The 56,805-nt window shown below is 71.1% G+C and carries 52 protein-coding genes and 2 tRNA genes (2 of these 54 cut by a window edge); 28 read left to right on the top strand and 26 right to left on the bottom strand.

Features of this window, described 5'->3' with window-relative positions; all coding sequences use genetic code 11:
- The 6 genes from Q9R26_RS01395 to Q9R26_RS01370 all read left to right on the top strand — a co-directional run.
- Window positions 1-63 carry the end of a GNAT family N-acetyltransferase gene (locus Q9R26_RS01395; protein ID WP_259579941.1) on the top strand. The gene continues 495 nt to the left of window position 1, outside the view, so the window shows 63 of its 558 coding nt (coding positions 496-558); its start codon lies off the left edge, out of view; it ends in the stop codon at window positions 61-63.
- Window positions 64-357: 294 nt separating this feature from the next.
- Window positions 358-996, top strand: a complete 639-nt coding sequence (locus tag Q9R26_RS01390) for a TetR/AcrR family transcriptional regulator (protein WP_163342754.1) — start codon at window positions 358-360, stop codon at window positions 994-996.
- An 87-nt stretch (window positions 997-1,083) separates the two neighbouring features.
- The gene (locus Q9R26_RS01385) at window positions 1,084-3,735 is read left to right on the top strand and encodes an MMPL family transporter (RefSeq protein WP_311226350.1); all 2,652 of its coding nucleotides are present in this window, start codon (window positions 1,084-1,086) and stop codon (window positions 3,733-3,735) included.
- 134 nt (window positions 3,736-3,869) lie between these two features.
- Window positions 3,870-4,313 carry a MarR family winged helix-turn-helix transcriptional regulator gene (locus Q9R26_RS01380; protein WP_209134044.1) on the top strand — a complete coding sequence of 148 codons (444 nt, stop codon included), beginning with the start codon at window positions 3,870-3,872 and terminating at the stop codon, window positions 4,311-4,313.
- 51 nt (window positions 4,314-4,364) lie between these two features.
- A complete protein-coding gene (locus Q9R26_RS01375) occupies window positions 4,365-4,577 on the top strand; it encodes a hypothetical protein (RefSeq protein ID WP_027466129.1) in 213 nt (70 codons plus the stop codon).
- 64 nt (window positions 4,578-4,641) lie between these two features.
- A complete protein-coding gene (locus Q9R26_RS01370; RefSeq protein ID WP_209134046.1) occupies window positions 4,642-5,736 on the top strand; it encodes an alkene reductase in 1,095 nt (364 codons plus the stop codon).
- A 93-nt stretch (window positions 5,737-5,829) separates the two neighbouring features.
- On the opposite strand, the gene Q9R26_RS01365 is transcribed toward Q9R26_RS01370, so the two are convergent.
- Window positions 5,830-6,912, bottom strand: a complete 1,083-nt coding sequence (locus Q9R26_RS01365; RefSeq protein ID WP_311226349.1) for a hypothetical protein — start codon at window positions 6,910-6,912, stop codon at window positions 5,830-5,832.
- An 81-nt stretch (window positions 6,913-6,993) separates the two neighbouring features.
- Between Q9R26_RS01365 and Q9R26_RS01360 the strand changes: the two genes are divergently transcribed.
- From Q9R26_RS01360 to Q9R26_RS01335, 6 genes are all read left to right on the top strand, one after another.
- Window positions 6,994-9,108 carry an acyltransferase family protein gene (locus tag Q9R26_RS01360; protein WP_311226348.1) on the top strand — a complete coding sequence of 705 codons (2,115 nt, stop codon included), beginning with the start codon at window positions 6,994-6,996 and terminating at the stop codon, window positions 9,106-9,108.
- A gap of 171 nt (window positions 9,109-9,279) precedes the next feature.
- Window positions 9,280-10,950 carry a glycoside hydrolase domain-containing protein gene (locus Q9R26_RS01355; RefSeq protein ID WP_182064786.1) on the top strand — a complete coding sequence of 557 codons (1,671 nt, stop codon included), beginning with the start codon at window positions 9,280-9,282 and terminating at the stop codon, window positions 10,948-10,950.
- Window positions 10,951-10,979: 29 nt separating this feature from the next.
- Window positions 10,980-11,201: a hypothetical protein gene (locus tag Q9R26_RS01350; RefSeq protein ID WP_071406470.1), complete on the top strand. Its 222-nt coding sequence runs from the start codon at window positions 10,980-10,982 to the stop codon at window positions 11,199-11,201.
- Window positions 11,198-11,878: a gamma subclass chorismate mutase AroQ gene (aroQ, locus tag Q9R26_RS01345; protein ID WP_259362691.1), complete on the top strand. Its 681-nt coding sequence runs from the start codon at window positions 11,198-11,200 to the stop codon at window positions 11,876-11,878. The genes Q9R26_RS01350 and aroQ overlap by 4 nt, the downstream gene beginning before the upstream one ends.
- A gap of 92 nt (window positions 11,879-11,970) precedes the next feature.
- Window positions 11,971-12,600, top strand: coding sequence for a TetR/AcrR family transcriptional regulator (locus Q9R26_RS01340; RefSeq protein ID WP_311226347.1), 630 nt, complete (start codon window positions 11,971-11,973; stop codon window positions 12,598-12,600).
- Between the two features lie 52 nt (window positions 12,601-12,652).
- Window positions 12,653-13,819, top strand: coding sequence for a N(5)-(carboxyethyl)ornithine synthase (locus Q9R26_RS01335; protein WP_311226346.1), 1,167 nt, complete (start codon window positions 12,653-12,655; stop codon window positions 13,817-13,819).
- 70 nt (window positions 13,820-13,889) lie between these two features.
- On the opposite strand, the gene Q9R26_RS01330 is transcribed toward Q9R26_RS01335, so the two are convergent.
- The 3 genes from Q9R26_RS01330 to Q9R26_RS01320 all read right to left on the bottom strand — a co-directional run bounded on the left by Q9R26_RS01330 (window position 13,890) and on the right by Q9R26_RS01320 (window position 16,309).
- Window positions 13,890-13,962, bottom strand: a tRNA-Arg gene (locus tag Q9R26_RS01330).
- Between the two features lie 110 nt (window positions 13,963-14,072).
- Window positions 14,073-14,858 (bottom strand): dienelactone hydrolase family protein, encoded by a 786-nt coding sequence (locus Q9R26_RS01325; protein WP_311226345.1) that lies wholly within the window; start codon window positions 14,856-14,858, stop codon window positions 14,073-14,075.
- A 29-nt stretch (window positions 14,859-14,887) separates the two neighbouring features.
- Window positions 14,888-16,309, bottom strand: coding sequence for a glucose-6-phosphate dehydrogenase (locus tag Q9R26_RS01320; protein WP_111101352.1), 1,422 nt, complete (start codon window positions 16,307-16,309; stop codon window positions 14,888-14,890).
- A gap of 76 nt (window positions 16,310-16,385) precedes the next feature.
- Between Q9R26_RS01320 and Q9R26_RS01315 the strand changes: the two genes are divergently transcribed.
- The 4 genes from Q9R26_RS01315 to Q9R26_RS01300 all read left to right on the top strand — a co-directional run bounded on the left by Q9R26_RS01315 (window position 16,386) and on the right by Q9R26_RS01300 (window position 22,893).
- On the top strand, window positions 16,386-17,543 hold the full coding sequence (locus Q9R26_RS01315) for a Gfo/Idh/MocA family protein (RefSeq protein WP_247737630.1): 1,158 nt from the start codon (window positions 16,386-16,388) through the stop codon (window positions 17,541-17,543).
- Window positions 17,540-18,466, top strand: a complete 927-nt coding sequence (locus tag Q9R26_RS01310) for a sugar phosphate isomerase/epimerase (RefSeq protein WP_111055161.1) — start codon at window positions 17,540-17,542, stop codon at window positions 18,464-18,466. The genes Q9R26_RS01315 and Q9R26_RS01310 overlap by 4 nt, the downstream gene beginning before the upstream one ends.
- 134 nt (window positions 18,467-18,600) lie before the next feature.
- Window positions 18,601-20,415, top strand: coding sequence for a thiamine pyrophosphate-requiring protein (locus Q9R26_RS01305; protein WP_111109936.1), 1,815 nt, complete (start codon window positions 18,601-18,603; stop codon window positions 20,413-20,415).
- 102 nt (window positions 20,416-20,517) lie between these two features.
- Window positions 20,518-22,893, top strand: a complete 2,376-nt coding sequence (locus Q9R26_RS01300) for a bifunctional UDP-sugar hydrolase/5'-nucleotidase (protein WP_311226344.1) — start codon at window positions 20,518-20,520, stop codon at window positions 22,891-22,893.
- 320 nt (window positions 22,894-23,213) lie between these two features.
- Here Q9R26_RS01300 and efeB read toward each other — a convergent pair whose 3' ends face one another.
- The 3 genes from efeB to efeU are packed head-to-tail and all read right to left on the bottom strand — an operon-like array spanning window position 23,214 to window position 27,344.
- Complete coding sequence (efeB, locus tag Q9R26_RS01295) at window positions 23,214-24,518, bottom strand: iron uptake transporter deferrochelatase/peroxidase subunit (protein WP_311226343.1); 1,305 nt, start codon at window positions 24,516-24,518, stop codon at window positions 23,214-23,216.
- The gene (gene efeO, locus Q9R26_RS01290; protein ID WP_311226342.1) at window positions 24,515-25,747 is read right to left on the bottom strand and encodes an iron uptake system protein EfeO; all 1,233 of its coding nucleotides are present in this window, start codon (window positions 25,745-25,747) and stop codon (window positions 24,515-24,517) included. Before efeO ends, efeB begins: the two co-directional genes overlap by 4 nt.
- Window positions 25,734-27,344: an iron uptake transporter permease EfeU gene (efeU, locus tag Q9R26_RS01285; RefSeq protein ID WP_311226341.1), complete on the bottom strand. Its 1,611-nt coding sequence runs from the start codon at window positions 27,342-27,344 to the stop codon at window positions 25,734-25,736. Before efeU ends, efeO begins: the two co-directional genes overlap by 14 nt.
- Window positions 27,345-27,413: 69 nt before the next feature.
- On the opposite strand from efeU, the gene Q9R26_RS01280 reads away from it, so the two are divergent.
- Both Q9R26_RS01280 and Q9R26_RS01275 read left to right on the top strand, forming a co-directional pair.
- Window positions 27,414-28,175: a trimeric intracellular cation channel family protein gene (locus Q9R26_RS01280; RefSeq protein ID WP_111038270.1), complete on the top strand. Its 762-nt coding sequence runs from the start codon at window positions 27,414-27,416 to the stop codon at window positions 28,173-28,175.
- 247 nt (window positions 28,176-28,422) lie between these two features.
- On the top strand, window positions 28,423-29,025 hold the full coding sequence (locus tag Q9R26_RS01275; RefSeq protein WP_182064795.1) for a TetR/AcrR family transcriptional regulator: 603 nt from the start codon (window positions 28,423-28,425) through the stop codon (window positions 29,023-29,025).
- Window positions 29,026-29,204: 179 nt separating this feature from the next.
- On the opposite strand, the gene Q9R26_RS01270 is transcribed toward Q9R26_RS01275, so the two are convergent.
- The 5 genes from Q9R26_RS01270 to Q9R26_RS01250 all read right to left on the bottom strand — a co-directional run bounded on the left by Q9R26_RS01270 (window position 29,205) and on the right by Q9R26_RS01250 (window position 36,318).
- Entirely contained in the window at window positions 29,205-31,565 is a 2,361-nt protein-coding gene (locus tag Q9R26_RS01270) for a transglutaminaseTgpA domain-containing protein (protein ID WP_311226340.1), read from the bottom strand.
- Window positions 31,562-32,893, bottom strand: a complete 1,332-nt coding sequence (locus Q9R26_RS01265) for a DUF58 domain-containing protein (protein ID WP_311226339.1) — start codon at window positions 32,891-32,893, stop codon at window positions 31,562-31,564. Before Q9R26_RS01265 ends, Q9R26_RS01270 begins: the two co-directional genes overlap by 4 nt.
- Window positions 32,893-33,897 (bottom strand): AAA family ATPase, encoded by a 1,005-nt coding sequence (locus tag Q9R26_RS01260; RefSeq protein ID WP_311226570.1) that lies wholly within the window; start codon window positions 33,895-33,897, stop codon window positions 32,893-32,895. The genes Q9R26_RS01265 and Q9R26_RS01260 overlap by 1 nt, the downstream gene beginning before the upstream one ends.
- A gap of 202 nt (window positions 33,898-34,099) precedes the next feature.
- Window positions 34,100-35,104, bottom strand: a complete 1,005-nt coding sequence (locus tag Q9R26_RS01255) for a sugar phosphate isomerase/epimerase (protein ID WP_311226338.1) — start codon at window positions 35,102-35,104, stop codon at window positions 34,100-34,102.
- The gene (locus Q9R26_RS01250; protein WP_311226337.1) at window positions 35,101-36,318 is read right to left on the bottom strand and encodes a Gfo/Idh/MocA family oxidoreductase; all 1,218 of its coding nucleotides are present in this window, start codon (window positions 36,316-36,318) and stop codon (window positions 35,101-35,103) included. Before Q9R26_RS01250 ends, Q9R26_RS01255 begins: the two co-directional genes overlap by 4 nt.
- A gap of 116 nt (window positions 36,319-36,434) precedes the next feature.
- Between Q9R26_RS01250 and Q9R26_RS01245 the strand changes: the two genes are divergently transcribed.
- Complete coding sequence (locus Q9R26_RS01245) at window positions 36,435-37,439, top strand: LacI family DNA-binding transcriptional regulator (RefSeq protein ID WP_311226336.1); 1,005 nt, start codon at window positions 36,435-36,437, stop codon at window positions 37,437-37,439.
- Window positions 37,440-37,518: 79 nt separating this feature from the next.
- Here the strand turns inward: Q9R26_RS01245 and Q9R26_RS01240 are convergent, their stop codons facing one another.
- Window positions 37,519-37,968, bottom strand: a complete 450-nt coding sequence (locus Q9R26_RS01240; RefSeq protein WP_209134084.1) for a MarR family winged helix-turn-helix transcriptional regulator — start codon at window positions 37,966-37,968, stop codon at window positions 37,519-37,521.
- A gap of 127 nt (window positions 37,969-38,095) precedes the next feature.
- Between Q9R26_RS01240 and Q9R26_RS01235 the strand changes: the two genes are divergently transcribed.
- The gene (locus tag Q9R26_RS01235) at window positions 38,096-39,286 is read left to right on the top strand and encodes an MFS transporter (protein ID WP_311226335.1); all 1,191 of its coding nucleotides are present in this window, start codon (window positions 38,096-38,098) and stop codon (window positions 39,284-39,286) included.
- A 255-nt stretch (window positions 39,287-39,541) separates the two neighbouring features.
- Here Q9R26_RS01235 and Q9R26_RS01230 read toward each other — a convergent pair whose 3' ends face one another.
- From Q9R26_RS01230 to Q9R26_RS01220, 3 genes are all read right to left on the bottom strand, one after another.
- Window positions 39,542-39,844 carry a hypothetical protein gene (locus tag Q9R26_RS01230; RefSeq protein ID WP_209134088.1) on the bottom strand — a complete coding sequence of 101 codons (303 nt, stop codon included), beginning with the start codon at window positions 39,842-39,844 and terminating at the stop codon, window positions 39,542-39,544.
- 23 nt (window positions 39,845-39,867) lie between these two features.
- Window positions 39,868-40,209, bottom strand: coding sequence for a hypothetical protein (locus Q9R26_RS01225; protein WP_311226334.1), 342 nt, complete (start codon window positions 40,207-40,209; stop codon window positions 39,868-39,870).
- A gap of 386 nt (window positions 40,210-40,595) precedes the next feature.
- Complete coding sequence (locus Q9R26_RS01220; protein ID WP_209134092.1) at window positions 40,596-40,751, bottom strand: hypothetical protein; 156 nt, start codon at window positions 40,749-40,751, stop codon at window positions 40,596-40,598.
- Between the two features lie 192 nt (window positions 40,752-40,943).
- Between Q9R26_RS01220 and Q9R26_RS01215 the strand changes: the two genes are divergently transcribed.
- Window positions 40,944-41,684, top strand: coding sequence for an AbiV family abortive infection protein (locus Q9R26_RS01215; RefSeq protein ID WP_311226333.1), 741 nt, complete (start codon window positions 40,944-40,946; stop codon window positions 41,682-41,684).
- Window positions 41,685-41,865: 181 nt separating this feature from the next.
- Here the strand turns inward: Q9R26_RS01215 and Q9R26_RS01210 are convergent, their stop codons facing one another.
- Entirely contained in the window at window positions 41,866-42,396 is a 531-nt protein-coding gene (locus Q9R26_RS01210) for a hypothetical protein (RefSeq protein ID WP_209134095.1), read from the bottom strand.
- A 191-nt stretch (window positions 42,397-42,587) separates the two neighbouring features.
- Here Q9R26_RS01210 and Q9R26_RS01205 point away from each other — a divergent pair, with 191 nt between their 5' ends.
- The gene (locus Q9R26_RS01205; RefSeq protein WP_209134097.1) at window positions 42,588-42,755 is read left to right on the top strand and encodes a hypothetical protein; all 168 of its coding nucleotides are present in this window, start codon (window positions 42,588-42,590) and stop codon (window positions 42,753-42,755) included.
- Window positions 42,756-42,830: 75 nt separating this feature from the next.
- Here Q9R26_RS01205 and Q9R26_RS01200 read toward each other — a convergent pair whose 3' ends face one another.
- Window positions 42,831-43,526 (bottom strand): hypothetical protein, encoded by a 696-nt coding sequence (locus Q9R26_RS01200; RefSeq protein ID WP_311226332.1) that lies wholly within the window; start codon window positions 43,524-43,526, stop codon window positions 42,831-42,833.
- Window positions 43,527-43,562: 36 nt separating this feature from the next.
- Between Q9R26_RS01200 and Q9R26_RS01195 the strand changes: the two genes are divergently transcribed.
- Window positions 43,563-43,838, top strand: a complete 276-nt coding sequence (locus Q9R26_RS01195; RefSeq protein ID WP_311226331.1) for a hypothetical protein — start codon at window positions 43,563-43,565, stop codon at window positions 43,836-43,838.
- A gap of 58 nt (window positions 43,839-43,896) precedes the next feature.
- On the opposite strand, the gene Q9R26_RS01190 is transcribed toward Q9R26_RS01195, so the two are convergent.
- Window positions 43,897-44,079, bottom strand: a complete 183-nt coding sequence (locus Q9R26_RS01190) for a hypothetical protein (RefSeq protein WP_209134103.1) — start codon at window positions 44,077-44,079, stop codon at window positions 43,897-43,899.
- A gap of 71 nt (window positions 44,080-44,150) precedes the next feature.
- On the opposite strand from Q9R26_RS01190, the gene Q9R26_RS01185 reads away from it, so the two are divergent.
- Window positions 44,151-44,549: a tyrosine-type recombinase/integrase gene (locus Q9R26_RS01185; protein ID WP_311226330.1), complete on the top strand. Its 399-nt coding sequence runs from the start codon at window positions 44,151-44,153 to the stop codon at window positions 44,547-44,549.
- Between the two features lie 76 nt (window positions 44,550-44,625).
- Here Q9R26_RS01185 and Q9R26_RS01180 read toward each other — a convergent pair.
- From Q9R26_RS01180 to Q9R26_RS01165, 4 genes are all read right to left on the bottom strand, one after another.
- A tRNA-Ser gene (locus tag Q9R26_RS01180) sits at window positions 44,626-44,715 on the bottom strand.
- Window positions 44,716-45,150: 435 nt separating this feature from the next.
- Complete coding sequence (locus tag Q9R26_RS01175; protein ID WP_311226329.1) at window positions 45,151-46,488, bottom strand: LCP family protein; 1,338 nt, start codon at window positions 46,486-46,488, stop codon at window positions 45,151-45,153.
- A 172-nt stretch (window positions 46,489-46,660) separates the two neighbouring features.
- A complete protein-coding gene (locus Q9R26_RS01170; RefSeq protein WP_209134107.1) occupies window positions 46,661-47,341 on the bottom strand; it encodes a GntR family transcriptional regulator in 681 nt (226 codons plus the stop codon).
- A gap of 169 nt (window positions 47,342-47,510) precedes the next feature.
- Window positions 47,511-48,965, bottom strand: a complete 1,455-nt coding sequence (locus Q9R26_RS01165) for an MFS transporter (RefSeq protein WP_311226328.1) — start codon at window positions 48,963-48,965, stop codon at window positions 47,511-47,513.
- Between the two features lie 224 nt (window positions 48,966-49,189).
- On the opposite strand from Q9R26_RS01165, the gene Q9R26_RS01160 reads away from it, so the two are divergent.
- A complete protein-coding gene (locus Q9R26_RS01160) occupies window positions 49,190-50,575 on the top strand; it encodes a magnesium chelatase (protein ID WP_311226327.1) in 1,386 nt (461 codons plus the stop codon).
- Window positions 50,568-52,586 (top strand): VWA domain-containing protein, encoded by a 2,019-nt coding sequence (locus Q9R26_RS01155; protein ID WP_311226326.1) that lies wholly within the window; start codon window positions 50,568-50,570, stop codon window positions 52,584-52,586. The genes Q9R26_RS01160 and Q9R26_RS01155 overlap by 8 nt, the downstream gene beginning before the upstream one ends.
- A gap of 70 nt (window positions 52,587-52,656) precedes the next feature.
- On the opposite strand, the gene Q9R26_RS01150 is transcribed toward Q9R26_RS01155, so the two are convergent.
- Genes Q9R26_RS01150 through Q9R26_RS01140 form a run of 3 tightly spaced genes read right to left on the bottom strand, consistent with a single transcriptional unit; the run spans window position 52,657 to window position 54,764 of the window.
- Window positions 52,657-53,415: an SCO1664 family protein gene (locus tag Q9R26_RS01150; RefSeq protein WP_311226325.1), complete on the bottom strand. Its 759-nt coding sequence runs from the start codon at window positions 53,413-53,415 to the stop codon at window positions 52,657-52,659.
- On the bottom strand, window positions 53,412-53,939 hold the full coding sequence (locus Q9R26_RS01145) for a DUF3090 domain-containing protein (protein WP_071406497.1): 528 nt from the start codon (window positions 53,937-53,939) through the stop codon (window positions 53,412-53,414). The genes Q9R26_RS01150 and Q9R26_RS01145 overlap by 4 nt, the downstream gene beginning before the upstream one ends.
- Before the next feature lie 33 nt (window positions 53,940-53,972).
- Window positions 53,973-54,764 carry an MSMEG_4193 family putative phosphomutase gene (locus Q9R26_RS01140; protein ID WP_311226324.1) on the bottom strand — a complete coding sequence of 264 codons (792 nt, stop codon included), beginning with the start codon at window positions 54,762-54,764 and terminating at the stop codon, window positions 53,973-53,975.
- A gap of 69 nt (window positions 54,765-54,833) precedes the next feature.
- On the opposite strand from Q9R26_RS01140, the gene Q9R26_RS01135 reads away from it, so the two are divergent.
- Window positions 54,834-56,051: an MFS transporter gene (locus Q9R26_RS01135; protein ID WP_311226323.1), complete on the top strand. Its 1,218-nt coding sequence runs from the start codon at window positions 54,834-54,836 to the stop codon at window positions 56,049-56,051.
- A gap of 10 nt (window positions 56,052-56,061) precedes the next feature.
- Window positions 56,062-56,805, top strand: partial view of an AI-2E family transporter gene (locus Q9R26_RS01130; protein WP_311226322.1) — the 5' portion only. Its footprint extends 411 nt past the window's final position; 744 of the gene's 1,155 nt are visible here — the first part of the coding sequence; it begins with the start codon at window positions 56,062-56,064; the stop codon falls past the right edge of the window.

Here is a 56,805-nt window from a genome sequence, read left to right as displayed (position 1 = left end):
CTGCGCCGCGACTGGGAGACGGGCGAGACCACCCCGGTGCCGTGGGACGACGGCGCGCGGTGAGCGGCTGACGGTTCTGGTTCACGTTCCCCGGGGTTCGTGAACCGGAACCGTCAGCGCGGACACGAACCGCCGTCCCGCGCCCGTCACGTGGCCAGCAGACGGACGGGAGGCCCGTGGCGGCGCCGCCACGGGCCTCCCGTCCGCCCGACGGTCGCGTGGCAAGGCCGCGGCAGACGCTCCACGGTGGCGCGCGCGCAGTCCGTGGTGAGCCGGCGCCGCAGATCGGGGGACGAACCTGGGGATGCACTCAAACTCGTTGCACCGAGTGCATCGATGCACCTAGTGTTCGATCTCGTGACCATCGCGACCGACCGCCGTGCTGCCCTCAAGGCGAAGCACCGTGCGGCGATCCTGCAGGCCGCTCGCGACCTGATCGACGAGCGCGGCGGCCGGGACTTCAGCGTGGACGACCTCGCTGCCCGGGCCGACATCGCCCGGCGCACCGTGTTCAACCACTTCGCCTCGCTCGACGAGGTCCTGCTGGCCGTGTGCGAGCAGGAGCTGTCCGTCATCATCGACCGGTTCCTCGCCGACATGGCCCGGACCCCGGTGGGCGACGGCAGTCGGGCGTCGATGTTCGACGAGCTCGAGTCCGCCGCCCGCGGTGCCGACCTGGCACCGGCGATCGCCAGCATGTACCGGATCCTCGGTGACCCCGGCAAGGACGACCCGAAGGCCGCGGTCCTGACCCAGACGGCGTTCTCGCGTGTGACCGAACGGCTCCGGCACGAGGTCGCCCGACGCTACCCGGCCGCGGACCCCCTCGACGCCGCGCTGCTCGTCGAGTCGCTCATGAGCGGCATCGTCGTCATCGCGGAGCACTGGCTGGCGACGTCCGGCCCCGAGCTCGACCAGCCGGCGCTCGACGCGTGGGACGACCTGCTCGCCCGACTCGTGCACAGCGTCCGCAGCGGCTACATGGCCGACGGCTGACACTGCTCCACCTCCTCGTCCCCCAGGGGTCCACCGGCGCACCCCGCACCACCAGCACCTGACAACGAAAGGACCGCAGGCACCCGCATGGCCGGTCTCCTCTACCGTCTCGGACGGTTCTCCGCACGACGCCACTGGCTCGTGATCATCACCTGGGTCGTGATCATGGCCGTCGCGGGCGTCACGTACACGCTCTTCGCCGGCACCATCTCGTCGTCGATCACGATCCCGAACACCAAGACCAGTCAGGTGCAGGACCAGCTCGCCGACAAGTTCCCGTCGGCGAACGGCGGCAACGGCACGATCGTCTTCGAGACGAAGGACGGCAAGGCGTTCTCGTCGTCGCAGCAGTCCGAGATCGACGAGTTCCTGACGAGCCTCGAGAAGCTCGACGGCGTCAAGGGCACGACGAGCGGCTTCGAGACCCAGCAGCAGCTCGACGACCAGCGGCAGAAGATCGTCGACGGCCGCGACCAGATCGAGTCCGGTCGCGCGAAGATCGAGACCGGACAGGAGCAGCTCGACGCCCAGAAGGCGCAGCTCGAGTCCGGCAAGCAGAAGATCGAGGACGCCCAGGCGCAGCTCGATGCGCAGAAGGCCCAGGCGCAGGCGGCCGCTGGCGCAGCCGTCCCCGCCGCACAGGCGCAGGCAGCGGCCGCCCAGCTCCAGCAGGCCCAGGCGCAGATCGACGCCCAGCAGGCCCAGATCGACGCCGGTGAGCAGCAGATCGCCGCCGCCCAGAAGACGATCGACACGAACAAGCAGAAGCTCGACGACAACGAGCAGGAGCTCGAACAGGGCTCGGACCTGCTCGACCTGTCGAAGGACATCCGCTTCGTGTCGGACAACGGCAGCGCCGCGATCGGCACCGTGCAGTTCACGAAGTCGACCTACGAGGTCCCCGCGGACACGAAGACCGCCATCGCGGACGACGCTGAGTCGGCCGACATCCGGGGCGTCAACGTGTACGTCTCGAACGACATTGCACAGGGTGTGCCGTCGATCCTCGGCCCCGGTGAGATCGGCGGTGTCATCATCGCCGCGATCGTGCTGCTCCTGATGCTCCGCACGGTCATCGGCGCCGCGGTCCCGCTCGTCAGCGCCGTGCTCGGCGTCGGCGTCGCCTCGCTCACCGCCCTGTCGTTCTCGAGCGTCGTCGAGTTCATCTCCGTCACGCCGGTGCTGGGGGTGATGCTGGGCCTGGCGGTCGGCATCGACTACTCGCTGTTCATCCTGAACCGGCACCGGACCCAGCTGAAGCAGGGCATGCAGGTGCACGAGTCGATCGGGCTCGCGAACGGCACCTCGGGCAACGCCGTGGTCTTCGCCGGTGCGACGGTCATCGTCGCGCTGCTCGCGCTGAACATCACGGGCATCCCGTTCCTCGGCCTGATGGGCACCGTCGGTGCGGTCGCGGTGCTCTTCGCGATCCTCATCGCGACGTCCTTCACCCCGGCCCTGCTGTCGCTCATCGGCATGCGGATCCTGCGGAAGAAGGAGCGCGCGAAGATCGGCAACACCGACTCCACGCGGATCCCGAACAAGCCGATGTCGAGCTGGCGCGCGGTCATCACGCTCGTCCTCGGCGTCGCGGTGCTCGGCACCATCGCCCTGCCAGCGACCCAGATGCGCCTGGGCCTGCCGAGCGGTTCGTCCGAGGCCGTCGAGTCGAGCCAGTACAAGGCCTACAAGACGCTCGAGCAGGAGTTCGGCGCCGGTCAGAACGGCCCACTGCTCGTCGTGGCGACCCTGCCGGAGTCGATCAGCAAGAGCGACGTCACCGCGACCGAGGTCACCATCGGCCAGGCGATCGCGAAGAACGACGACGTGGAGGCCGTGCTGCCCATCGGCGCCTCGAAGGACCGCGACATCGTCGCGTTCCAGGTGAAGCCCGCCGGCGGCCCGGACAGCGTCTCCACCGAGAACGTCGTGAAGGACCTGCGCGAGCAGACCGTCTCCACCGACGACGGCAAGGTCACCCTCGGCGTCGCCGGCAACGCGTCGGCGAACATCGACGTGTCCGAGAAGCTGTCGAACGTGCTGCCGCTCTACCTCGTGGTGGTCGTCGGGCTGTCGCTGATCATCCTGATCATCGTGTTCCGGTCGTTCCTCGTGCCGATCACCGCCACCGCCGGGTTCATCCTGTCCGTGCTGGCGTCGTTCGGCGGGCTGACCGCGATCTACCAGTTCGGCTGGCTCGGCTCGGTCTTCGGTGTGCACGACCCGGCACCGATCCTGAGCTTCCTGCCCATCATCGAGATCGGCATCCTGTTCGGTCTGGCGATGGACTACCAGCTGTTCCTGGTGTCCGGCATGCGTGAGGCCTACGCCCACGGCGCGAGCGCGAAGGTGGCCGTCCAGCGCGGTCTGCACGCGGGTCGCGCGGTGGTCACGGCGGCGGCGATCATCATGATCTCGGTGTTCGCTGGCTTCATCTTCTCGGACTCGTCCACCATCAAGCCGATCGGCTTCGGGCTCGCGTTCGGTGTGCTGATCGATGCCTTCGTCGTGCGCATGCTGCTCATCCCGGCCGCGATGCACCTGCTCGGCAAGAGTGCCTGGTGGTTCCCGAAGTGGCTCGACCGCATCGTGCCGGACGTCGACGTGGAGGGCGCGAAGCTCGAGCGCACCCACCCGGTCGCCGGCCACGAGGACACGCACACCGGCACCCACGCGCTCCCCGTGGAGCCCGACGCGAACGCGCACGACTCGGGGCACCCGCCCGCGCACCGCGCGTAGTCGACGCACCAGCGCACCCACCCTGGAGGCCCGGTGCCGGTCCACGAGACCGGCACCGGGCCTCCAGGCCGTCGCGCCCGCCGCCCCGGGTCGCGACCACACCACTTCGTGCACGAACGAAGTAGCCTGAAGGCATGACCCAGACCGCCCCGGACCCGCTCGCGCTCGACCGGCAGCTCTGCTTCGCACTCGCGGCGACGAGCCGCAGCGTCATCGGGCTGTACCGCGACCTGCTCGAACCGATGGGCCTGACCCACCCGCAGTACCTCGTGATGCTCGCCCTGTGGGAGCGTGACCCGCGGTCGGTGCGCGAGATCGCCGGCGAGCTGCGACTCGACTCCGCGACGCTGAGCCCACTGCTCAAGCGCCTGGAAGCCTCCGGCTACGTCCGCCGCACCCGCAGCGCCGCCGACGAACGCCAGCTCGAGGTGTCCCTGACGACCGCCGGGCACGCCCTGCGCGACCGGGCCCAGGCGGTGCCGCTCGCCGTCGCCGACCGGCTCGGGTGGCCACTCGCCCGACTCGAGTCCCTGAAGGACGAGCTGACCGAGCTGCTGGAGCGCGTCGACCACGTGTGATCCACGGCCATCAGTGCCATGATGGTTCGTGCACGAACGAAAGGATGCACCGTGGGACGCTTCGGCCAGTGGTACGAACGGTGGAACACGACGCTCATCAACAAGATGGGCCCCTCGCAGATCGGCGCCGGTCGCCCCGAGGGCATCGACGACCGGACGATCGACCGAGGCTGCCCCCTGTGCGGCAAGCCCCTCTCCCAGCACCAGGTGATCCGACCCGAGGGCCAGGTGCGCTCGTCGACGCTGGTGTGCCCGCGCGACTGACCGCACTGCCTGAAGAAGTGCTCCGAGGCGGAATTGCACCGGACAACTCGTCGTTCGCCCTGACGTGAAGCTCTTCGAACCCGCCTCCATCGGCGCCCTGTCCCTGTCGAACCGCGTCGTCATGGCCCCGCTCACCCGCACCCGCGCCGGCGAGCACGGGGTCCCGAACGACCTGCTCGTCGAGCACTACCGGCAGCGCGCCGGCCTCGGCATGATCATCACCGAGGGCACCTGGCCCGTGCAGGAGGGCCGCTCCTACCCCGGGCAGCCCGGCATCGAGACCGACGACCAGATCGCCGGCTGGCGCCGCGTGACCGACGCCGTGCACGCCGCCGGCGGCACGATCGTCATGCAGCTCATGCACGGCGGCCGCGTCTCGCACACCGACATCTCGCAGACCCCGCGCATCGTCGCCCCGTCCGCCATCGCCGCCCCCGGGCAGACGCACCTGGCCGACGGCTCGAAGGCCGACATGCCCGTCCCGCACGAGCTGACCACCGCCGAGGTGCAGGAGGCCGTGCAGGGCTTCGTGCAGGCCGCCCGCAACGCGATCGCCGCCGGACTCGACGGGGTCGAGGTCCACGGCGCCAACGGCTACCTGGTGCACGAGTTCATGTCGCCGGTGTCGAACACCCGCACCGACCAGTACGGCGGCTCCCCCGAGAACCGCGCACGCTTCGCGATCGAGGTCACCACGGCCATCGCCGAGGCCATCGGCGCCGACCGCACCGGCATCCGCCTGTCGCCCGAGCACGGGATCCAGGGCGTCATCGAGGACGACGCCGCCGACGTCCGCGCCACCTACACCGCCGTCGCCGAGGGCCTCGCGCCGCTCGGCCTCGCCTTCGTCGACGTCCTGCACGCCGAGCCGACCGGTGACCTGGTGCAGCACGTCCGCCGCACCGTGGGCGCGCCGTTCATCGTGAACTCGGGCTTCTCGTCGCTCACCACCCGCGACGAGGCCATCGCGATCGTCGAGGGCGACCACGCCGACGCCGTCGCCGTGGGCCGCGCCGCGATCGCCAACCCGGACCTCGCGCACCGCTGGGAGCACGACGCCGAGCTCAACGAGCCGCGTCCGGAGCTCTTCTACGGCGCGACCGCCGAGGGCTACACCGACTACCCGTCGCTGGCCGAGGCGCGCGCGACCGTCGCGTAGTCGACGCACCACCTGAGGAACGGGAGGCCCGTGGCGACACCGCCACGGGCCTCCCGTCCGTACCGGGGCCACGTCGCAGGCGTGCGCCGACGGTCAGTGGTCGAGGACCGACATCGAACCGACCACCGCGACGGCCAACGGTCCGCTGTAGGAGACGCAGACGACGCCCATCCACACGGCCCCCGCCCACGTCGCTCGCAGACGGCTCTTCCGGCGGTCGCGGAGCACCAGGCGACGCCCCGCGGCGGCGATCGCGTCGGCGTGCCCGTCCTCGAGCAACGAACGGTCGTCCTGGTACCGGGAGGCGGCGCGCACGACACGGGGCACGACCTCGCCCAGGACTGCCTCGACCTGCATCCACGGCGCAGGGCGCGACCAGTCCGCGGTCCCCGGCGCCGAGAAGACCAGCCGGTCGTCGACCATCTCGACGTTCCAGCCGGTCGCGTGGTCGACGAGCGCTGCCATCACGTCAGGGGTGAGGACGTACAGCGCGTCCCGGCCGTAGTCCTCCGGCGCCCACACCCGGAAGTGCCGGTCGAAGTCGCCCTCCAGCGACATCCGCTGCCGGTGGCGGAGCACCACCGGCAGGTCGCTGCGACGACCGTCGTTCGCCGTGGCGTCGAGGAGCAGGTGCGGCAACGCTCCGGGCAGCCGGACGGTCAGGTACGTCCAGTCCCGCGAGACCATCCAGCGCCGCAGGACGCAGCCGAACTCGACGTCCGGGACGCCGTCGACGTGCACGGGGGCGGTGCCGAACCGGGGGTGGACGCGGATACCGGAGTAGCGCGGGGTGATCATCGAGTCGAGCGGCTTCGGACGGACCGGACGCGCCGGGTACCCACTGGCCTCCCCCGTCAGCACCGCCCGAACCTCGTCCGGACGCAGGGTCCGAGGTCGTTCACCCCGGACCAGGAGCACGAGGAGCCCGACCACACCGGCGACGAGCACCACGAACCAGGCCACCCAGTGGACGACGTCGTCGACACCCGCACCGTTGTGGACGAGCCCGGTGCCCCAGACCACGAGCGCGGACGCGAGCCACGCGAGCGGGACCTCGATCGCCAGGAGCAGCGCGTTCCACCACCGCGGAGCCTGTCGCGGGCGGCGCATCCGCGGTCGTCGCGCCGTCTCCGCCGCGAACTCGTCGTCGGACGCGGTCAACCAGCGCAGATCCATCGGCCCCCCTCTGGAGAAGGATCGTAGCGTCCGCGCCGAGAACGCCCGGCGGAGCCGTCCACGTCTCCTAGGATCGACGCAGTGAGTACAGCAACGCCGGGCGAGCGGGGCCCCGCGCACCGAGCGCGCGACACCACGCGGTGGGACATCCAGGGCCTCCGCGCGTTCGCCGTCCTCGCGGTCGTCGTCTACCACCTGTGGCCGGGCGCCCTGCACGGCGGGTTCGTCGGCGTCGACGTCTTCTTCGTGATCTCCGGCTTCCTGATCACCGGGCTGCTGCTGCGGGAACAGCTCGCGACGGGCACGATCCGGCTCGGACGGTTCTGGTCGCGCCGGGCCAAACGCCTACTGCCGGCCGCGTTCCTCACCATCGTCGTCACCGGAGTCGCGGTGCTCGTCGCCGTGCCGAGCGCGCTGTGGGGGCAGTACGGGCGTGAGCTGATCGCCTCGACGGTGTACCTGCAGAACTGGGAGCTCGCGGCGAACGCCGTCGACTACCTGGCGTCGGCCGACGCCCCCTCACCGTTCCAGCACTTCTGGTCGCTGTCGGTCGAGGAGCAGTTCTACATCCTCCTGCCGCTCCTGCTGCTCGGCATCGGGGCACTCGCACGCCGTCGGTCCACGCCGCTGGCGACCGCGCGGCTGCTGCTCGGCAGCGTCGTCGTGCTGTCCCTCGTGTGGAGCATCGTGCAGACCGCCACCGACCCCGGCGTCGCCTACTTCTCCACCGGCACCCGCGCGTGGGAGTTCGCACTCGGCGGTCTCGTCGCCACCGTGCACCTGCCCGAGGTCCGCACCGAGGTCGCCCGGCGGGTCCGCCTGGTCGCCACCGGCATCGGCGTCGTGGCCCTCGCACTGTCCCTCGTCGTGATCACCCCGGAGACGGCGTTCCCCGGGATCGCGGCGCTGCTGCCGGTCGCCGGCGCGGCGCTCGTGCTGCTGTTCGGCGCGGGGACCGAGTTCGAGGACGTCGGTGCGCTCCGGCCCGTCGCCTTCTTCGGGCGGATCTCGTACGCGCTCTACCTCTGGCACTGGCCACTCGTCGTCATCCTGCCGATCATGCTGGGACGTCCGCTCGACTGGGCGACGAGTCCGGCAGTACTGCTCGTCGCGATCGGTCTGGCCACCGTGACGACGATCTGGTTCGAGGAACCGGTCCGGTTCTCGACGTGGCTGCGGGACCTGCAGCCCCGGGGCGTCGTCTCGCTCGCCGTCATCTGCAGCTTCACCGTCGTGACGCTCGGGGCAGCCACCCTGACCGCCGTCTACGTGCAGGAGGTCAACGCGACCACGGTCACGAAGCAGGTCACCGCGGAGCAGGAGGACGACGACGAGTCCTGCTTCGGTGCCGCCGCGCGCATCGGGTTCGCGGACCCCTGCGTCGACCCCGAGCTCGCCGACGTCCGTGTGCCCGCTCCGGCCGTGGCCAAGGACGACGACGACAACCGCGCCGAGTGCTGGAGCGGCACGTTCCGGCCCTGCGTCCTCGGCAAGACCACCGGCTGGTCGAAGCACCTCATCGTCATCGGCGACTCGCACAGCAACGCACTGCTCGGTGCGTACGAGAAGATCGCGGACGACAACGGCTGGCGGATCGACCTGGCCGGCGCCGGCGGGTGTTACCTCACCACCGCGCAGCAGGACTCGCTGAGCTCTTCGTCGATGCGGGGCTGCAACTCGTGGAAGCACGCCGCCATCGACTACGTCCGCGAGCACCGCGACGCCGACGCCCTGGTCGTCACCCACTCCACCACGCAGATGCCGGTGAGCCTGCCGCCCGGACCCGCCCGCGACAAGGCCACCCGCAACGGCCTGGTCGACGCATGGGAGCAGGCGGCCGGTGACGAGCTACCCGTCATCGCCGTCCGTGACAACCCGGTGCCCCGCCCCGACGTCGTCGCCTGCCTCAGCACGATGTCCGGGCCGACGACGGACGCCTGCGACCGGTCGCGCGCCGAAGCGCTCGGCACGACGGACTCGTCGGTCGAGGCCGTCGCCGCGTTCCGGGCAGCCGGGGGCAAGGCGGCGTCGATCGACCTGAGCCGCTACTACTGCACCGACACCACGTGCCCTGCGGTCGTCGGGGGCGTCCTGGTCTACCGGGACAGCACGCACATCACCGCGACGTGGGCGTCGTCGCTCGAGCCGTACCTGAAGCGTGCGCTGCAGGACCGGTTGGCGGCCTTCGCGCGCTGAGCGGGGCGGCCCGGACGGGGGGACTGAGCGCTTCATCAGACGATCGTCTGCCGAATTGCAGGACCGTCCCAAGTTGAGGGACGAAGTTGCTCGGACCATGCCGCGGCCATCAGCATCGCACAGCGCGATCGACGGCCAGCGGACGCTCGAGGCAACTGAAGGGGCACCCCCGTGCACATCTCGCGCCGAACTGCGCTCATCGGCATCACCGCCACCGTCCCGCTCGTCACGACCGCACTCGCGGCCCCGGCCGACGCTGCCACCCCCTCCGGCGCGGCCGGCTCCACCGGGTCGACCGGTTCCTCCGGCTCGTCCGGCTCCGCCGACTCGGGCGTGCTGGCCGTGCAGCGCTGGCTCAACACGACCTTCGGGCACCTGCACGGATGGGTGCACGTGGACGAGGACGGGCTGACCGGCAGCGGCACCGTGCTCGGGATCGTGCAGGCCACCCAGTCGCTGCTCGGCATCTCCCCCGTCGTCGCGACGTTCGGGCCGACGACCCGTCGGAAGCTCGAACAGCACGGCGACGTCGGGGCCGAGACGGGCGACGACGCCGCCACCTGGCGCCGGCTCGTCCAGGCCGGACTGGTCTGCAAGGGCGCCTCGACCGTCACGCTCACCGGTGAGTACGACGCGGCCACCGTCGCGGCCGTGCAGGCGCTCCGGTCCGACCTGGGTGCCGAGCCCGGCGCGCTCCCGCTGTCGGCGCACCTGTACGCCGCACTCCTGACCGTCGACCCGGTCCGGCTCGCCTCCGGCGGGTCCCGAGCGGTGCGCGCGGTGCAGCAGTACCTCAACCGCACCTACGCCGAGGCGACCGGCGGCGCGTACGGCAGCACGAGCGGACTCGTCGACACGAGCACGTACTCGGCGGCGATCCGCGCGGTGCAGGTCGCGGTGGGCGTCACGGTCGACGGCGCCTGGGGACCGGGGACGGCCGCCGCGCTCCGTGCCGCGGGCCCGAGCGTCGTCGGGGTCGGGGCCACCGGCGCCTGGGTGCTGCTCGTCAAGGCGCTCCTGGTGCTGAACGGCGAGCGCGTCGTGTTCAGCAGTGCCTACTCGGCGGCGGACGCCGCGGTGGTCCGTGCGTTCCAGCAGTTCCAGGCGTTCCCGCCCGCCGAGCAGACCGGGACGTGCGACGCCGGCACCTGGGCAGCCCTGGCGGCGAGCACGGGTGACCCGGACCGTGCGACGACCGGTGCCGACACCGCGGTGCGCCTCGACGACGCCCGCGCGGCCGCCGTCCGGGCGTCCGGTGCCACCAGCGTCGGCCGGTACCTCACGAACCACCAGCGTTCCGGGGCACTCGACAAGGCCCTGACCCCCGAGGAACTCCGTGTGATGGCGAGCGCCGGCCTTGGGCTGTGGCCGATCTTCGAGGAGGGCGGGTTCGCTGCCTCGTGGTTCACGGAGGAACAGGGCGTCCGCGACGCCCACCGCGCCCACGACGCGGCCCGGAAGCTCGGGATCCCAAAGCAGACCACCGTCTACTTCGCCGCCGACTTCGACGCGACCGCGGCGCAGGACGAGTCGCTCGTGGTCCCGTACTTCCGTGGCGTCGCCGCCGGCCTGCGGGACCGCGGGAACCTGTACAAGGCGGGCGTCTACGGCTCCCGCGCCACGTGCACCGCCGTGAGCAGCGCCGGACTCGCGCACTTCTCGTTCGTCGCCGGGATGTCGCCGGCCTGGTCGGGCAACCAGCTCGAGCCACTGCCGGGCAACTGGTCGCTCAACCAGATCCAGAACCGCACGGTCGGGTCGGGCAACGGGTCCACCGAGATCGACGCGGTGGTGGACTCCGGGCGCGACCCCGGCGTCCCCGCGGCTCGGCTGGCCGGCTGACGGACTGCCGACCGGGATCGAGCGCCGCCGTGACCACCACGACCCCGCGTGACGACGAGCCGCACGCCGTGTTCCCGCACCGTGCCACCTACGTCTTCTCGAACTTCGAGGAGGCGATCTCGATGGACTGCTACTGCGACGAGGGCGCCGACCACTTCGGCGTCTACCCGTTCTACGACGAGGTCATCAAACCGATCATCGACGATCTGACCCGACGCGTCCGGCGCCGGTTCGGGAAGGAAACCCCGTGAACACCGCACACCACACCACCCCGACCACCGTCCGGCACCGCACCCGCCGGACCGCCGCGACGGCCCTGGCCTTCGGGCTGCTCGCGGCGGGCATCGCCCTGCCGACCTCGGCGGCGAACGCCGATCCACTGCCCACGTCCGCCGAACCGACGGGTTCCACGATGACCATCTCCCACGACGGTTCCCGTCCCACGGCGTCGACGGCGGAGCTCGACACCATCGGCACGCTCATCCTCCGACGGCTCGAGCTCGCCGACCCGGTGGCGGAGTCGAAGTGGCTCAGCGGGAAGCCGGTCGCCGATCCGGTGCGCGAACAGGCCGTCGTGGACGAAGCGGTGACCCTGGCGGAGCAGCAGGGCGTCGACCCCGTGCTGGTGACCCGGGTGATCCGCGCGCAGATCGCCGCGAGCAAGGTCGTCCAGCGCGGCCTCATCAACCACTGGACGCACAACCCGTGGACCGCACCCACGACGGCACCGGACCTGACGACCATCCGCCCCCAGCTCGACGCCATCGACACCGACCTGGTGACCGCGCTCGGCCAGGCCCAGACCGTCGCCCAGGACCACCGGTGCGCACACCTGGTGGACGCCGAGCGGAAGCACCTCGACGTCGGACTCGACTCGCTGCACCGGAAGGGGATCGACGTGGCCTGGCACACGTTCTGCGCCGCCTGACGCGGGCAGGGGACGGGCCGTCATCATGAGCGGCCCTAGGATGTGGTGTTCACTGATCGCTCGACTCCGGGCGAGGAAGGACACCGCGCCAGATGAACCAGCGGCAGCTCGCCATGGAGGCGTCTCGACGAGCCATCATCGACGCCGCGGGGCAGCAGTTCGCGGCCTTCGGCTACGAGGCAACCACGTTCTCCCGCGTCGCCGAGGCGATGGGCAAGCCGAAGTCGGCGATCGGGTACCACCTGTTCCCGTCGAAGAAGGACCTGGCGACGGCCGTCATCGAACTGCAGCAGCAGCGGTGGCGTGAACTCTTCGACGCACTCCCCGCGCAGCCCGGCATCGAGCGGCTGACGGTGTTCCTCCTGACCACCGGGATGGACGTCCGCCGGGGCTCGGTCGCGGGCGGCGCGGTCCGGCTCCTGCACGAACTCGGCAAGGCCGGCGTGCCGGTGCCGCGCGGCTTCGACTGGTTCGAGATGACGCGGGGCGAGCTCGTCAGCGCCGGGGTCGCGGCGGCGGACGTCGACGCGGCCGCGGTCCAGCCGTCCGTCCTGCTGCTCCTCAACACGACGCTGGGCATGGTGGACGGTTCGACGCAGCTGACCGACGACGAGCTCGTGGCGCAGCTCAAGGCGCTGTGGGCACCGCTCTTCACGTCGTTCGGCATCGCCGGTGCGTCGGAGGTCATCGCGGCGGCCCAGCCGTACACGCCGCGTCCCTGACCGCTCGCCCCCTCCGGTGCGCTCCTGGTCGAGCCGCACCGTACAGTGCACCATGACCGAAACAGCGCCAGCGCACCAGTTGCTCCACCTCGGGGTGCTCGCCGACTCCCGGAAGGCCGACGAACGTCGCCTGCCGATCCACCCCGCGCACCTCGAGCGCATCGATCCCGACCTCCGAGCGGCGATGACGCTCGAGCGCGGGTACGGCCGCCGCTTCGGTGTCCCCGACGAGCAGCTCGAACCCCTCGTCGGCGCGATGGCCGACCGCGAACAGGTGATCGCGACGGCCGATGTCGTCCTGCTGCCCAAGCCCCTGGCGGCCGACCTCGCAGACCTGCGGGACGGTCAGACCCTGTGGGGGTGGCCGCACTGCGTGCAGGACCGCGAGCTCACGCAGCTCGCGGTGGACAAGCGCCTGACACTGATCGCGTGGGAGGCGATGAACCACTGGCGTGACGACGGTGGCTTCAGCCTGCACGTGTTCCACAAGAACAACGAGCTCGCCGGCTACTGCTCGGTGATCCACGCGCTGCAGCTCTGCGGGTCGACGGGCGACTACGGGCGACGTCTCACAGCGGTCGTCATCGGGTTCGGTGCCACCGCCCGCGGGGCGGTGACCGCCCTGAACGCCCACGGCATCCACGACGTCCGTGTCCTGACGAACCGGGACGTCGCGGCGGTGGGGTCACCCATCCCGTCCGTCGACATCCTGCGCTTCGGACCCGACGACGCGTCACCGTCCGAGCTGGTGGTCACGACCCCCGACGGGCCGGTCCCGCTGGCGCCGTACCTGGCCGAGAACGACGTCGTCGTGAACTGCACGCTCCAGGACCCGAACGCACCCCTCGTGTTCCTGGACACCGAGGACCTGGCGGCGTTCCGTCCGGGGAGCCTCATCGTCGACGTCTCCATCGACGAGGGGATGGGCTTCAGCTGGGCAAGCCCGACGTCCTTCACCGAACCGTTGACCACCGTCGGGAACACGACCAACTACTACGCCGTCGACCACAGCCCCTCGCTGCTCTGGAACTCGTCGACCTGGGAGATCAGCGAGGCGCTGCTGCCGTTCCTGCGGACGGTGATGTCCGGCAGCGGAGCCTGGGCGGGATCGGAGACGATCCGTCGGGCGATCGAGATCGAGGACGGGCGCATCCGCAACCCGGCGATCCTCGCGTTCCAGAGCCGCTCCGCGGAGTACCCGCACCGCGCCGCGGACTGACCCACGCCGGCCGGAACGCCGGAACGAAGAAGGGCCCCGGTGGAATCCACCGGGGCCCTTCCTCGTACTGTGCGCTCGAAGGGACTCGAACCCCCAACCTTCTGATCCGTAGTCAGATGCTCTATCCATTGAGCTACGAGCGCGTGGCCTTGCGGCCGTGGAAGACTCTACAACAGGTGCGGCCCGGGCGCCAATCGAGGCCCTCCGGCCCCCGTGCTCGGCGTGTCGCGAACGGTCTCCGACGGCCGCACCGTCACAGCGCCGCGGGCTCCTCGTCGAACACCTCGGCCAGGAACACCCGGAGTGCCTGCCACGACCGGCGATCGGCACGCTCCTGGTACTGCGCGCCGTGGTCCGGGGCGTCGGTGCCGGGTACGGCGAACGCGTGCATCGCGCCCGAGTACGTCACGACCTGCCAGTCGACGTCCGGCGCCGCCCGCATCTCGTCCTGCCACGCGTGCACGGCCTCGTCCGGCACGACGGGGTCGGCGCCCCCGGTGAGGACGAGCAGCTTCGCCCGGATGTCCGCGGCGTCCGAGGGGTCGTGCGCGATGAGGCCGCCGTGGAACGCCACGGCACCGACCAGGTCGGCCCCGGTCCGTGCGAGTTCGAGTGCGGTCGAGCCACCGAAGCAGTAGCCCATCACCACGACGCGGGCGGGGTCGACGTCCGGGTCGGCGAGCAGTCGCTCGAGCCCGGCGGTGGCGCGGGCGCGCAGCAGGGGCAGGTCCTGGTAGAAACCGCCGGCGATCTGGGCCGCGGTGTCGTCACCGGGCCGGACGCCGGCTCCGTAGATGTCCGCGCCGAACGCGACGTAGCCGAGCCTGGCGAGCATCGTCACCCGTGCCTCGACGTGCTCGTTCACGCCGTGCCAGTCGTGCACGACGAGGACGGCCGGACGACGGCCCGCGATCGCGGCGTCCTTCGCGAGCACACCGAGCAGTTCGGTGCCCTCGTGGTCGTAGGGGACGTCGTCGACGCGGATGTCGGCGCCGGCGGGTTCGGAAACGGTCTGCAGGACGTCGTCGGTGGTGTTCACGTCGCCCGACGCTACGCCGCCGCTCGGGCTCAGGCCTCGATGTTGTCCCAGCCGTCGGGGCCGACGGAGCCGGCGGCGTACTCGTCGAGGGGCGCCTTGCCGGCCTTCCACGCGTCGAGGAACGGTCCGACGACCTTCCAGCCCTGCACCGCGCTGTCACCGCGGACCGACAGCGTGGCGTCACCCTCGAGCACGCCGGCCAGCACCTCGCCGTAGGCACTCAGGCGCCCGGGGTTGAACGTCACCTCCAGGCTCGTGTGGTCGATCGTGTACGGGTCACCCGCGCCGTTGACGTTGAGCTCGAGCTGCATCTCGTCCGGGGCGATCCAGATGCGCAGCCGGTCGGGCAGCTCGGTGCCGGTGAGCCCCTCGGGCACGTGCGGGGAGTCCTTGAACGTGATGACGATCTCGCGGCGCTGCGCGGCGAGCGCCTTGCCGGAGCGCAGGGTGAACGGGACGCCGGCCCAGCGCCAGTTCGCTATCTCCAGGGTGAGCTGGGCGAGGGTCTCGGTGCCGAGCGACGGGTCCACGCCGTCCTCGTCGACGTACGACGGCAGCTGGCGGTCCCCGACGGTGCCGGCGGTGTACCGGGCGCGCTTGCCCGCGGTGACGACGTCGCCGCCCCACGGCCGGACGGCCCGCAGCACGAGCTCCTTCTGGGTGCGCAGGTCGTCGGCCTTGATCGAGGCGGGGGCCTCCATCGCGACGACGGCCATCACCTGCAGCAGGTGACTCTGGATCATGTCGGTGAGCGCCCCGGCCTTGTCGTAGTAGCGCGCCCGGCCCTCGAGCCCGAGGGTCTCGTCGTAGACGATGTCGACGCGCTCGACGTGCTGCGACGACAGCAGCGGCTCGATGATGCGGTTGGCGAAGCGCAGCCCGAGCAGGTTGAGCACGGTGGAGCGGCCGAGGAAGTGGTCGACGCGGTGGATGCGCTCCTCGGGGATGAACGAGTGCAGCAGGTCGTTGAGGTGCGAGGCGCTGTCGGCGTCGGTGCCGAACGGCTTCTCGAGCGCCAGGCGGGTGCCGGCGGGCAGGTCGAGGTGGGCGAGCTGCTCGCAGCTCTTCTCGGTGACCGCCGGGGGCAGCGCGAAGTAGATCGCGGGGTCGTGCTCGCACGCGGCGAGCAGTGCGCGCAGGTCGTCCGGGTCGGTGACGTCGGCCTTCCGGTAGGTCGAGGCGTCGACCACGGCCTGCAGTCGCTCCGGCAGCGCCGTGTCACCGGAGGCGCCCTCGTCCTCCTCGTTCTTCGACGCCTGCGCGTTCTCGAAGGACTCGCGCACCTGCGCCTTCCAGTCGGCGTCGGACAGGTCCTCGACACCGGCCCCGACGAGCTGGACGTCCCAGTCGTCCTTCACCTGGAGCAGGGTCGCGAGGCCGGGCAGGAGCAGGCGCTTGGACAGGTCGCCGCTGGCTCCGAGGATGAGCAGGCTGGTCTGGAGGCTCGACATGCTGCAGACGGTACTCATCGGCCCCGGTGGATGACCGGGCCGCTACGGTGGTGTCATTCCGGCGCGAGGGAGCACCATGAGCAGTGGGTACGAAGGGCGACGCCTCCGTGTCGCCGTGGTCGGGACGGGCATGATCGCCGGCGTCCACGCCCGGGCGGCCCGGGCCTCCGGCGCCGAGGTCCTCGGTGTGCTCGGTCGGAACGCCGCCCGCTCCGAGCAGGTGGCGGCGCAGCTCGACCTGCCCCGTGGTTACGCTTCCCTCGACGAGGTCATCGCCGACGCCCCCGACGTCGTGCACATCTGCACCCCGAACGACCAGCACCACCCGCAGGCGCTCGCGGTGATCGCGGCCGGCATCAACGTGGTCTGCGAGAAGCCCCTGGCGATCGACCCCGCGCAGGCCGCCGAGCTCGTCGCCGCCGCCGCCGAGGCCGGTGTCGTGGCCACCGTGCCGTTCGTGTACCGGTACCACCCGATGGTCCGCGAGATCCGGGCGCGCATCGCCGACGGGGAGCTCGGCCGGCTGCTCGCGGTGCACGGCCACTACCTGCAGGACTGGATGCTCGACGAGGACGCCTCGAGCTGGCGGGTCGACCCGACCTCGAGCGGCCTGTCCCGCGCGTTCGCCGACATCGGCTCGCACTGGTGCGACCTGGTCGAGTTCGTGACGGGCGAGCGCTTCGCGTCGGTGTCCGCGGCGACCGACATCGTCTACCCGACCCGCCCGGCGGCGTCCGGTCCGTCGTTCTCCGGCTCCCCCGATCCGGACCCGGTGGCCGACGCGACCGAGCGCGCCGAGGTCACCACCGAGGACACCGCCGTCGCCACCTTCCGCACCGCCACGGGCCGCATCGGGAACGTCGTGATCTCGCAGGTCGCGTCGGGCCGGAAGAACCGCCTGTGGTTCGAGGTCGACGGCACCCGCGGCAGCGCGGCGTTCGACCAGGAGCAGCCCGAGTCGGCCTGGTTCGGCAACGAGCGCGGCGCCCAGATCGTCGTGCGCGACCCGTCGCAGGGGTACCCGGACCAGCGCCGGCTGGCGATCGTGCCGGCCGGGCACCCGCAGGGGTACCTCGACGCCTTCGCGGCCTTCGTCGCCGACACCTACACCGCGGTCCGCACCGGAGTGGCCCCCGACGGGCTGCCGACGTTCGCGGACGGCGCCCGCTCGGCCGACATCATCGAGGCCGTGATCGGCAGCGCGGCCGAGACGACCTGGCGGGAGATCCGGTGAAGCTCGGCATGCTGACCGCCTGCCTGCCCGGCTGGTCGCTCGACCGGATCGCCGGGTTCGCCCAGCAGCAGGGCTACGAGCGGCTCGAGGTCGCCGTCTGGCCCGGCACCGGCGGCCGCGACTTCGAGGCGGCGCACCTGCCGGTCGCCACGTTCACGGACGAGGACGCCCTGGCCACCCGCGCCCTGCTCGACCGCACGGGCCTCGAGATCTCGGCGCTCGCGTACTACGAGAACAACCTGCACCGGGACCCGGAGCACCGGGCCGCGGTGCGGACCCACCTCAAGCACGCGATCGACACCGCGCAGACGCTCGGCATCCCGTACGTGGGCACGTTCATCGGCCGCGACACCACGAAGTCCGTCCGCGAGAACATGGCCGAGGGGAACCGGGTCCTGCCCGAGCTCGTCGACTACGCCGGCGAGCGGGGCGTCCGGCTCGTCATCGAGAACTGCGTGATGGAGGGCTGGCACCCCGACGGGTACCCCGGCAACATCGCGTACTCCCCCGAGCTCTGGGGCTGGGTCACCGGTCTGGGCTTCGGCCTGAACTGGGACCCGTCGCACCTGACGTGGATCGGCATCGACCCGGTCGAGACGATCCTGCCGTTCGCCGAGCACATCGTGCACGCCCAGGCGAAGGACCTGGAGCTGTTCCCCGAGCGGCGCAACGAGTACGGGTTCTTCGGCAAGGTCGACAAGGGCGACGACCCGTGGGACATGGGCTGGTGGCGGTTCCGGGTGCCGGGCCGCGGTGTCGTGGACTGGCCGCGCGTCGTCGACCGCCTCTACGAGGCGGGCTTCGACGGCACGCTGAGCGTCGAGCACGAGGACCCGCTCTGGGGCGGCACCGACGACCGGGTGCTCGAGGGGCTGCGCATCGCGCACCGCACGCTGCGACCGCTGATCGCGCAGGAGCAGTAGCGAGCACCCACCGGCAACGAGCACATGGCCCTGGTCTGGAGGCCCGGATCACGTGACCGACGTCGGTCACGTGATCCGGGCCTCCAGTCCGGTGCCTGTGAACGGACCCGTGCGCGCCCGCGCACGCTGGTGCCATGAGCACGACCGTGAGCGACTTCGTCATCGACCGCATCAAGGCGTGGGGGGTCTCCCGCGTGTTCGGGTACCCCGGCGACGGGATCGGCGCCTTCGACGGCGCGCTCGGCAAGGCGGCGTCGACGGGCGACGGCCTGGAGTACGTCCGCCCCACGCACGAGGAGATCGCGGCGCTGATGGCGACCGCGCACGCGAAGTTCACCGGCGAGGTCGGGGTCTGCGTCGCGACGTCGAGTCCCGGTGCCTTCCACCTGCTGAACGGGCTGTACGACGCGCAGATGGACAACCAGCCGGTGGTGGCGATCGTCGGCCAGCAGGGGCTCGCGGCGATGGGATCGTTCACGCAGCAGGAGTCGAACCTGGAGCGCGTGTTCGCCGACGTCGCCTGCTACGTGCAGACGGTGGCCACGCCCGAGGCCGTCGGCGTGGTGCTCGACACCGCGTTCCGCACGGCATCGCTCCGCAAGCAGCCGGCCGTCGTCGTGCTGCCCCACGACGTGCAGGCGATGGCGTACGACGCGCCGCCGCTGGAGCACTGGGCCTCGCGGTCGAGCGACGTCCCCGCGTCCACCCGGATCACGCCGCCCGCCGACGAGGTCCGGAAGATGGCGGAGATCATCAACGCCGGGTCGAAGGTGACGTTCCTGGTCGGTGCGGGTGCGCGCGGTGCGACGGCCCAGGTGCTCGCCGCCGCCGAGAAGGCGGGTGCGGGGATCATCACGGCACTCCGCGGCAAGGACGTGATCCCGTCCGACGTGCCGTACCACTCGCAGCAGCTCGGGCTGCTCGGGTCGCTGCCGTCGTTGCACCAGATCCGCGACTGCGACACCCTCGTGCTGCTCGGCACGAACTACCCGTACGGCGAGTACATGCCGAAGACGGGGCAGGCCCGGGGCATCCAGGTCGACATCAAGCCGGAGCAGCTCGGCCTGCGGTACCCGACCGAGCTGAACCTGTGGGGCGATGTCGGCTCGACGCTCGACGCGGTGCTCCCGCTGCTCGAGCAGAAGACCGACAGGTCCTTCCAGCAGACCGTCGCCGACGAGATGCGCGAGTGGGAGTCGGAGATGCGTGCGCAGTCCGAGGTCGCCTACGACGACGGCGTGAACCCGCGCCGGGTGATCCAGGCCGTGAACGACCGGCTGCCCGACGGCGTCACGGTCACCGCCGACGCCGGCACGACGGCCGACTGGTACGGCCACCACATCCGGCTGCGCGAGGGCATGCGCGGCGACATGTCCGGCCGCCTCGCGACGATGCTCGCAGCCATGCCGTACGCGGTGACGGCGAAGTTCGCGTTCCCGGACCGCCCGGCGGTGTGCACGATCGGCGACGGGGCCTTCCAGATGCTCGGCATGAACGAGCTGATCACCGTGAAGAAGTACCTGGCGGCCTGGCCGAACCAGCAGCTCGTCATCGTGGTCATGCACAACGACGACCTCGGCCAGGTGTCGTGGGAGATGCGCACCGAGGACGGCAACCCGATGTGGCGCGGCTCGCAGGACGTCGAGTCGATCGACTACGCCGGGTACGCGACGCTGCTCGGGTTCCAGGGCATCGCGGTGCACGAGGACTCCGAGGTCGAGGCGGCGGTCGAGCGGGCCTTCGCGCACCAGGGGGTCACCCTGATCGACGCGTACGTCAGCCGGAGCGTCCCGCCGCTGCCCCCGCACATCACGAAGGAGTACGCGATCAACACGGCGAAGAGCCTGCTGAAGGGTGACCCGGTCGAGTTCGACGTCGTGAAGGACTCCGCCAAGGCGATGGCGACCGAGGTCACCGAGCGGGTGAAGGGGGCGCTCGGCCGCGACTGAACCAGGTCGGGCGGGCCCAGGGGGACGGCCGTGTGAACGGCATGTGACGACTTGCGACGGGGTCTGGCGGGTCGCCTGTGCGTCTTCGTAGGTTCGACGGCGATGAACACTTCCCACACCACCGGAACCGCCGGTGCGACGACCCGACGACGCCTCGGCGCCGGCGCGGCCCTCGCCACCGCCGGGGTCCTGGTCGCACTGTCCGTCCCGTCCGCAGCCGTCGCCGCCGAGGGCGACACGACCATCGACATCATCGACGTCAACGACTTCCACGGTCGCATCGAGTCCGAGGGCACCGCCGCCGACAAGGCCGCCGGCGCCGCGAAGCTCGCCGGCGTCGTGCAGTCCTACCGCGAGGCCAACCCGAACACGATCTTCGCCAGCGTCGGCGACAACGTGGGCGCCTCGACCTTCACCTCGCTCATCCAGCAGGACTCCCCCACGATCGACGCCCTGAACGCCATGGACCTCGACGTCAGCGCTATCGGCAACCACGAGCTCGACAAGGGCCAGGACGACCTGACCGGCCGCATCGAGGACCGCGCCGACTGGCCGTACGTCTCGGCGAACATCGTCAAGGCCGGCACCACCGACCCCGCCTTCACGCCGTACTCCATCGTGGAGAAGGGCGGCGTCAAGGTCGGCTTCATCGGTGCCACCACCGAGGACCTCATCCCCGGGCTCGTCAGCCCCGGCGGGGTCGAGGGCCTCGCCATGGCCCCGATCGTCAGCCAGGTCAACCGGTACGCCGAGCAGCTCACCGACGGCAAGGACGACAACGGCGAGGCCGACGTGCTCGTCCTGCTCGTGCACGAGGGCGCCACCACGAGTGCGCTCACCGACGCCACCGGCACCGGCGCGTTCGGCGGGATCACCTCGGGCGTCTCGTCGAAGGTCTCGGCAATCGTGTCGGCGCACACCCACGCGACGTACAACCACTCCATCGCCGGCCCCGACGGCACGAAGCGTCCGGTGATCCAGGCCGGGTCCTACGGGGTGAACCTCGGACACCTGCAGCTCACCGTGGACGCCGACAAGCAGCTCACCGGCATCACGTCCTCGGTCACCTCCGTCAACGAGGACAAGCGTGTCCCCGCCGACACCACCTCGGTCAACGCCGTGAGCGACATCGTGACCGCCGCGAAGGCCGTCGCCGACGTCAAGGGTGGCGAGAAGCTCGGCGAGATCACGGGTGACCTGCGTCGCGCCGTGCAGTCCGACCGCAAGGCCGAGAACCGCGGCGGCGAGTCCGTCCTGGGCAACTACATCGCCGAGGTCCAGCGCAGCGCCACCGAGCGGAACGGCTCGCAGGTCGCCTTCATGAACCCGGGCGGTCTCCGCACCGACATGGTCTACGCGTCCAGCGGCGCCGGCGACCCGGACGGCACCGTCACCTACAAGGAGGCCGCGCTCGTCCAGCCGTTCGCCAACACCCTGGTGACGAAGGACATGACCGGCCAGCAGATCAAGAACGCCCTCGAGCAGCAGTGGCAGCCGGACGGCCTCGAGCGTCCGTTCCTGAAGCTCGGCGTCTCGGACGGCTTCGCGTACACCTACGACCCGTCGAAGGGCCGCGGCGAGCGCATCACCGCGATGACCCTCGACGGCAAGCCGATCGCGCTGACCGACACCCTCAAGGTGACCGTCAACTCGTTCCTGTCGACCGGTGGCGACAACTTCGCCGCCTTCGCGACCGGCACGAACGTCGCCGACTCCGGCCAGGTCGACCTGCAGGCCCAGGTGGACTACTTCCTCGCCCACCCGAAGGTCACGCCCCCGAAGGACCAGCGCGCCGTCGGCGTCACGGTAACGCCGACCCCGGCCGGTGGGTTCCAGCCCGGTGACGAGATCGAGCTCGACCTGTCGTCGCTCGTGTTCAGCAGCGACGACCCGGCGAAGGCCGGCTCCGTCTCGGTCACCGCGGACGGCAAGGAGCTCGCATCGTCGGCGATCGACCCGACGATCACCGACAAGAACGACGAGCAGGGTCGCGCGACCCTGACCGTCACGGTCCCCGAGATCGAGGCGCCGGCCGCACGCGCTTCCGCCCGCACCGCCGGCTCCGTCTCGCTCGCCGCGGTGGCCGAGCCGGTCGCCACGACGGACGCTCCGCTCGTCGTCACCCTGCCGGGTGGCCAGACCGTCACCCTCGCCGTGACGATCCCGGTCGCCGCAGCGGTGGACCCGACGGACCCCACGGACCCGACGGACCCGGTCGACCCGACGCCGACGCCGACCCCGAACCCGGGCGGCGGGGTCGTCCCCGGGCCGGGCACGGGTGACGGTGACGACGCCGGCATCGGTGGCGTCGGCGGGACCGACGACGACCCGCGCGCCGGTGGCGACCTCGCCTACACGGGTGCGGACCTGACCGCTCCGGCGATCGCGGCCGGCCTGCTCCTGCTCGCCGGGATCACGGCACTCGTGGTCCTCCGCCGCAACCGCGCACGACGTGCCGCGACGGTCCTGACGGACTGACCTCGCGCCTGCGGGCACACACGCGGACGGGCCGTCTCACCCTGGTGAGGCGGCCCGTCCGCATCGGTCAGGAGGCCCGGTGCACGTCCGGCGCACACGTCGCGCGACCCGGTGGTCACGGTTGCTGTCCCATCCCGGTCGATCACTGCGGATCCGCGGATCCGCGGGGTACTCTCGGGGTTGTCGCACCGCGACGCGTCGTGCCGGGTCGCTTTCAGCAAGTCGACGGTGGTTCCGTTCGGCGAGACTCCGCGACGCGGGCGTCCTCCGCCTCCAGGGAAACGGCGGAGGGCGCCCACTCCTCGAGTCAGCGACGCATCTCAGCGGAACAGCTGCTCGCCGATGTACGACCCCTTGCGCGGTGCCGGCGGCACGGCGAACACCGCGGAGCCGATGTGCGAGACGTACTCGTTCAGCCGGTCCGAGGCGCCGAGCTTCCGCTGCAGCCGCGTGAAGTGGTCCGGGTCGTTCACGTAGGCGATGAACAGCAGCCCGGCGTCGAGCTGGCCGTACTCGTTGAGCCCGTCGGTGTAGTTGTACGGCCGGCGCAGGATCTTCACGCCGCCGTTCGCCTCGTGCGCGGCGAGGGCGATGTGCGACGTCGCGTCGATCTTCGTCGCACCGTCGTCGTCCTTCGCGTGGAAGTCCGGGGTGGTGTGCTCCTGGCCGCCGGAGAGCGGCGCGCCCTGGATCTTCGTCCGTCCGAACACCCGCTGCTGGTCGCTGACGACGTCGGCGTCCCAGGTCTCGATGTTCATCCGGATCTTCCGCACCACCTGGTAGCTGCCGCCGGCCATCCACCCGGCGTCGCGGTCGAGCCAGACGAACCGGTCGTGGTCGGCGTCGGTCGTGATGTTCCGGGTGCCGTCCTTGAACCCCATCAGGTTGCGCGGCGTGCTCTGGTGCGGCCCCGCCGATGCCCGGCCGAAGCCGAGCACGGTCCAGCGGACGGTCGCCGTGCCGCGGGCCATCCGTGCCAGGTCGCGCACCGCGTGGTACGCCACCTGGGGGTCGTCGGCGCAGGCCTGCAGGGACAGGTCCCCGCCGGTCAGGCCCGCCTGCAGGTTGTCGCTCGGCAGCGTCGGGATGTCGGCGAGCGCGGCCGGACGGCGGTCGGCCAGCCCGAAGCGCTCGTCGAAGACGCCCGGTCCCAGGCCCACCGTGACGGTCAGGGACGCCGGCCCGAGGTCGAGCGCCTCGCCGGTGTCGGCGCCGACCCCGTTGCCGTGCGCCGGTTCGACGCTGCCGACGGTCTTGCCGGCCTGCAGCTGGGCGATCGCGGCCGACCAGCGGGCGAGGAGCACCTGCAGCTCGGTCGTGACGGTCGTCGACAGGTCGAACGTCATGTAGACGCAGTACCGCTGCGGGGTGGTGCGGATCCCGCCCTGCGGCTGCCGTGCCGCGGTGGCGTAGAACGGCTGGCTCTGCGACAGGTCGATCGACTCGTCGCCGTTCGTCGCCGCCGTGAACGGGTTCACGCCGGTCGCCGCGGTGGCGCCGCCGATGCCCGCAGCCGCGCCGACCCCGGCACCGGCCACGGCCAGGCCGGCGCCGAACAGACCACGGCGGGAGACGTTCGCCCGCGGTGCGTCGCCCGCCCGGGGTGCCTCGTCCGGCTCGGTCACGCGGTCGCGACCTTCTCGGCCAGGCGGGACAGCGGGTCCTGGAGCGCCTGGATCTGCTGCGAGATCGTGTTCGCGTCGGACTTCTTGGTGGCGGCGTCCCACGTGGCGAAGCCGCCCAGGTCGTCGGCGTCGCGGTAGCCGTCCATCAGCGTGTTCGTGGCGTCGAACTGCTTGGCGATCTGCTTCGTCAGGGTCGGATCGAGCTTGGTCAGCCCCGGCTTGAGGTACGCGAAGGCCTGACGAGCGCCCTCGACGTTGGCGGCGAGGTCGACGAGGTCGATGTGGCTGTACGCCTCTTCCTCGCCGGTGATCTTGTTGGACTGCACCTCTTCGAGCAGGCCGGCGGCACCGTTCGCCAGGTCCTCCGGCTTGTAGTCGAGCGTCGGCACGAGCTTCGCGAGCAGCTGCACGTCCTCGGTCAGGTCCGCGGCGGTCTGCTTGGTCGACGCGGTGATCTTCCCGGCCTGGAACAGGTCCTTCTCGACGGCGTGGAACCCGCTCCAGCCGACGGCGGGGTCGAGGTTCGAGGCACGCATGTCGATCAGGTAGTCGAGGTTGCCGGCGTTGTCGGTGGCCGTGAACCCCTTCTTGACGAAGCCGTCGACGTCGCTCTCGACGTGCTCGTAGAACGGACGGGCGTTCGCGTAGTCGGTCTTCGCCGCGTCGAGGTCGCCGGCGTCGATGTGCTCCTGCATCTGCTCGACCGCGGCGACCATGTCGGTGACCTGGCCGTCGACGTAGGTCGCGTAGCCCTTCGTCCCCTCGCGGAGCAGGGTCGAGGCACTGCTGTTCGCGGTCGACGCGGCCTTGCCGGTGACGGTGAAGTCCGTCAGCTCGGTCTCGGCGCCGGGGCAGTACACCTGGTACTCCCCACCGGTCAGCGTGGCGGTGAAGCGGACGGCGTCGAGGCCGGGCGCCAGGTTCTCCTTCTCGCCGAGGATCCGCTGGTCCTGCAGCAGCTCGACCTCGGTGATCGCGGTCGACGACTCGTTCTTCACCGTGAAGGTGACGGGACCCGCGGGGACCTTCGTCGAGGACACCGCGCAGGCGTCCTGCCCATCGTTGGTGAGCGTGATGGTGACGCGGGAGACCTTCGCGTCGCCGGAGCCGGAGCCGCCTGCCTCGGCGGAGCCACCGGCGCACCCGGTGAGTGCGAGGGCGGTGACGGCGCCGAGGGCGCCGAGGGCGCCGAGGGTGATCAGGGGTCGGACGGGCTTACCGAAGGACATGGTCGGTGCTCCTTGCAGGGTCCGCGGCCGGAGGGCCACGAGCGGGGACGGGTTCGGGGGTGGGGACGGTGGGGAGTCGCCGGCGACGGCGGTCACGCAGGGCGAGCAGCGCCTGCACGGCGGCCGCGGCGCCGAGGGCGATCGGCAGCCAGGCCTTCCAGAGCAGGCGGTCGGCTGACCGCGAGTCCGCTGCGGCCACCGAGGCGGCCGACCGCTCGACGCGGGCGTCGGGGACGGACCAGACGGTGCGGTCCAGCGTCGTGGTGCGCGCGGACGGGAGGCCCCCACCGCTCAACGTCAGCACCTCGCGTTCGTCGCGGGTCGCGTCCAGGACCCCACCGCGGACGGTCCACAGGGTCACCGTGTCGCGCACGGCCCAGCGCGCCGCGAAGGGGCCGGGGTTCGTCGACGGGGAGACCCCGACAGGCAGGCGGCCGAACAGGGTGACGAGGTCGTCGAGCGTCAGCGTCGACGGCCGGTCGGCACCGCTTCTCTGCTCACTGGTTCCGTCCTGCACGACGCGCCACCGGTCGGCGGCCACGCCCGCGCGGGTGACGCGGCGGTGGGCCGACGTCGGCAGGGTGAGTCGGGCCTCCTGGCCGGTTCCGGTGCCGGCCACGCGGAGGACGCCGGACGCACCGTCGACGCTGGCCGAGACGGAGCTGGCGTCGCCGCTGACCGCGGTGGTGCGGGGCAGGTCGACCCCGCCCGTCGGTACGGCGATCGCGAGTGCCGCTGCCGCCACGGCGAGTGCGCCGGCGACGACGGCGCGCACCCGGGGCACGCGGTCCGGCGAGGGACGCCAGGCGCGCGGCCAGAGCGTCAGGGCCAGTACCGGGACGACGTAGAGGAACCAGCCGAGCACCTCGATGACCCGCGGGTCCGGCGGGATGCCGAGCACGCCGGTGACCAGGGCGCCCTGCACCGAACCGTTCGGGGCGAGCCACGACAGGTCGACGGTGCGCTGCTGGCCGATGACGATCCAGCCGGCCTCGTGCGCGCGCCGGAGGACGGTCAGCACCAGGCCGCCCGCGACGAAGACCAGGAAGACCCCGGTGCCGGTGAAGAACCGCGACAGGTCGAGGCGGACGCCACCGGTGTAGATGCCGAAGCCGACGACGACCGCGGCCGCGATGCCGATCACGGCGCCGAGGGCGGCGAGGCCGGTGTCCGACGACGCCTGGAACGTGGCGAGGAGGAACACCGAGGTCTCGAAGCCCTCCTTCAGGACGGCGAGGAACGCCATGCCGGCGAGTGCCCAGGCGGTGCCGCGGCCGAGCGCTGCGGTCGCACTGGCCTCGAGGTCGGCGGTCAGGGTGCGCGCGTGCGTGCGCATCCAGACGATCATGCCCGTGACGAAGACGACGGCGACGATGCCGATGACCGCCTCCATGCCCTCCTGCTGGGCCTGCGGCAGCGCCTGCTCGACGGCCTGCAACCCGAAGCCGACGGCGATGCTGAGCAGCACCGCGAGCCCGACGCCCGACCACATCGGGGCGAGCGGGACGCCGTTGCGACGCAGGAACGCGGCGATGATGCCGACGATGAGCGTGGCTTCGAGGCCTTCACGGAGACCGATGACGAGGGTGGCGAGCATGACGAAGGTGAGGCTAACCTAACCGCCGAACGGCCCGCCAGTCGTGCGACGTGATGTTTGATGGTTCTCATGAACCTGCTGTCCGTCGACGGCCTGGCGTCGGTCACGAACGTGCTCGACCTCGCCGGGGTCTTCGCGTCCGCCCTGCTCGGCGGCTCCATCGCCCGCGCGATGGACTTCGACCTGTTCGGGTTCCTGGTCGTCGGGTTCGTCTCGGGACTCGGCGGCGGGATGCTCCGCGACACCCTGCTGCAGAACGGACCACCCGTCGCGCTCGTCGACCCGCTGTACGTGCCGGTCGCCGTCGCCGGAGCCCTCATCGCGTTCCTCGTCTCGTTCTCCGAGGTCACCTGGGACCGGCTGTTCACCGTGCTGGACGCCGCCGTGATCGGGTTCTGGGCCGTGGTCGGCGTGCAGCGGACCTACGACGCCGGGCTCGACTGGCCCGCCGCGATCATCATGGGGACCATCACCGCGGTCGGCGGCGGAGCCATGCGTGACCTGCTGCTGCGGCGGGTGCCGGCGGTGTTCGGGGGGAACGCGCTGTACGCCACCGTGGCCGTCGCGGCGTCGGCCGTGATGGTGATCGCCTCGGCGCTCGGTTCGCCGTCGCTCGGCATCCTGCTCGCGATCACGCTGTCGCTCGGGCTCCGCTGGGGAGCGGTCCGTCGGGGCTGGGGTCTGCCGAACGGCCGTGACTGGCAGCCGAAGTCGACCCTCGGTTCGCTGCTCCGGCGGGGTCGGAGCCTGCGACCGGACGCCCTCCGGTTGCTCCGGCGTCCGGGCCGTCGGACCGGTGCCGGCAGTGTCCGAGAAGAGCACGAGGACTGAGGGGCTGTCCCCGGCGGCTCCGCGACGGTACGATCAGTACCGCCGGGTATCGTCCTGGCAGTTCTGCCGGGGATGATCCCGGTGAACGCTGTCCGCACAGCACCGACGCGACCCGAACGCGCCGGTTCCGAGCAGACGTGGGGATGGGGGCTTCGCTGATGCCGCGCGGGATCAGACGCGCGGCGCGGCAGGTCTCCACCACGATGCTCTCCCCGACGACCACCACCACAGGTCGGAGCAGCAACCGATGAGCGACGACGCCTCCCCCACCCAGCGCATCCCGCGCGCCGAGGTCCGGGAACGCCTGCTCGCCGCCGGTGCCGCGGTCTTCGCCGAACAGGGTGTGTACGGCGCGCGGCTCGACGACGTCGCCGCCCGCGCGGGGTTCAGCAAGGGTGCGGTCTACTCGAACTTCTCGTCCAAGGAGGACCTGCTCGCGCAGGTCATGCAACGGTCCACGAACCTGGTCCTCGGCTCACTGCAGGAGCTCGTGCACGCCGACATCGCCGCCGTCGACGTCGGGGACGTCCTGCGCGCCGCGTTCGGGCAGCACGACCAGAGCGAGCAGTTCGCGCTGCTCTCGGCGTTCCGCGGGTACGCCGTCCGCCACCCGGAGTTCCTGCCCGAGTTCATCCGGCAGCGCCGGGTCCTGCAGGACGGGGTGCTCGAGCTGGTGCGGCTGTGGCTCGGTGCACACCCCGAGGTCGACGTCGGCATGACCCCGGAGGAGTTCGCGACCGTGCTCATCGGGGCGAACGTCGGCCTGGTGTTCGACGCACCGGCGCTGCCCGGGGTCGATCCGGGCGAGCTCATCGCGACGCTGGTCGAGGCGGTCATCCGCCGGCGCTGACGCGCGCGTGCGGCGGGCGGGCCCTCGCACCGTGCGAGGTGGCCACGGCGCCCCGCTCGAACGGTGCGAAGTTCCGTAGTCCGTGCGAGGCCCCGCCGGTCGCACGGAGTACGGAACCTCGCACCACTCGGCGCACCCCTCGCACGGTGCGAGGCTCGCACGGTGCGCACGCGCCCGGGTCAGGCCGTGCGGCGATCCCGACGGCGGGGCTTCGGCCCGTCGTGGGACCAGGCGGACGACGGCAGCAGGCTCGGCGGCAGCAGGCGCGACCGCACGACGCGCACCGTGGGGACCGAGGCGTCGAGAGCCTCCCGAGCGTCGCGGACGTGCCGCTCCAGCGCCGGAGTGTCCACCGATGCGGCCCCGTCGGCGGCGAAGCGTTCGCGGTCGACCGCGTCGACCGCGGCCTCCAGGTGCGGTACGACCGACCCCGGCAACCCGGGACGCAGGCGTCCGAGCACGGCTCGGGCGGTCCGGGCCACGGCGGCGGCGTCACCCGGCGGCGCGAGGCCCGGGGCGTACCCGTGGTCGGCGACGTCGTCGAGCAGCTCCCGCCACGCCTGCACGGCGGGCGACCGTCCGGCGGCGATCGCCGCCAGTCTCGACCGACGACGAACGGCACGGACGAGGCCCGGGGCGACGAGGACCGCGAGCACGAGCAGCAGGCCCACGAGCAGCCCGACCGGTCCGCCACCACCGCCGGTGCCGGATGCACCCGCGGCACCCGGCGCCGGGGACGCCGACGGGGTCGGTGACGCGGATTCCTCCGCCGGGGTGGTCTGCTCGGGTGCCGGCAGCGGGGTCTCCGGTGCCGCCGCGGTCGGCGAGGCCGAGGGCTCCTCGGACGGCGCGGCCTCGTCGGAGTCGGGCGTCGGCTCGAAGGCGACCCACCCGGCGCCCTGGATGTACAGCTCGGGCCAGGAGTGCAGCTGCCGGTTCGACACCGCGTACTCGCCGTCGGGCTGCGGCGACCCGGCCCGGTACCCGACCGCGATGCGCGAGGGGATGCCGAGGGTGCGGGCCATCACGGCCATCGCGGACGAGAAGTGCACGCAGTACCCGTCGCGGACCTTCAGGAACGTCGAGACGACGTCCATGCTGTCGCCGTCGTAGCCCTGCTCGACGGGGGCCGTCTCGGAGTACGTGAACAGGTCGCTGCGGAACCACTGCTCGAGTGCCCGCGCCCGCCCGTAGTCGTCGGTCGCGGCTGCGGCGACGCGGGTGGCGGTGGACGAGATGTTGGCGGGCAGGTCGTCGGGCAGGGCGAGGTCGGTGCGCAGCTGCTCGCGGCTGGGCTCCCGGAAGCCGCGGCCGTCGGAGCGGGCGAGCACCCCCGAGGCGGCGACCGCGTCGAGGTAGTCGTTGGCGAACGTCGAGGCTCCGTAGACCTCGTACATCGCACCGCGGGCCGTCGCGGCACCCGTCGACCGGACGGTGCTCGAGTTCCCCATCCACCGCCACTGCGACAGGTCGAGGTTGGTGGACTGCGACTCGATCGACACCGCTCCCGACGGCACGGGCAGGTAGGTGCTGGACAGCCCGGTGATCCGGACCGTCACGTCGCCGCGGCTCGCCAGGCGCGGGTTGACGCCCTCGGCCCACTGCTGCTCGTCGGCGGTGTCGGCCTCGGCCGCGTTCGTCACGGTCGGCACCCAGTCCCCCGTGCCGAACTCGTCCAGGTCGGCGAGCTTGAGGTACTCGGGCTGCCCGTCCGACGAGCGGTACCGGAACACCTCGAGCTCGCTCGGACGGCGCAGGTCGTTGCCGAGTTCGAGCAGGGTGCCGGGCCGTCCGGCCTGGATCGGCGACTGGATCGCACCGGTCACGCCGGACAACCAGCTGGCGTTGAGCGGCACGATCGTCGGCAGCCCGATGGCCACGACGAGTCCGATCGCCCCGACGACCGCGGCCGGCAGCGCGCGCTGCACCGGGCGGACGGACAGCCAGAGCAGGGCGAGGAACGCCACCGCCGTGGCGATGACGAGCGGGGTGCCGGCGGGCTGCCCGGTGATGACACCCGGCACGATCAGGATGACGAGGGCGGGGGCAGCGGCGAGCGACGGGATCCGCGCGATGGCGGCGAGGAACAGCGAGACGGCCGCCACCCAGCCGATCGACGCGGTGACCACGAGCCGGATCGCGTCGGTCTGCGGCAGTGGTGCGGGGTTCAGGCGGATCGCGGCGAGCGTCTCCCCGAGGGCCCCGTCGGCGTCGAGCCACCCGAGCGGTTGGATGTCGTTGACCAGGGCGGCGGCGCACGAGCAGGCGATGACCGTGCCGACCAGGACGACGAAGCGGATGCCGGGCGTCTGCCGGCGCACCGCGAGCATCACGGCGACGAGCACGGCGACCACGACGACGCCCGATGCCCACCAGGCGATGCCCTGCACGAGCGGTCGGATGGCGAGCGCAGCGAGGAGCACGGGCACCGGCGCGAGGGCCACGACCCAGGCGCTCGGCACGTCACGCAGGTCGTCGTCGCGGTCGAGGATCTCGCGCACGTCGGCACGACCACGCGCCGGTGCGCGCACCCCGGTCACCGGGCGGCTCCGGACGGCGTCGCGCCGACGACCGGCACCACGAGGGTCCGCCAGCCGCCGCGGTCGAGGATGCCCCGCACGGCCGGGTCCGGCGGCACGATCGTCGCCAGGATGCCGCGGCTCGAACCGCTGGTCGCGCTGACGAGCTCGGCGGCTTCCTCCGCGGTGCAGGTACCCGTCACGACGGCGGTCATGCCGTGCACGTCGCGGCCGCGAACCTCGGGCAGGACGTCGGTCACCTGTCGCGCGTCGGAACGGAGCCGGACGTCGGCGAGCCCGACGAGCACGTCGGTCAGCCCGCCGACGTCGCCCGCGTGCCGGGTCGCGCCTTCGGGGCCGTCGAACACGAGCACGACACGGGAGGTCCGGGCGGCGAGCGCGCGGGCGACACTGGCGGCCACCACGACGGCGTGCTCGAAGGCCTGGTCGCCGCCCAGGTCGGAGAGCTCGGCGAGGTCCTCCCGACCGAGCCGCTGGTAGGACTCGCGCCGGACGTCGAGGGCGATCACGGCCTCGGGCGGCTGGGCCTGGGTGGTCTGGCGGACGTGGAGTTCCCCGCGCCGGGCGCTCTGGGCCCAGTGCACCCGGCGGATCGGGTCCCCCGGTCGGTACGGGCGGAGTTCGCTGTCGTCGGCGGAACCACCCTGTCCGACCCGGCCCTCGTCGGCCGAGACCGCACCGGCGAGCGCGCCGGCATCGATCGCCCCGAGGGGTGCCGAGGCCGGGACGACGACGACCTCTTCGACAGGGACGACCGGACGGTCGATGCGGAGCAGACCGAACGGGTCCTCCACCCGGATCGTCACCGGACCGACCAGGGTTCGACCACGGTGCATCGCGATCGCCTCGACGTCGAGCACGGCCGGCGGCCGGTTCGGCCCGACCTCGGCGTAGGTCTCCGCCTCGGCAAGGCTGGCGAAGGCGTCCTCGAGCTGTTCGCGCACGAGCAGCGTCGCCCGCGGGCCGATCCGCAGACTGGTGCTGCCGAGGGTGATGCGTTCCCGGTAGACCTCCCCCACCTGGACGATCGCCCGAGCGGTGCTGCGGCTCCCGCGGAGCGGGGTGGCGACGACGAACGCCATCACGATGCCCAGCACGACCAACACGAGCAGCAGCAGGCCGGCCGTGACGGCGACGCTCGTGGTGCCGACCAGGCCGCCGCCGACCAGGCCGATGCCGACGGCGATGACCGTCCAGCCCCGGATCGTCGGACGCGGGAACGGTGTCCGGCGTGCCAACGACAACCCGCGGCGGCCGAACCGAGCCGCCGCGGACCGCGCGGCACCGACGCGTCGCAGCAGCGACGGCGGTGCCGATGGACCGGCCATCAGGAGCGGACGGGGGTGGCCGTGAACGGGACGGCGGTGTCGGAGACGATGCGGACGACGATCTCGCGCACGGTGTCCTCGCCGGTGCCGCCGAGCCCACGGGCGACCGGCACGAGCCGGTGCGCGAGCACGATCGGGGCGAGCGTCGCGACGTCGTCGGGGGTGACGAACGGGCGGCCGAGCAGTGCGGCGTGCGCACGGGCTGCCTGCGCGAGGTGCAGCGTCGCGCGGGGGCTCGCACCGAGCACGAGGTCGGGGTGGGTGCGCGTCGACCGGACGATCGCGATGATGTACGCCTCGACGTCGGGTGCGATGTGCACCCCGGCGACGGTCTCGATGATCGCCCGCAGCGTGCTGACGTCGACGATCGGCCGCAGGCGCGCCAGCGGGTCGCTGCCGCCGCGGTTCGCGAGCATCTGCCGTTCGGCGTCGACGCTCGGGTAGCCCATCGCGATGCGCGCCATGAAGCGGTCCCGCTGCGCCTCGGGCAGCGGGTACGTGCCCTCCATGTCGATCGGGTTCTGCGTCGCGACGATCATGAACGGCCGGTCGAGCGGGCGCGTGACACCGTCGACGGTGACCTGCGACTCCGCCATCGCCTCGAGCAGGGCCGACTGGGTCTTCGGGCTGGTGCGGTTGATCTCGTCGCCGATGACCACGTTCGCGAACACCGGGCCGGGCGAGAACCGGAAGGTGCCGGACGACTGGTCGAAGATGTTCACGCCCGTGACGTCAGACGGCAGCATGTCCGAGGTGAACTGGATGCGGTTCACCGACCCGCCGACCGAGGCGCCGAGCGCCTTGGCGAGCACGGTCTTGCCGACGCCGGGGACGTCCTCGACCAGCAGGTGCCCCTCGGCGAGCATCACCGTCAGGGCGGTGCGGATGGCTTCCGCCTTGCCGTCGATCACCGTGGCGACGGAGGCCACGATGTCGTCGCCCACCGCCCGCACGTGTTCGAGCGGGAAGACGGGGTCGGTCGGCTCCGGCACGCAGGGCTCCATCGTCACGGGACAGGTGTCGTGCATGCTACATCGGGCCGGTGACAGCACCCGGTACGGGTGCACGGACTGGTCGTTCCGCGCACCGGTGGCCGATCCGCGTGTGGTGGGTCCGGGAGGCACGACCCACCACACGCCGATCCGTCACCTCGGCGCGGAACGGCCCACGCGCCTCCAGGCAGTACCCGGGTCACCTGACGGACGGTCAGGACCGGGGCGCCAGCGCCGCGTCCGCGGCGCGGAGCACGCGCGCGGCGACCGCGACCCCGTCTTCGCGTCCGAGCTCGGTGTCCTCGTGCTCGATGTTCACCCACATGTCCGGGTCGATCGCACGCAGGGCCCCGAGGAACGTCGTCCAGTACGCCTGGTCGTGGCCCTTGCCGAGCGCCACGAAGTCCCATGCCGACGGCTTCGGCCACTCGTTCGCCCACTCGTCGCCGCCGAGGTTCGTGCGCGGCTCGTCGGGTGACAACCGGCGGAACGAGTTGTCGAGCACCCCGTTGATCGCGGCGTGCGGGTTGATCCGGACGTCCTTCGCTGCGGCGTGGAACACGAGCGGCCCGAGGTCCTGGACGACCGCCACCGGGTCCATCTGCTGCCAGAACAGGTGCGAGGCGTCGAGCTCGACCCCCACGTTGGTCAGCCGGCCGCGCTCGACGAGCTCCCGGATCGACGCCGGGTTGAACACGAGGTTCTGCGGGTGGAGCTCGAGCGCGACCTTGACGCCGTGCTCCCGGGCCAGGGCGTCGATCTCCTGCCAGAACGGCACCGCGACGCTCCACTGGTGTTCGAGCACGTCGAGCGCGGCCGAGTTCCAGGCGTTCACGATCCAGTTCGGCCGGGTCCCGCCCGGCTCGCCCGCGGGCAGTCCGGACATCGTGACGACGCGGTCCTGCCCGAGGCGGGCGGCGAGGCGGATGCTGCGCCGGACGTCCTCGGCGTGCGCGGGGCCGATCGCGGGGTCGGGGTGCAGCGGGTTGCCGTTGCAGTTGAGCCCGGCGATCGAGACACCGGTCCCCGCGAACTGCGCGAGGAACGCGTCACGCGCCCCGTCGTCCTGCAGGATCGCGTCGATGTCGGGCACGTGCACCGGGGGCAGGAACCCGCCGGTGTTCAGCTCGATGCCGGTGAGGCCGTTGGCGGCGATGACCCGGAGCGCGTCGGCGAGGGGCCGGTCGTGCAGGATCGCGTTGTAGAGACCGAGTTTCATGCCGTCACTGCTTCCTTGATCGTCTCGGTGGCGCCCCCGGCAGCGGCGGACCGTGCCACCGCGTCGAGGACCTCCATGTTGTGCACGCCGTCGTCGAACGTGGCGTTCGCGGGCAGGGCGTCCGGCACGGTGCCGGACAGCCCCGCGATCTCGTCGAGGAACGCCCGCGCCTGGTACTCGAACATCTGGTTCTGCCCCCAGCCGACGCCGGGGGCGTCCATCGCCATGCCGCCCGCGACGTAGGGGTGGTCCGGACCGAGCACGACCTGGCGGTAGCCGCCCAGGCGCGAGCCGTCGGACAGCAGCGCGAGGCCGATCTCGGAGGCGCGCTCCTGGTCCCAGCGGGCGGCGCCGCGCTCGCAGAACACCTCGATGACGAGGCCGTTCGGGTGCCCGGCCGCGACGCGGGAGGCCTCGAGCGACCCGACGACCGTGCCGTCACCGAAGCGTGCGCTGAACGTGGCGTAGTCGTCGTTGCCGACGGCAGCGGTCTCGCCGGTGAGCGGGACGGCCTGCCCCCGCAGGGCGTGCCCGGCGGCCACCGGTCGCTCGGTGATCGACGTGGTGAACGTCCCGCCGCTGACGCTCCGGACCGGGCCGGCCAGGAACTCGGCGACGTAGGACAGGTGCGAGCCGACGTCGGCGAGCGCGCCGGACCCCGGCTCCCCCGCGAAGCGCCACGAGAACGGGACGTCGGGCGAGGCGCCGTAGTCGGTCCAGTACCGGCCGGAGACGTGCAGGACCCGGCCGAGCGTGCCGTCCTCGACGAGCTCCCTGATGGCCGCGAGCCCGGGAGCCCGGCGGTAGGTGAAGCCGATGCGGCCGAGGACTCCGCGCTGCTCGGCCTCGGCAGCGGCGGACGCCATCGCACGGGCATCGTCGAGCGAGTCGGACAGCGGCTTCTCGCAGAGCACGTGCTTGCCGGCGGCGAGCAGCCCCTCGACGATCTCGCGGTGCAGGGTGTTCGCGACGACGACGCTCACCACGTCGATGTCGTCCGCCGCAGCGATGGCCCGCCAGTCGGTGTCGTGCCGCTCGTAGCCGAAACGCCGTGCGGCCTCGGCGGCGAGGGGCTCGTAGACGTCGCCGACCGAGACGAGCCGGACCGCCGGCAGGGTCGAGGTGAAGAGGGAGGGCGCGTTCCGCCACGCGGCCATGTGGGCCTTGCCCGCCATGCCCGCACCGATGACGGCGACGCCGATGCTGTCGCTCATGTTCTCTCCTTCGAGAAGGTCGCTGAATTCCGTTTCTGGAACGTTCCAGAACGTGTCAGTAGACTGTAGTCGCACCCGCCCATGTCCTGTCAAGCACCGTGCCGGAAAGGCTCAGCGTGACCCCTCGCCCGCCGACGATCATCGACGTCGCCGCACGCGCAGGCGTCTCGAAGTCCCTGGTGTCGATGGTGATGCGGGAGGACCCCGGGGTCTCCCCCGCCCGCCGCTCGGCGGTGCTCGCCGCCGTCGCGGAGCTCGGCTACCGCCCGAACCGCGCCGCCGCGATCCTCGCCGGCACCCGGACCCGCACCATCGGGGTCATCGTCGACGACTTCCGGAACCCCTGGTACGTGCCGATGCTCGACGGCATCCGCGAGGCCCTCGCCCCGCACGGACTCCGCCTCACCCTCGCCGACACCCGGGCCAACGCCCACCTCGACTCGTCACCGTTCGACGACCTGGTCTCCCTGCGGGTCGACGGCGTGGTGCTCGCCGCCGAGGGGTTCCCCGACGTCGTCGTCCCCGCCGACACCCCGGTCGTGGTCGCCGGCGCGCGCGAGGACGTCCCCGGCGGACTCGACGTGGTCGCCTCCGACGAAGCCGCCGGCGGGCGGTTGGCAGCGGATCACCTGATCGGCCTGGGTCACCGCCGCATCGCCCACGTCACCGGCTCGGGAGGCCCGGCTGCGCTCCGCCGCGAGGCCACCGTCGCGCAGCTGGTCGCGTCCGGCATCGAGCCACTGGTCTACGGCTCCGGCCCGACCTCGGAGACGACCGGCTACGAGGGCATGCGGCTCGCACTGCGGGAACACCCCGACCTGACCGCGGTGTTCGCCGCGAACGACGTCATGGCGATGGGCGCGATCGCCGCCGTGCAGGAAGCCGGACTCCGCGTGCCCCACGACGTCTCCGTGATCGGCAACGACGAGACCCCGCTCGCCGCCTCACCCCTGCTGCGCTTGACGACGGTCGACCCGCACAACGACGAGGTCGGGCGCCTGGCCGCCTCGCGGTTGGTCGAACGGATCGGCGCGGCAGCAGGGGTTCCGGCAGAGCCCATCAGGACACTCGTGCCGCCGACGCTCGTCGTGCGGTCGACGACGGGGCCGCCGCGCGCCTGAGTGGTGACCGCACCGGGGGCCGGTGCCGGCGTGGCGGAGGTGCGCCGGGCCTCCAGGCCGGGTGCGAGGTGACCCGGGGTCAGACGCGCGCGCCCTCGAGCCGCTCGACGGACTCGGCCAGGTCGGCGAGCTCGGGGACCTCGCGCGCCTCGGCGAGGGCGCCCTCCAGCGCCTCGGCGTGGATCGGCGTCGCACGCTCGAGCAGGACCTGCCCGGCGTGTGTGAGCTCCGTGTAGAGCCCGCGACGGTCATCGGCGCACAGAACGCGGGTCAGCAGGGCGCGCTCCTCGAGCCGGTTCACCAGCCGGGTGGTCGCGCTCGGGCTGAGGGCGGCCGCGCGGGCGAGCTGCTGCATGCGCATGTGGAAGCCGTCCTGGCGGCGCAGGGCATCGAGCACCGTGAACTCCACGACGGACAGGTCGACCTGGCGGAGCGCCCGCTCCAGGCGCGTCTCGATCAGGCCGTGCAGCGCCGCCAGGGTGCGCCAGCCGTGGGCGCGGACGGCGGTGGAGGTGTCGTCGACGGACATCGGGGCTCCTTCGGTCGGTGCAGACGGCAACAGTTGCTTGCGCGGATACCCCGCGTGTGCAACTATCGATATCCCGCGTCTGCAACAACCAGCGTACGCGGCACAGCTGCACAACGGAAGGACATCCATGCCCGCGGGACTCATCGCCCTCGCACTCGGCGGATTCGGCATCGGCCTGACCGAGTTCGTCATCACCGGCCTGCTGCCCGAGGTGGCGGCCGACTACGGCGTCACCGAGACCACCGCCGGCTGGCTCGTCACCGGATACGCCCTGGCGGTCATCGTCGGGGCCCTCGGGCTCACCGCCGCGACCACCCGACTCCCCCGCAAGCCCGTCCTGCTCGGGCTCCTCGTGCTGTTCGTCGTCGGCAACACCCTGTCCGCGATCGCCCCGACCTACGGCGTGATGATGACCGGCCGAGTCATCGCCGCCCTGTGCCACGGAGCGTTCTTCGGCATCGGCTCGGTCGTCGCCGCAAACATGGTCGAGCGGTCCAAGCGCGCCTCAGCCGTCGCGCTGATGTTCACCGGGCTCACCGCGTCGAACGTGCTCGGCGTGCCGTTCGGCACCTTCCTCGGCCAGGCCGCCGGCTGGCGTGCGACGTTCTGGGCGATCGCGGCCATCGGCGTCGTCGCCCTGATCGGCGTGCTCGTCCTCGTCCCCGCAGTCCGCTCCACCGAGGTTCCGTCCCTCGCCCGCGAGCTCGGCGCCTTCCGGTCCGGGCAGGTCTGGCTGTCGCTCGGCATGACCGTGCTCGGCTACGGCGGGATGTTCGGCGCCTTCACCTACATCGCGTACACGCTGACCTCGGTGTCCGGGTTCCCGTCGTCCGCGGTGCCGTGGCTGCTCATCGTGTTCGGCATCGGGCTGTTCGTCGGCAACTTCGCCGGGGGCAAGCTCGCGGCCCGTTCGATCGATCGCACCCTGCTCGTGGTGCTCGTCGTGCTGACCGTGGTGCTCGCGGCGTTCGCCCTCGTCGCGACCTCGCCGGTGCTCACCGTGATCGCCCTCGTGCTGATGGGGGCGTTCGGGTTCGCGACCGTGCCGGCCCTGCAGACGCGGGTGATGCAGTACGCCGACCACGCACCGACCCTGGCGAGCGGGGCGAACATCGCCGCGTTCAACCTCGGCAACGCGCTCGGGGCCTGGATCGGCGGCCTGACCATCGCCGCCGGGCTCGGGTACACGTCGCCGATCTGGGCGGGGTCGGGGATCACCCTGGCAGCCGTGGTGCTGACGCTCGTGGCGATGGCCGCGGTGCGCCGGGGGCGCGCGGGAGTGCGGACCACGACGACGGGGAGCATCGCGACGGTCTGATGCGAGCGCTTCGGGCACCAGAAGCGCCGAAAGCCCGGTCCGATCGGACCGGGCTTTCGTGCTGCAGTTTGCACCGCAGTCTTCAACACTGCGGAGACGGAGGGATTTGAACCCTGTCCCGAGCCATTTACATGCTTCTCACTCATGCTCATGCGTTGCAATTGCTGGCGTCGATCATTGCGAAACGCCGCCACGCCCCTCATGCTTCTCTGGAAAGTGTGTGCGATTCGTTCGGCCCTGAGGAGGTCGTAACGCCTACTTGTCGATGCGCGCGACGTACTCTCGCAGCTCGAAGAGGAGCGTGTCCTTGTCCTTGCCTGTGGCGTCAGCAAGCTGGTCCAGCAACCAGCGGTGGGTCCAACCTGATCCGACGAAGAGGGGGTCCATGTACAGGTCGAGCGCGTCGTCGGAAGTCAGCCGAGCGACCACCACGCCGGCATCATTGAGGGACGTCACGGTTGCACCGAACGCACGAGCATTCGTGTCGTGGTCGGCCGCGGGGTCGTACCCCGATACCAGGTCGAGAAGGATGTTGGCGGCTTTACCGTTGACTGACATGAGGTGACCCTACCGAGTCCGCGTCAGCTGATGGGCGAGCGAAGAGCATACCCCTGCCGCTGCTCCCCCGGCTCGAAGTCCACACTGTCGGTCGCGGCGTACAGCTCTTCGCGCAGCTTGGCGACGAGCCGCTTCTGGGTCGGCTGCAGAACGTCGAGTGCGCGACGAGCGACGCTGGTGGCCTGCCGCAGCCTGTCCAACAGATCTCGCCGCTCGAGGAGGTTTGCAGAGCGCTCTGCACCTGCGAACGATCTGAGTCGATCGAGGCGTGGCCGTTCACGCTTCTCGAACCGGGCCCGGACGTCGTCCGGCGACAGGTGATGGTCGACGCCGTCGGGCCCCGTGCTGACCGTGCCGTCGATCAAGTCCTCGTTCAGCTGCTGCTCTGCCTACTTGATTTCGCGCAGGCCCCGGTGCGGGTAACGGGCGGCTGCGGCGCGGGCGACCGGGACGGTGGTCGACCACGGTACGAGCAAGCCGTCCGCGCTATTGAGGGTCGGCGCCGCAGTGAGGGCGGCCGGCGATAGGCCGACAAGCCCCGCAAGCCGACCGACGTCGTGGACCGTCGTGGTGCCGGAAGTGTCCGCGTTGTACTCAGCGATGTCGAGCGCACGAGTAGGAACAGCACCTGATCAGCTGCGGACCGCTCATCCTTAGAGGGCGACGCGCGACGGAGGGCGAGCATCTTCCGTTCTTCGGCGATGTACTCGTGACGCTCATCCAACCGAACCTCGCGACGGGTCGGCGAGACTCACTCTCGCTTGCCCTCCCACCGGTCCGCGACAAGTTCCACCTGCACCTTCTTGTCGCCGACCTTCACGACTGCAGCTTCGTGGAAGGTGGCGGACGACCGCGCGATTCGGTAAGCCCACCGCTGCCCACGCGGAAGTTCCATCAGATCCGCCATGATCGGCATCGTCGCTCAGATACGGCTTGGACACTAGCGATGTCCCGTGACTCGCGCGACCGCGGCGTTGGGGAGGTAGGACGGGATCTGTGCCATACGATCAGGTCAGTGGGCAGCAGGGACGTGTGGCGGCACGTTCCGCGCCGGAAGGAACGACCATGACCAACACCGAGTCGCGTGCAATGAGGCACGATGACGGGTTGCTCTGAGATGGGACACCCCAGGCTCACTCTCGAGCAGTTCGAGGCGCTGTACGACGCTCTCCTCGCAAACGCGGATCGTCTGTGCCGGGATGCCGAAGTGCTCCTTGCGGCGGGCAGCGTCGGGCGTGCGAACTCGCTCGCCATCCTCGCGCTTGAGGAGTCAGCGAAAGCGATCGACCTGCACGAGATCCGGGCAGACGCCGCCCGCCGGTCCCTGACCGAACCCGAGCTCGACGCGCGCTTCTGGTCCGAATGGACGAAGCACATCCCGAAACTCAAGCGGGTGAGGCGCTTCCTCGTCAATGAGGACTACTGGTTCGGGTCACCGCCACCTCCGCACGACCTCCTGCTCGGCCCTATCGAGGACTATTTTGCCGACCTGGACCGGTATGCCCGCGAGGGCAACGCGACGAAGATGGCCGGCTTCTACGTGGATGTCGACCATCGAGGCAAGCTTCTCGAGCCACGCAAGGGCGAGGGTGACGATGTCGACGTGCCGGCAGTCATCGCCCTCGTGGAGCAGATCGGGTGGCAGATCCGCCAGGGTGACCACATCGTGTTCCGGCGGTATCAGAGCGAGATCGAAGCCTTGGGCGACCGGTCCGCGTTCCGGCTCTGCGCCTACTCCGGCGAACAGCAAATGGCTCGCATCGACTCGCCCGGGTGGGAGGCCTACAGACGATCTCTGCAGGCGCTATGGGCAAGCCTTCATGGCGAGGACACCGAGTAAGCGAGACCCGTCACCGTCGGCCGTCCAGCTCTCATCGGCGCCGGCTCAAACCTCTTCGCACCCGCGGTATGCCTCAAGAAGTGACTTGACAACGATCACCGGACTTCTCGCTGTACTTGCGTTGACACCGCAAGCCCGCCCGAGAAGGCGGGCATTCTGCGTACTAGGCGAGCGAATCGCCTCAGCCCCTTCTCCTGCGCTTCGACGCTCCTGTCCCAGGTGTTGGTAGAGGTGCGTTCTTCGAGATCCAGGTCGCGCGTTGTTTGTTCGTGCCAGCGCGAACCAGGTCGCCGCAGACGAGTAGCAATGCGGCGAGGACCGCAGCGACCGGCACGGCGATCCACAGCCACCACCAGAAGCTCAGGGCCGGGTTGATCAATGGCTGCAACATGAAGAGCAGACCGACATAAGTGAACAGGACTAGGAGCCAACCAAACACCTGGGATGCCCAGAACAGGGCGGTGCCGAGTTGCTGGCTTGGCCCGCGCTGACGGAAGTCCATTCGCTGCGCCAAATCCAAGATCATGCGATCCAGCACGATCCGTTGATCTGAGGCTGGAGCGACGTCCTTCGCGAGCGTGATCAGTCGCTCAAGTCGACGTTCCCTACTCCTGGAGGACAGCCCACCAACGATGGCGGTGAAGGCGGTGACGACCACGCCAGCGACAGCAGCAGCCGATGCCCAGTCGAATTCCTCTAGATCGATGTTCACCGAAGTATGTTAGCGATCGCTCAGCTTTTCGATGCGTCGGGATATCACCCCCTTTCGGGATGGGGCTGTCGGAGCCACTTCGGGTTGGCTCCGACAACATGGTGGTAGTCCATCACCGCGGACCAGCAAGGCGCGTACGAGTTCCCCGTCCCCGCTGGCACCACCGTGCCCCGCCAGGAAGGACAACCCGCATGACCCTCGCCCGAATCCGCGCCCTGCTGAAGCAGCACGGCCACAAGAGGACCGCCGAGATCGATCGAATCGACGTCAAGCGGGCGCTCGGCGCCGTCACCGGCGTCGACGTGATGTTCCCGGACGGGGCCGTCGTGTTCCTGCCCGTCGAGGAGGCAAGTGCCTGACGACTGGTGGACGAGACAACAGCCCTGCGAGCGCCTCGGCATCCTGCCGCGCCGAGCTCGGGGACCTCCTTAGTCTCAATGCCCGCTGGCCGTCGCGACCGTAAGGGCAAGGCCGGGCATCGAACCGAGGGCGCCTGCCACCGAGGGCCACCACAGATTTCTTGCTAGGTCCGACCACTTGTCCTTGTGCGCCTCGTCGGTGGACTGCGCCGAAGCGCCGAAGAGAGCGACCCACAATCGACGTCCCGCCTCGTCAAAGTCGAAGCGCTGCGCCAGCTGTTCATCGTCTAAGGCATTCTGCATCTCACGGATCAGACGACCGAGGTAAGTCCGGAGTAGATCGCTGACTGACTCGTCCTGCTCCAGAAGGGCTGTCGCCTCCAGGAGCACGTTCCGGAGAGACTCGCGCTCAGCCTCCTTCAGCGGGGGCCGAGTGACCGCGAACCACGACGCAAGTCCTTCGAGGTGGTCCATGATCGCTGACGGGTAGAGCTCCTCCGGGTTTCCGGCAGAGCCCCAGTTCGTCGGGTAATTCATCGCCAAGCGCCTCCACCATGGCAGGTACTTGCGGTACATGGCGACTGGGATGCCAGCCTCATCGAGAGAGTCCAGCCCGATGCGAATGTCTTCAACGTCCCTGATCGCTCGCAGGTGCGCCTCGATCCCGTCAGGGTCCTCGAGCGCACGTACATCTTGCACCGACCGGTTGCCACCGTGATGCTCAGATTTCCAGAGCACGAACTGGTCATGCAGCGACTTCGCCGGGTTCATCTAGGCATCGTAACCATGTGGTGGGTCGGGGAGGACGTGCGTGAGTACTCCGAGGGACGGCACGGCCACCGCGCCTACCGCCGCGCCCAGTCCACGCTCAAGCGCCGCACGGCCGCCGATAACCTGCCGTGCTGGTGGTGCTGCAACGCGATCGACACGACGCTACCCGACCTCGACCGCATGGCGTTCACCCCCGACCATCCGGACGCACTCGCGAACGGCGAACGCCTCGCCAGCCAACAGAGGCAGCCCATGCACCGGCACCGGCACCGCGACGCGAGCAAGGGCGATAGCGCCGACGTCGAGATCTGACCCGCGTCCTGACAGCACGAAGGCCGAGCACCGAAAAAATGCTCGGCCTTCCGCGCGCCTAGGCCTGCGACGTCGCTGCTTCGCTGCCGGGCTGGTCTCCGCCAGCTGCCGCGCGGTACGCACGCGCGAGCTTCTCGAGATTGTCGTAACGCGCGACGTTCGGAGCGAGTTTCGCGACCATGTCGAAGACCGCCTTCTGCGCGGCCATGCGAGCTTGCTCGACTTCTTCGGCTGTGGCCATGTGGATGCTCCTTTCGGTAGGTGAAGGGTGCTCGGATGTTACACACGCCGACCGACAGACAAGAGACGCCCGTGACCAGCAACACCAGCGGCCGCATCGGCACGATCATCCGCATTTCACTGATGATCGCTAGGGCGTGCGAGGGCAAGGATCGCGACGATCTGGTGTTCCCAAGCACGAACGGCTCCTGCGTGCGGTGCACGAGGGCGTCGAAGGGCAGCAAGTCCTGGTTCGTCTCTGCGCTCGCAAAGTGCGGGCTGGACCCCATGACGCCGCACGACCTTCGTCATACCGCCGCGTCGTTGGTGATCAGCTCGGGCGCAAACGTGAAGGCGGTGCAGCGGATGCTCGGACGCGCGTCCGCGGCGATGACGCTCGACGTGTACGCCGACCTGTTCGACGACGACCTGACGGCGTTGGCGGACGGCATCGACGACGCGGCGCGTGCAGCAGATGTGTTCGATCTGTGAGGCTCTGCCGCTTCCTGAAACGGCAGAAGCCCCTTCGTTCCGCGTGTTCATGCGGATCGAAAGGGCTTCGCGTGTGCGGAGACGGAGGGATTTGAACCCTCGGTCCCCTCAAAGGGGACTCCACCTTAGCAGGGTGGTGCACTCGGCCGGACTATGCGACGTCTCCAAGCACTCTCGCGAGCGCTGCGACCACCATACAGGAGGACCGCGCCACTCTCGACCCGACGCACACCCGCGCGTGGCACGACCCGTCACACTCGGTCCCCCGAAGTGGGGACACGTGGGGGTTGTCGGGGCGTACCCCACTGCATAGCATCATCGGGACGCGGCAATCACGTTCCGGGGCTCGTCCCCGTCGTCGCGACACAGCACCCGACGTCGTTCCCCGTGCGGGCCCGGCGCGCCCGATCGCGTGGCGCCCGGCGGGGAGCGACTTCCTCCGGGGGCGCGGCCCACCACCGCGCCCCCGCTTCTGCGTTCCGGGCGGGCACCTCCCGAGCCGAGACTCGTCTCCGCGGACAGTTCGCGGGTGCTGCAGGCCGCAGAGAGTCCGCGCAGCCGGGACTCGGGGACGGCAGGCGAGCAACCGCCCGCCCGCGCCTCAGTACCCGAACGCCTTGGAGCAGGTCTGCTGGTCGGCGGACTGGCCCTCGAGCCCGTCGATGGTCTCGGGCGTCGCCGATGGGGTGCGCGGTGCGGCGGACGACGGCGCTGCCGGGGTCACGGGCTCCGGCGCGGCGGCCGGTGCCGACGGTGCAGCAGTCGGCTGCGTCGGGCTCGTCTGCGTCGGCTTCGTCTGCGTCGGCTTCGTCTGCGTCGGGTTCGTCTCGGACCCGATGCCCGTACTGTCCGCCCCGAGGGAGAACGACTGGTCGGCCTTGATCTTCGCGAACAGCCGGTCGGCCAGGTACGTCGTCGGCTCGACCTTGCCCTCGTAGACGCCGGTGCCGCCCGTGGTGCCCGGGTACTGCACGAAGTTCACCTGTGCCAGCGGCAGGTCGCGGAGCGCCAGGCCCATCTGCACCATGGTCCCGATGTCGTTGAGGCTCTGGGACAGCTGCATGTTCGACGCCGCCGCCCGGGCCAGCTTGTACAGGCGGGTCGGCGAACCGAGGGTGTCGTTCGACTTCACGGTGCGGAGCAGCGACGACAGGAACACCTGCTGACTGGAGATCCGACCGAGGTCCGACCCGTCGCCGACCCCGTGCCGGGTGCGCAGGAACGCCAGGGCCTCGTCACCCTGCAGGGTCGATGTGCCGGCCGGCAGGTTCAGCCCGGTGTACGAGTCGGTGATCGGCTGGGCGACGCAGACGGGCACGCCGCCGATGGCGTTCGACATCTCGATGACACCCTTGAAGGACACCGCGGCCGAGTACTGGATGTCGAGACCGGTGAGCCCGGCGACGGTCTGGGTGACGCAGTTCAGGCCGCCCTCGCCGAACGAGGTGTTGATCGGCTGCGCCGCCATCGCCGGGGCTGTGCCCGTGCCGTCGGTCTTCTTGCAGGCCGGGATCGGCGTGACGAGGTCGCGCGGGATGCTCACCGCGGTCGCGTTGGTGTGGTCGGCCGAGACGTGCAGCAGGATGTTGACGTCGTTGAGGGTCGCATCGCGCTCCCCGAAGGCAGCACTCTGCTCGGGGTCGTTGTCGGTGCCGACGACGAGCATGTTGAACCCGCCCTTGAAGGCGCTGATCGGCTTCGCGCCGCCCTTCGCCTGCGGTGCGGGCTGGCCCTGGATCTCGACGCCGTCACCGAGGTCGTCCGTGACCTGCTTCGCCGCGATCGCCGTGACCGAGACCGAACTCACCAGGGCCACTGCGACGACGGCGGAGACCGTCTTGGCAGCGGTCGCGAAGGGGCTCGAGCGCCGCAGACGTCCGTGCCGTGCGATCCCGGACGCTCGGTTCAAGCGGTGGGATCGATCGCGGACGTCGTTCACGGGCACTCCTGTCGTCGGTGGACACGCCGGGGACGGCAACCGGTCAAGGCTGCCACGACGTTGCCTGACGATCCAGTGCAAGGGACACCGGTACCGCTCGCTGCTCCGTGCCGCGACCTGCGGATCCACGGCGGTCGGCGCGGACCTGAGCGGATCCGCAGCCGGCGCCGGTTCAGGCCGACACGACCACCCGGAAGCGGTCCGGCAGGGCGATCAGCGCGGTCGACAGGTCGAGGAGCGCCGCGGCACAGTCGTCGAGGTCGTCTCGCTCGGCGGCGTCCACGGCCCGCTCGACGATCTCGACCCGGCGTCGCCGGTCGACCACGGCATCGATCCCGTTGGCCAGGGCGACGTCGTCGGTGAAGAACATGTCGAGCACGATGCGCTGCGACAGCAACCAGTCGCCACTGACGGACGACCCGCGGCGCCGCAGGTACCAGGCCCCGAGTTCGACGAAGGCACCGGCCTCGGTCCAGCACTCGCGCAGCCACACCTTGTCGAACCGGTCGTGGTACCCGACGGAGTTCGACGGCGGATCGACGAGCAGGGCCTGGGCGATCCGCAGTCGCTCGATCATCTGGTCGACCGACCACTGCGAGATCACGACACCGACGTAGCGCTGCACAGTGGCCAGCTGCAGGGACTCGAGGGTCACGAGGGCTTCGCGCACGGGCGTCCGTGACACCCGCATGTCCGATGCCAGGGTGTCGAGCCGCAGCCGCTGCCCGCGGCGGTACTCCCCCCGCAGGACGCTGTCGAGCAGTCGCAGGAACACCGCGTCGCGCAGCAGACTGCGGCGCAGGTCGCGGGGATCGAGGCCGCCGACGCCTGCTCGGACGGGGGTGTGCTCCATCAGCCCAGGGTCACGCACGGGCGGCACCCCCGAGGCGAGGGCGGTCGCTGCCGTGGATCGTGGTCGCAGGTGTCGCGCTGTGGAGGAGTGCCATGCAGGCACAGTGGCAGCGCTGCGACGGCGGCGCTAAACACTCTGAATACAGAATGTCAGGCTGCCGCCGCGGGGCTCACCTGCGGTCGGACTTCGCGTCCCCGGTGAGCACCGAGAGTGGTTGGGTGACGTCCTCGAGCCCCTTCCGCGCGGCGTCGACCCCGAACACCAGGGCGACCACACCGCCACCGATCATCACCGCGGATCCGAGCAGGTACCCCCAGAACAGCGGCTCCCGCGACGACCCGTCACCGATGAACGCACCGTAGATGGCCGGTGCGACCGCACCGAAGATCTGCGCGAGGGCGAAGAAGTACGAGATCGCCTGCGACCGCAGCTCGAGCGGGAAGATCTCGCTGACGGTCAGGTAGGCGCTCGAGGCACCGGCCGACGCGAAGAAGAACGAGACGCACCAGAACGCGACCTGCACCGTCGCCGAGATCGCGTCGGCCTGGAACAGGAACGCCGACGTGGCGAGCACGAGGCCGGACACCAGGTACGTCAGGAAGATCATCTGGCGACGACCCCAGGTGTCGAAGAAGCGTCCCAGGATGATCGGGCCGAGCAGGTTGCCGATCGCGAACGGGAAGAAGTAGACCGCCGTCTCCGCCGTCTTCAGGCCGAAGAAGTTCGTGAGCACCAGGGCGTAGGTGAAGAAGATCGCGTTGTACAGGAACGCCTGCGTGATCATCATCGTCGCGCCGACGAGTGTGCGGGTCGGGTACTGCTTCAGCAGCACGCGCGCGATGGCCAGGAACCCGACGCGGTCGGTCGGCGTGACGGTCATCGCCTTCGACTGGTCGACCTCGGGCAGGGGTCTGCCGGTCGCCTGCTCCACCGACGCCTCGATGCGGGAGACGGTGGCCTCGGCCTCTTCCTCGCGCCCGTGCGTCATCAGCCACCGCGGACTCTCCGGGATGTGGCGTCGCAGGAAGATGATCGCGATGCCGAGCACCGGGCCGAGGAAGAAGCCGATGCGCCAGCCGATGTTCTCGGCGAAGTACGACGTGTCGAGCAGGTAGATGTTCGCGAACGCGCCGAGTGCGGCACCGCCCCAGTACGTGCCGTTGATGGCGATGTCGACGTGCCCGCGGTACTTCGCCGGGATGAGCTCGTCGATCGCCGAGTTGATCGCCGCGTACTCGCCGCCGATGCCCAACCCCGCGACGAACCGGAAGGCCGCCAGGAACCAGAAGTCCTGCGCGAGGCCCGCGATGCCCGAACCGATCAGGTAGATCGCGAGCGTCAGGATGAACAGCTTGCGCCGCCCCAACCGGTCGGACATGCGCCCGAACACCAGGGCACCGACGACCTGGCCGACCAGGTAGATCGTGCCGAGGGACGTCACCTGCTGCGTGGACAGGTCCAGGTCCGCCTGGAAGCCCGCGTTCGAGACGATCTGGATCTCGAGACCGTCGAGGATCCAGGACACGCCGAGTCCGACGACGACGCTCCAGTGGAAGCGGGTCCACGGCAAGCGGTCCATCCTGGCGGGCACCAGGCTCTTGATGGTTGCGTTCGCGCTGCTCACGAAAGGGGACCGTACGCCGAGATCGCCGATGTGGTTCAGATGCGGAACGAGGAACCGGGGGCGGAGCCGGATCCCCCTACTTCGAATCCGGCTCCGTCGCCGGGATCTCAATGATCGCAAGTGCGATGGAAACCCACAAGCGGACGGGAGGCGCGGGGCGGGCCCGCCACGAGCCTCCCGTCCGCATCTGGTCGCCGTCGCGAACGCGGCGTAGCGTCGGAGAGGTGACCCGACCTGACATCCGCACGGTCGGCGAGCTCCGCACCTCTGGTCACGTCCAGAAGACGGTCCGCGCCGAGATCCGCGACAACCTGCTCACCGCCCTGCGCCAGGGCACCGATCCGTGGCCCGGCCTGCACGGCTTCGAGACCACCGTCATCCCCCAGCTCGAACGCGCCCTGATCGCCGGCCACGACGTCGTCCTGCTCGGCGAGCGCGGCCAGGGCAAGACCCGGCTGCTCCGCACCCTGCAGGGCCTGCTCGACGAGTGGACGCCGGTCATCACCGGCTCCGAACTCGGCGAGCACCCGTACGAACCGATCACCACCGCGAGCATCCGGCGTGCCGACGACCTCGGCGACGCTCTGCCGATCAGCTGGCAGCACCGCGACGACCGCTACGTCGAGAAGCTCGCGACGCCGGACACGAGCGTCGCCGACCTGATCGGCGACGTCGACCCGATGAAGGTCGCCGAGGGCCGCAGCTTGGGTGACCCGGAGACCATCCACTTCGGGCTCGTCCCCCGCGGGCACCGTGGCATCGTCGCGATCAACGAGCTGCCCGACCTGGCCGAACGCATCCAGGTCGCGATGCTCAACGTGATGGAGGAGCGCGACGTCCAGATCCGCGGCTACGTGCTGCGGCTGCCGCTCGACGTGCTCGTCGTGGCGAGCGCGAACCCCGAGGACTACACGAACCGCGGCCGGATCATCACGCCGCTGAAGGACCGCTTCGGCGCGGAGATCCGCACGCACTACCCGATCGAGCTCGACGACGAGATCGCCGTCATCCGGCAGGAGGCCCAGCTGACGGCCGCGGTCCCCGACGCCCTGATCGAGATCCTCGCCCGGTTCACCCGCGCACTGCGTGGTTCGAGCGCCGTCGACCAGCGCAGCGGTGTGAGCGCCCGGTTCGCGATCGCCGGTGCCGAGACGGTGTCCGCGGCCGCGGTGCACCGCGCAGCACGCCAGGGCGAGGACGAGGCGGTCGCGCGGCCGATCGACCTCGAGACCGCGGTGGACGTCCTCGGCGGCAAGATCGAGTTCGAGAACGGCGAAGAGGACCGTGCCGACGAGGTCCTCGAGCACCTGCTCCGCACCGCGACCGCCGAGACCGTGCGCTCCCGCTTCAGGGGCCTCGACTTCGCGGTGCTCGTGGACGCGCTCGACGGCGGCACGATGGTGACCACGGGCGAGCAGGTCAGCGCCCGGGCGTTCCTCGAGGGCCTGCCGTCGATCGGCGAGTCCGACCTGTACGACCAGGTGTGCGACCGGATGGGTGCCACGAACGACGGCGAACGCGCCGGCGCCATCGAGCTCGCTCTCGAGGGCCTGTTCCTGGCCCGACGCATCAGCAAGGAGTCCGGCGGGGGCGAAGCCGTCTATGGCTAGGCAGAACCGACGCCTGACGCGTGACACCCGGTACGGCCGGTACACCGACGGACCGGACCCGCTCGCCGCCCCGGTCGACCTGGCCGAAGCGCTCGACGCCATCGGACAGGACGTGATGGGTGGCACGTCGCCGGAGCGCGCGATGCGGGAGTTCCTGCGACGCGGGGGCCGGACGCAGCGCGGGCTCGACGACCTGGCCCGCCGGGTGGCCGAGCGCCGCCGTGAGCTGACGAGCAGGAACAACCTCGACGGCACCCTGCAGCAGGTGCGCGAGCTCCTCGACCAGGCGCTGCTCGCCGAACGCGGGGAGCTCGCCCGCAACGTCGACCTCGACGACGGCGACCGGGCCCTGGCCGAACTGCAGCTCGACAGCCTGTCGCCCTCCCCCGCCGCCGCGGTGCAGGAGCTCGGCGACTACGACTGGACGAGCCCGACCGCGCGCCAGAAGTACGACGAGATCAAGGACCTGCTCGGCCGCGAGGTGCTCGACCAGCGATTCGCCGGCATGAAGCAGGCGCTCGAGGGTGCCACCGACCAGGACCGGGCCGCGGTCAGCGCGATGATGCAGGACCTCAACGCCCTGCTCGAGGCGCACGCCCGCGGCGAGGACACCCAGCAGCAGTTCGACGACTTCATGGACCAGCACGGGGAGTACTTCCCCTCGGACCCCGCGAACGTCGACGAGCTGCTCGACGACCTGGCGGCCCGCGCGGCGGCGGCGCAGCGCATGCGGAACTCGATGACCCAGGAGCAGCGGGACGAACTCGACGCCCTCGCCCAGCAGGCCTTCGGCTCCCCCGACCTGATGGGGCAGTTGTCCCAGCTCGACGGCAACCTGCGCGCACTGCGTCCCGGCGAGGACTGGGGCGGGTCGGAGCGCATGGAGGGTGAACAGGGCCTCGGGCTCGGCGACGGCACCGGGGTGTTCCAGGACATCGCGGACCTCGACGCCCTCGCCGACCAGCTCGCGCAGTCCGGGCCGGGCTCGGAGCTCGACGACCTGGACCTCGACGCGCTGTCCCGGCAGCTCGGCGACGAGGCGGCGGTCGACGCGAAGACCCTGCAGCGCCTCGAGCAGGCGCTCCGGAACTCCGGGGCGATGCGTCGCGGTGCCGACGGGCAGCTCCGGCTCACCCCGAAGGCGATGCGGCAGCTCGGCAAGAGCCTGCTCAAGGACGTCGCCCAACGGATGTCCGGTCGCCAGGGCGCGCGGGACCTCCGTCGTTCGGGCGCCGCGGGCGAGCCCTCGGGGGCGTCGCGGCAGTGGGCGTTCGGCGACACCGAGCCGTGGGACATCCCCCGCACCATCACGAACGCCGTGGTGCGGACGGCGGCCAGCGGTCGACAGGGAGCCGGTGTGCGCCTGAGCATCGAGGACGTCGAGGTGCAGGAGACCGAGGCACGCACCCAGGCCTGCGTCGCGCTGCTCGTCGACACGTCGTTCTCGATGGCGATGGAGGACCGCTGGGTGCCGATGAAGCGCACCGCCCTGGCGCTGCACACCCTGGTGTCGACCCGGTTCCGCGGCGACGACCTGCAGCTCATCGCCTTCGGTCGCGAGGCCGAGGTGATGGACGTCGAACAGCTCGTCGGTCTCGACGCGATGTGGGACAAGGGCACGAACCTGCACCACGCCCTGCTGCTCGCCAACCGGCACTTCCGCAAGCACCCCACGGCCCAACCGGTGCTCCTCATCGTCACCGACGGCGAGCCGACGTCGCACCTCGAGCCGAACGGGCAGGTCTGGTTCGACTACCCGCCCGACCCGGTGACGATCGCGCTGACCGTGCGAGAGCTCGAGAACGCCGGACGCCTCGGCGCCCAGACGACGTTCTTCCGGCTCGGCGAGGACCCGGGGCTCGCCCGGTTCGTCGACGCGATGGCGAAGCGGGTGGACGGCAGCGTCGTGGCGCCGGAGAACGACGACCTCGGGGTCGCCGTGGTCGGCTCGTACCTCGGCTCGCGTCGCGGGGCCGGCGGCGCGCTCCCCCGCGACGACTGGGGGCTCTGAAGCCAGCACGAGACGGACGGGAGGCCCGTGGCGAGACCGCCACGGGCCTCCAGTCCGTCTCTGGGTGCGTCTAGAACAGTGGCCAGGGCACGGCGGGGCCGTGACCGGGCGGCGGCGGGAAGATCCCGACGGCACGCAGGGCCGCGCAGCGCGCCCGGAGCGTGTCGATCTCCTCGTCCGTCAGGTGCTCGGCGAGCTCGTCGCCGAGACCGCCGCGCAGGGCTTCGGACACGCGGTCGAGGCCCTCGAGCTCGTCGGGCCCGAGCGGCTCCCCGATCCAGCCCCACAGGACCGTCCGGAGCTTGTGCTCGACGTGGAAGGTGAGCCCGTGGTCCACGCCGAAACGGTGGCCGTCGGGCATCGCGAGCACGTGCCCGCCCTTGCGGTCGGCGTTGTTCACGACGACGTCGAAGACGGCCATCCGGCGCAGGGCCTCGGAGTCCTCGTGCACGAGCGTCACGGGCTGGTCGTGTTCGTCGATGGCCTCGAGCACGGGCAGCCAGGGCGAACCGTCCGCCTCGGCGAGCTCGGGAGCCACCAGGTCGACGGCGTCCTGCTCGGGGTCGACGTCCTGCCAGCGCTGCAGCATGCCGGGGCCGAACGGACCATCGCCCATCCACGTGGGCGGGACGACACCCCAGCCGAACGCCTCGGAGACCAGGTGCGCGGCGATCTCGCGGCCGGCGAGCGTGCCGTCCGGGAAGTCCCACAGCGGACGCTCGCCCTCGATGGGCTTGTAGACGACGGTCGCACCGTCGAGTTCGGCGAGGAAGGTGGCGTTGGACGCCTCACGGATGCGCGCCCGGACGGACAGCGAGCCGTCGCTCATGCGTCGCCGGGCGGACGACCGGCGGCGACGACCTCGCGCGTGCGCTCGACGAAGGCCCGGGCGGTGCCGACCGGGATCTTCACCTGGAACAGCTCGGCCGGCTCGGGGATCTCGACGACGGCCTCGATCTCGATGCCGTCCTCGCTCTCCTCGGACACGATCTCGACCTCGTCGTCGATCGGGTACGCCTCGATGACGACCTGCGCGGTGGACGGGTCGAAGCCCAGGCTCAGGGCCCCGGCGCGGAACTCGGCTTCGACGGGCTGGTCGAGCGGCTCCGGGTCGCGGAGTTCGACGGGCACCGACGGCGGCACGCTGAAGCGGTTGTCGTCGACGGTCGCCACCTCGTCGAGGAGCTCGTCGATCTTGTCGGCGAGCACGGCGGTCTGCTCCTTCTCGAGCGCGACGCTGGTGACGCGCCGACCGGAGCGGGCCTGGATGTAGAAGGCGCGCTCACCCGGACGGCCGATGGTGCCGACGACGAGGCGGTCCGGCCAGTCGAAGCCGTGGACGATGGTGGGCATACCCGCATTGTAGGAGCGCTCGGCTCCGGCCGTTCAGGGTCCGGCAGGACCCGCGGGCGCGTCGGGCGCCGGACGCCCGGTGCCGGTGTGCGCATCGGGTTCCGGATGGCCCGCCCCGCCGCCGACCGCGGCGTCGCCGCTGGGTGCCGGGGCGGTGCGCAGCCAGGACAGGTCACCGGACTCGGTGTTCATCGCGACGACCTCGGGGCGGTGTTCGCCGTAGCGCACGACGGACACCGAGGCCGGGCCGACGCCGATGCGCTGGAACAGGTCCAGGTGCATGCCGAACGCGTCGGCGAGGACGCTCTTGATGATGTCGCCGTGGCTCACCGCGACCCAGACGGCACCGGGCCCGTGCTCCGCCTCGACCTCGGCGTCGATGCGCCGGACGGCTGCGACGGCCCGGGACTGCATCGTCTGCATGGACTCACCGCCGGGGAACACGACGGCGCTCGGGTTCGCCTGCACCGTGCGCCAGAGGGGCTCCTTCGCCAGGTCGGCGAGCTTCCGGCCCTGCCACTGCCCGTAGTCGGCTTCGGTGATGGCCCGCTCGATCAACGAGGCGGGCGGCCCGGCCGGTCGATCGGTCTGCCGGTCGGTCTGCCGGTCGGTCTGCCGGTCGAGGATCGCGCGGGCGGTCTGCCGGCAGCGCTCGAGCGGACTCGACACCACGGCGACGACGGGCACCGCGGCGATGCGCTCCGCGGTCCGCTCGGCCTGGGTGCGGCCGACGGCGTCGAGCCGCACGCCGGCGGTGCGTCCGGCCAGGACGCCGGTGGCGTTCGCGGTGGTGCGTCCGTGACGGACGAGGAGGACGGTCGCCATGGGCCCGATCCTAGGCGCGTGACGCGGTCGCCCTTGACTGGCTGCCCCGCGGACCGATCAGATGGGGGCATGGCCGGGCGGCATCGACTCGCACTCTTCGCCACGTCGACGGTGACCGGGTTCGGGATCGCGACGTGGATCACCCGGACGCCCGCGATCCGCGACGAGCTCGGGGCGTCGATCGAGGCGATGGGCCTGGTCCTGCTCGGGCTGTCGATCGGGTCGATGATCGGGATCCTCGGCGCCGGGGCGCTGGTGCGACGGACCGGCAACCGCCCGCTCATCCTGCTCGGGGGCGCGCTGCCCGTCGTCGGCATGGTGCTCGTTGCGCTGCTCGCCCCGGCGCAGGTCGCCGCCGGGGTCTGGGCCGGGCTGTTCCTGATCGGCTTCGGGGCGGGCGTCGCCGAGATCGGGCTGAACGTCGAGGCCGCCGCGGTCGAACGGCAGATCGGGCGACCGGTCGTGCCGGTGCTGCACGCCTGCTTCAGCCTGGGCAGCGTGGTCGGCGGGGTCGTCGGCATCGCCGTGACGGCGGTGCGGACCCCGGTCGGGGCGCACCTGCTCGTCGGTGCCGCGGTGATGGCCGCACTGGCGGGGTTCGCGGCGCTGAACCTGCGGCCGGTGCCCCGTGACACACCGGCCGATCCACCTGCCGATGCCCCCGGCGCCCGCCGGGGAGCCCGCCGCTCCGTCCTCACCGTGCAGCTCGCCATGATCGCCGTCATCACGCTGGCGATGGCCTTCGCCGAGGGTGCCGCGAGCGACTGGCTCCCGCTGCTGATGACCACCGACCACGACGCCCCCGAATCGGTCGGGTCCCTCGTGTTCACCGGGTTCGCCCTCGCCATGCTCATCGGTCGAGCGGCCGGCACCCCGCTCGTCGCCCGGTTCGGTCGCGCCCCGGTCGTCCGGGTCTGTGCCGCGGTCGGTGCCGTCGGGGTCCTGCTCGTCGTGCTGTCGCCGAGTCCGGTCGTCACCGCGGCGGCCGCCGGCGTGTGGGGGCTGGGCATCGCCCTCGGGTTCCCCCTGTCGATCTCCGCCGCGGGCGACCACCCCACCGACGGCGACCGCCGCGTGTCGGTGGTGGCCACGGCCGGGTACATCGCCTTCCTGGTGGGTCCGCCGCTGCTCGGGTTCGTCGGGGAGCGCCTCGGCCTGCAGACGGCGATGCTCGTGCCCCTCGTCCTGCTGGTCGCGGCGTTCCTCGTCGCCCCGGCGACGCGGGGACAGGACGCCGCACCCACGATCGAACCGGCGGAACCGGCGCGTCGGCCGTCCGGTCGGTAGCGTCTCGGGCATGCCGTTCTTCCGCGACGCTCCGCGCCCGACCACCCCGCCCACTCCGTCGAGGGTCCAGGCGGCCTGGTCCGACTCCGCCGGGCACCTCGCGACCCGGTGCCTGCAGCTCATCATCGTCGTGGTGGTCATCGCCGGCATCGTCTGGGCGAGCAACATCCTGAGCGTCGTCACGATCCCGGTGCTCCTCGCGCTCATCATCGCGTCGGCCATGCACCCCGTGGTGTCGTGGCTCCGCAAGCACCGGGTGCCGTCGGTGCTGGCCACCCTCGCGGTGCTCATCGGCGTCCTCGCGGTCCTGGGGCTGATCGGCTGGCTCATCGTCGTCGCGGTCGAGAACCAGTGGGCACAGCTGCAGAAGTCCGCCGTCGACGGGTTCCAGCAGCTGCAGGACTTCGCGAAGACCCTGCCGTTCTCGATCTCGGACAAGCAGATCGACGACGCCGTCGCGGGTGCCTCCGACTTCGTCACGAGCGCGCAGTTCGGCTCCGGTGCCCTCGCCGGCGCCTCGGCCACCGCGAACTTCCTGACCGGGCTCGTCCTGATGATCGTCGTGCTGTTCTTCTTCCTGAAGGACGGCCCGAGCATCTGGGAGTTCCTGCTCCGCCCCTTCACCGGTGAGCGCTACGCCCGTGCACGCCGCGTCGGCGACCGTGTGGTCTCGACCCTCGGCGGGTACGTCCGCGGTACGGCCACCGTCGCTGCCGTCGACGCGATCGGCATCGGTGTCAGCATCGCGATCGTC

This window comes from Curtobacterium sp. BRB10 (assembly GCF_031844325.1).
Lineage (GTDB): Bacteria > Actinomycetota > Actinomycetes > Actinomycetales > Microbacteriaceae > Curtobacterium > Curtobacterium poinsettiae_A.
Note: the sequence above shows the minus strand (reverse complement) of the source record. Positions and strands in the feature narration are given on the sequence as shown.

Bases quoted from the DNA above. Each gene is read 5' to 3' on its own strand.
- efeO (WP_311226342.1), bottom strand. From the start codon at position 25,747: ATGTCCTTCGGTAAGCCCGTCCGACCCCTGATCACCCTCGGCGCCCTC.
- Q9R26_RS01155 (WP_311226326.1), top strand. From the start codon at position 50,568: ATGGCTAGGCAGAACCGACGCCTGACGCGTGACACCCGGTACGGCCGG.
- Q9R26_RS01240 (WP_209134084.1), bottom strand. From the start codon at position 37,968: ATGTCCGTCGACGACACCTCCACCGCCGTCCGCGCCCACGGCTGGCGC.
- Q9R26_RS01280 (WP_111038270.1), top strand. From the start codon at position 27,414: ATGAACCTGCTGTCCGTCGACGGCCTGGCGTCGGTCACGAACGTGCTC.
- Q9R26_RS01135 (WP_311226323.1), top strand. From the start codon at position 54,834: ATGGCCGGGCGGCATCGACTCGCACTCTTCGCCACGTCGACGGTGACC.
- Q9R26_RS01205 (WP_209134097.1), top strand. From the start codon at position 42,588: ATGACCCTCGCCCGAATCCGCGCCCTGCTGAAGCAGCACGGCCACAAG.
- Q9R26_RS01260 (WP_311226570.1), bottom strand. From the start codon at position 33,897: ATGGAGCCCTGCGTGCCGGAGCCGACCGACCCCGTCTTCCCGCTCGAA.
- Q9R26_RS01320 (WP_111101352.1), bottom strand. From the start codon at position 16,309: ATGTCGAGCCTCCAGACCAGCCTGCTCATCCTCGGAGCCAGCGGCGAC.
- Q9R26_RS01190 (WP_209134103.1), bottom strand. From the start codon at position 44,079: ATGGCCACAGCCGAAGAAGTCGAGCAAGCTCGCATGGCCGCGCAGAAG.
- Q9R26_RS01250 (WP_311226337.1), bottom strand. From the start codon at position 36,318: ATGAGCGACAGCATCGGCGTCGCCGTCATCGGTGCGGGCATGGCGGGC.
- Q9R26_RS01235 (WP_311226335.1), top strand. From the start codon at position 38,096: ATGCCCGCGGGACTCATCGCCCTCGCACTCGGCGGATTCGGCATCGGC.
- Q9R26_RS01340 (WP_311226347.1), top strand. From the start codon at position 11,971: ATGAACCAGCGGCAGCTCGCCATGGAGGCGTCTCGACGAGCCATCATC.
- Q9R26_RS01170 (WP_209134107.1), bottom strand. From the start codon at position 47,341: ATGGAGCACACCCCCGTCCGAGCAGGCGTCGGCGGCCTCGATCCCCGC.
- Q9R26_RS01300 (WP_311226344.1), top strand. From the start codon at position 20,518: ATGAACACTTCCCACACCACCGGAACCGCCGGTGCGACGACCCGACGA.
- Q9R26_RS01220 (WP_209134092.1), bottom strand. From the start codon at position 40,751: ATGGCGGATCTGATGGAACTTCCGCGTGGGCAGCGGTGGGCTTACCGA.
- Q9R26_RS01265 (WP_311226339.1), bottom strand. From the start codon at position 32,893: ATGGCCGGTCCATCGGCACCGCCGTCGCTGCTGCGACGCGTCGGTGCC.
- Q9R26_RS01275 (WP_182064795.1), top strand. From the start codon at position 28,423: ATGAGCGACGACGCCTCCCCCACCCAGCGCATCCCGCGCGCCGAGGTC.
- Q9R26_RS01365 (WP_311226349.1), bottom strand. From the start codon at position 6,912: ATGGATCTGCGCTGGTTGACCGCGTCCGACGACGAGTTCGCGGCGGAG.
- Q9R26_RS01305 (WP_111109936.1), top strand. From the start codon at position 18,601: ATGAGCACGACCGTGAGCGACTTCGTCATCGACCGCATCAAGGCGTGG.
- efeU (WP_311226341.1), bottom strand. From the start codon at position 27,344: ATGCTCGCCACCCTCGTCATCGGTCTCCGTGAAGGCCTCGAAGCCACG.
- Q9R26_RS01315 (WP_247737630.1), top strand. From the start codon at position 16,386: ATGAGCAGTGGGTACGAAGGGCGACGCCTCCGTGTCGCCGTGGTCGGG.
- Q9R26_RS01335 (WP_311226346.1), top strand. From the start codon at position 12,653: ATGACCGAAACAGCGCCAGCGCACCAGTTGCTCCACCTCGGGGTGCTC.
- Q9R26_RS01230 (WP_209134088.1), bottom strand. From the start codon at position 39,844: ATGTCAGTCAACGGTAAAGCCGCCAACATCCTTCTCGACCTGGTATCG.
- Q9R26_RS01200 (WP_311226332.1), bottom strand. From the start codon at position 43,526: ATGAACCCGGCGAAGTCGCTGCATGACCAGTTCGTGCTCTGGAAATCT.
- Q9R26_RS01385 (WP_311226350.1), top strand. From the start codon at position 1,084: ATGGCCGGTCTCCTCTACCGTCTCGGACGGTTCTCCGCACGACGCCAC.
- Q9R26_RS01140 (WP_311226324.1), bottom strand. From the start codon at position 54,764: ATGGCGACCGTCCTCCTCGTCCGTCACGGACGCACCACCGCGAACGCC.
- Q9R26_RS01255 (WP_311226338.1), bottom strand. From the start codon at position 35,104: ATGAAACTCGGTCTCTACAACGCGATCCTGCACGACCGGCCCCTCGCC.
- Q9R26_RS01215 (WP_311226333.1), top strand. From the start codon at position 40,944: ATGACGGGTTGCTCTGAGATGGGACACCCCAGGCTCACTCTCGAGCAG.
- Q9R26_RS01145 (WP_071406497.1), bottom strand. From the start codon at position 53,939: ATGCCCACCATCGTCCACGGCTTCGACTGGCCGGACCGCCTCGTCGTC.
- Q9R26_RS01380 (WP_209134044.1), top strand. From the start codon at position 3,870: ATGACCCAGACCGCCCCGGACCCGCTCGCGCTCGACCGGCAGCTCTGC.
- Q9R26_RS01150 (WP_311226325.1), bottom strand. From the start codon at position 53,415: ATGAGCGACGGCTCGCTGTCCGTCCGGGCGCGCATCCGTGAGGCGTCC.